Source organism: Microbacterium sp. NPDC091662 (assembly GCF_044756705.1).
In the GTDB taxonomy this organism is placed as follows: Bacteria; Actinomycetota; Actinomycetes; order Actinomycetales; family Microbacteriaceae; genus Microbacterium.
Genome location: NZ_JBIVTM010000001.1, coordinates 2,386,516 through 2,442,085, shown reverse-complemented (window position 1 = coordinate 2,442,085; position 55,570 = coordinate 2,386,516). Strand labels below are relative to the sequence as shown.

The window sequence follows — 55,570 nt, the reverse complement described above, 5'->3', positions numbered from 1 at the left end:
CCTTGAATGACTTAACTCCTTAACGGTGTTAACAGCTGTGGATACTGTGGATAACTCGGTGGATAGCAAGAAAGAGTAGGGAACTACACAGTTGTCAGTTGTGGAAACCCTGAGGAATCCGCGGGTTCCGGGCTTCCGGGTCAGTGCAGGCCCTCCCCGAGTTATCCACAGGTTTGCGGGTTCAGCCCACATTCGTCCCGATGGAATCCACGATCATCCACAAGTTATCCACATGTGCATAGAGGCATCTATCCGATGATCAGAATCCCTGTCGGGGTGACAAAAATGGGGAGGACGGCACCCGATCAGGTGCTGTCCTCCCCATTTCTCGGAGACGCGGCGTGTCAGCGTCGGCCGAGCTGCGTGGTGATCTCGGTGACCTGGTTGTAGATGGAGCGACGCTCTTTCATGAGCTCGCTGATCTTCTTGTACGCGTACATGACGGTGGTGTGGTCGCGGTTGCCGAAGAGCTGTCCGATCTTCGGCAGTGAGAGGCTGGTCCGCTCGCGGCACAGGTACATGGCGATCTGTCGGGCGGTGGCGATCTGCTGCGAACGGCTGGAACCGTAGAGATCGTCGACGGTGAGCTTGAAGTACTGCGCGGTGGCCGTGATGATGTCGGTCGGCGAGATGATGTTGTCCTCTGCCGTGTCGATGATGTCGCGGAGCACGGTCTGCGCGAGGGAGATGTCGAGAGCCGAGCGGTTCAGGCTCGCGAATGCGGACACCCGGATGAGAGCACCCTCCAGCTCGCGGATGTTCGACGAGACGACGGTCGCGATGTACTCGAGAACCTCGTCGGGAATGTGGAGCGCCTCGCTCTGCGCCTTCTTGCGGAGGATCGCGATACGCGTCTCGAGGTCCGGCGCCTGCACGTCGGTGATCAGACCCCACTCGAAGCGGCTGCGCATCCGGTCCTCGAACCCGGTGAGGTGCTTCGGGGCGACATCACTGGTGATCACGACCTGCTTGTTGTGGTCGTGCAGGGTGTTGAAGGTGTGGAAGAAGGCTTCCTGCGTTTCGGCGCGTCCTTGAAGGAACTGGATGTCGTCGATCAGGAGGATGTCCACGTCGCGGTAGCGCGCCTGGAACGCGGCGCCGCGGTTGTTCGCGATCGAGTTGATGAAGTCGTTCGTGAACTCCTCGCTCGAGACGTAGCGGACCTTGACCCCCGCATAGAGGGACTGCGCGTAGTCGCCTATGGCGTGAAGGAGGTGAGTCTTGCCGAGACCGGAGTCTCCGTAGATGAAGAGGGGGTTGTATGCCTTGGCCGGAGCTTCGGCGACGGCCACTGCTGCGGCGTGGGCGAAGCGGTTGGACTGGCCGATCACGAAGTTGTCGAAGGTGTACTTCGGGTTCAGTCGCGACTCGTGGCGCAACTGCGTCGGCTGCTCCATGGGGGATTCGACACGGACCTGCTCGTGGCGCCCGAAGTCTCCGACCGCGATCGGCGCCGTCTGCTGCTCTGCCAGCTCGTGGTTCACGACGACGCGGTAAGACGTGACCTCTTCGCCGATGTGGGAGAGAGCCTCCATGATCGGGAGTCGAAGACGCTTGTTGATCTGGGCCGCGGTGAGGTCGTTCGGCACCTCGAGGTACAGCGTCGCCGACATCACGCCGGCGGGAACGGCGAGACTGAGGAAACCCTGCAGCTGCGGGGTGACACGGTCGTCATCGACCAGTAGCTCCTGCACCGTGGTCCAGATGGGAACATCGGGCTGGGCTGGTGATGACATGACGCTCCGGACGAGGCTCGATGAGAGGCCGCGAAAGAAGGCTGCCCCTGTGGATAACTAAGGATGCCAACGGTAGTCATCACGGCCCCGAACGGCAACCTGCCGCAGAGAATCAGGGTGTGAGAGGGGATCGCCGCAGGTGCGAAGGCTGTGGATAGCTCCTGTGTGTACCGCCCCGTGAAAACCGTCAGTCGGCGTCGTACTCGCAGCTGACGGTTCCGGAATCGGAGGTCTCCTCGACGACGAGCTCGTCGTTCCAGTAAATCTTGCAGCCGACCATCTGGTTCTCACTGTCGCTCGGCGCGGTGATCGTGATCCATGTCGATGACTTCGTCGTGGTGTACTGAGCGCTGCCGACCGCCGGCCAGGGAAGCGTCGGGGATCGGGAATCGTCGCGCCGCGATCGACGGCCGAAGGCGATCGCGACGATGGCGCCAGCCGCTGCGACGACGAAGACGGGAATGATCCAGGGGTTCTGGAGCGTGTAGTACTACTGTCCGCTCCACCCGAGGTGGAGCGCGCTCCCGTCGGCGGGTTCGGATAGAGTTGCGCACGCGTGGATTTGCTCTGTGCGCCGTCAAGACGTACCCTTACTTGGTTGACTTATGCCATTTTTGGCAGTACCCCATGTCTCCGGTCGAAGTGAACCCGGTGGCAGCATTCCCGGAGTGATTCCATGAGCAAGCGCACCTTCCAGCCCAACAACCGTCGTCGCGCCAAGAAGCACGGCTTCCGCGCCCGCATGCGTACGCGTGCCGGCCGTGGCATCCTCGCCGCCCGCCGCGCGAAGGGCCGCACCGAGCTCTCTGCGTAGTCCGCTGTGCTCGCCCGCCCGTATCGGCTGACCCGCGGCAGCGACTATCGTCTGGTCGTCCGTCGCGGATCCCGTTGTGGCGGGGCGCGCATCATCACCTCGATGCTGACGACGGGCGAGAGCAGAACCGCAAGGTTCGGATTCATCATCAGCAAGCAGGTAGGCACCGCAGTGGTGCGCAACACCGTGCGTCGTCGGCTCAAAGCCGTGTGCGCGGAGGCGCTCCCGCGTGTTCCCGAGGGCACGGATGTCGTCATCCGTGCCCTTCCTGCGTCTGCCACCGCCTCCTTCGCGGAGCTTCGAGCCGATGTCGACCGCTGCCTGAGCAGATTGACGCCGGCTCCCGACGCGGTGTCGGCATGACTGCTCTTCCTGCGTCGTCGGTCGGATCGGCGCATCTGCATGCTCGGGACCTCGCGCGCAGCATCCCGGTGATCCCACGCAATCTCGTGCTGGGATTCCTCACCGCCTACCGCAAGGTCATCTCCCCGATGTACGGAGATGTCTGTGCGTACTATCCCAGCTGTTCGGCCTACGCTGTAGGTGCGGTGCAGCAGCACGGTGCAGTGAAGGGAGCGGCGCTCTCGGCATGGCGCATCCTCCGCTGCAACCCCTGGACCACCGGCGGCGTCGATGACGTCCGTCCGCATGACCACTTCCGTTACGACCTGACTGCACACGGTTTCGTCGTCCCTTCCCGAAAGGACTGATCGGTGGGTCTTGACCTTCTGCTCGCCAGTGCGACTCCCAGCCCCGAACCCGCGGCAGGCGGGTTCGATCTGATCGGCACCATCCTGTGGCCGCTCAAGTGGGTCGTCGAGTTGATCCTCGTCGCCTGGCACTGGCTGTTCACCGCCGTCGGGCTTCCCGCGGCATCCGGCATCACCTGGGTGCTGTCGATCGTCGGACTCGTCGTCGTCGTCCGCGCTGCCCTGATCCCACTCTTCGTGAAGCAGATCAAGAGTCAGCGAAAGATGATGGAAATTGCTCCTGAACTGCGAAAAGTTCAGGAGAAGTATCGGGGCAAGAAGGATCAGCTCTCTCGCGAGGCGATGAGCCGCGAGACCATGGCGCTGTACAAGAAGCACGGCACGACGCCGATGTCGAGCTGCCTGCCTCTGCTGGTGCAGATGCCGATCTTCTTCTCGCTGTACAGCGTGCTGAGCGATGTGAGCAAGCACGCGAAGGCGGGTGGCGGTGGTGTCGGACTCCTGAGCCCCGAGCTGACGAAGGAGTTCTACGACGCCAAGCTGTTCGGCGTCGCCTCTCTGCACGAGAACCTGGGCAACGCGATCGACGCGAAGAACACCACGGCGATCGTCATCCTGGTCACCCTCGTCGTGCTCATGATCGCTTCGCAGTTCTTCACGCAGCTGCAGATCATCTCGAAGAACCTGTCGCCCGAGGCCAAGACCGGCCAGGCGTACCAGATGCAGAAGATCATGCTCTACGTTCTGCCGCTGGGCTTCATCTTCTCGGGTGTCTTCTTCCCGCTCGGCGTTGTCGTGTACTGGTTCATCTCGAACCTCTGGACCATGGGCCAGCAGTTCCTCGTCATCCGCGAGATGCCGACCCCCGGTTCGGAAGCCGCCAAGGCTCGTGAAGAGCGTCTGGCACGCAAGGGCAAGGCGATCGACTCCTCGGGCAAGGTCGTCCCGATGGCTGCCTATGAGGCGGAGCAGCAGCGTCTGCTGGAAGAAGTCGAGAAGGCGAAGGCGGAGGCACCGAAGCGCCAGCAGCCGGTGGGCAAGAAGCGCGCGAAGAAGAAGGGGAGCGGCTCATGAGCGAGACCATGACCGAGAACACCGAGCCGACCGTGGCTCAGCTCGAGAACGAGGGCGATGTCGCCGCCGACTACCTCGAGGAGCTCCTCGACATCGCGGACATCGATGGCGACCTGAACCTCGATGTTCGTCAGGGTCGCGCCTACGTCTCGGTTGAAGCAGAGGGCGATGCGTTGGCGCTGCTCTCTGCGCCCGACACGGTGCAGGCTCTGCAGGAGCTGACGCGTCTGGCGGTACAGAGCAAGACCGGCTCCTTCTCTCGTCTGATCCTCGATATCGCTGGCTCGCGCGACACTCGTCGCCGTCAGCTGGAGACGCTGGTCGACGCCGCAGCTGCCAAGTTGGATGAGGGCTCCTCTCAGGCATCACTGCCGTCGATGTCGAGCTACGAGCGCAAGCTCGTGCATGACATCGCTGCCGAGCGCGGACTCGTCTCCGAGTCGTACGGCGAGGGTGCCGACCGTCACACGGTTCTCCGCCGTCGTTGATGTTCCACGTGAAACATCCTGTGGTCGGAGACTCTCTTGAGTGAGCTCGAGCAGGAGCCGGCCGTCGCGGTGTCGCTGTTCGGTGAGCGGATCGACGTGGCGCGCGCTTTCACTGCTGCGCTGGCGAGGGAAGGGGAGGAGCGCGGGCTCATCGGTCCGCTCGAGCTTCCCCGGCTCTGGACGCGACACATTCTCAACAGTGTGATCGCCGCGCCGCTCTTTCACGGTTCGGTTGCCGATATCGGTTCGGGCGCCGGTCTTCCCGGCTTGGTGCTCGCCATTGCCCGTCCTGATGTGCAGTGGACCTTGATCGAGCCTATGGAGCGACGGATCACCTGGCTCAATGAGCAGGTCGCGGATCTCGAGCTCAACAACGTTGTCGTCATGCGCGCGCGGGCGGAGGATGTTCGCCCTGCAGAAGGCTTCGACATCGTGACGGCTCGGGCGGTGAGTGCGCTGCGCACGTTGATCCCCTTGACGGCACCGTTGGTACGCGATGGTGGTGAGCTCATCCTCCTCAAGGGTATGAATGCCCCGAACGAGATCGATGCCGCGCAGAAACAGATCAAGAAGTTCCGCCTCTCGGATGTGAAGATCGAAGTGCTCGGGGAAGGCGTTCTTCCGGAGACGACTCGGGTGGTCCGCGCGCGCGTCCGGTAGTTCCCGATGCCGTGTCGAAAGGGGGTGTTTCACGTGAAACACCCCCTTTCGGTGTCCGTGGGTAGGGAGCCGGGTACGAACACGAGCGAGGGAGCGTCGTGTGGATGTCAGTAACGACAGCGATGAGCGAGCGGCACCGCGCTCCGTGCTGTCGTGCAGGTGGTTCTCTTGATTGTGCCCCGTCAGGTGCCTGTGGGGTGTGGGGTGTGGGGTGTGGCGGTTGTGGTGCGGGCTGTACCGGGTGTTCCTCGTGAAGATTGCACACCTGCGTATGGCTGATGCCTTCGGCCCCTGAGTACGAACGGGGTCAGGTGGAGGGTGAGCGAGCATGCGTTTCACGTGAAACATGCGTCGCGAAAGGCTCCGATGGCCGCGTACGCGCTGATTCCACCGAGGAGGAGTGCGCCAAAGGGAACAGCGCGCCGTTTCGTGAGACTCACTACACCCTCACACGAGACAGCGTCACGGCTTCTGACGCGCACGGCAAGGCCGCCTTCAACATCAGAGAGCTTCAACTCGTCAGAGATTGAACGAGGAGAAGGGCGGTGTTCTCGTCGGCATCCTCCACCCGAAAGACCACGACTACGGGCGCGGCGCGGCCGACCCACGCCCTCCACATGAGAGGACAGGTGCCTGGTCGGGCGTCACCGGCCTGCTCACCAACTCGGGCTCGACGTCCGTGTCTTCGTCCGCCGTCGATGACGCTCGGTGTTTCACGTGAAACACGGCAACAGGAGAGGGCGCCGGCATCTGGGCCTTCAATCGGTCGCACATCATCCGCAGCTGCACTGCCACTTCCCCGCTACGTGGCCTCGTCCTGTATCCCCGGGGTCACGCCCCTCGGAAGTGCGCCGATGAGGATGCTGTTCGGGAGCTGTTGTGTCCTAGGCCGCCTGTCGCTCGACCTGAAGTCGCCGAGGGACCCGCGCTGCGCCGTCCACTGTCTGCCCGGTGCCCGGGGGCGAGAACCAGGCATCCGCGCTCCACGTGACGAGTATCCATGTTTCACGTGAAACGAACGGAGGAATAGTCACCATTCTCCCGATGGAAGGACTTCGTCTCGAGGCGGGCTTGCAGCGATCACGTGGCGGGAGATGTCATTTGTTGCTGTGATCCGTTGCATCTGGCGTGGCGACCTCGCCTCGAAACGCACGCCGAGCGGGAGCGAGCGGGGGAGGGGCGTACACAGCAACGCAAGGGACGTCGTCGTCGCGGTGCATCCTGCGCGTTCGGAGCGTCACCGACCTCGCAGGCCGAAGGCGACCGGTTCGGCTCTCAGAGTGCATGTACGAGGTAGCGACGTCCTTCAGGTGACCATGGTGTCGTAGTTTCACGTGAAACAAGGAGATCTTCTGTTCGACCTTTCCGACACCGATTCCGCTCGCGGGGGAGGAATCACCGCCCCCATTCACCGCGTCGGGGACTGTCGGGCGTGACTGTCGTTCTGGAACGTCGCCGCTTGCGATTAGAGTGGAACGCGGCCCCGAAAGGAGTGGATGTTTCACGTGAAACAATCCGAGAAGACGTCATCGAACGAATCGTTCGGGATGGATACGCCGCTCGCGCGGGAACTCGCAGACCTCTCCGCTCGCCGGCGCGCACTCGAGTCCACCGCCGTGGAGTTCACCGGAGATACCCGCGTGTTGACGGTGTCGAACCAGAAGGGTGGAGTCGGTAAGACCACTACCGCAGTGAACATCGCCTCGGCACTCGCAGGTATGGGGGCGAAAGTATTGGTCATCGACCTCGATCCCCAGGGCAATGCGTCCACCGCACTAGGGGTTCCTCACAGCGCCGAGGTTCCCAGCGTGTACGACGTACTGATCGACGAGCTCCCTCTCGCCGACATCGTCCAGGAGAGCCCGGAGGACCCCCACCTCTTCTGTGCCCCGAGCACGATCCACCTCGCAGGCGCGGAGATCGAGCTCGTTGCGCAGGTCGCACGAGAGCATCGGCTGCGTCGCGCGCTCGAGGTGTATCTCGTCGACAATCCGATGGACTTCGTCATCATCGACTGCCCACCGTCGCTCGGGCTCCTCACCATCAACGCCTTCACCGCAGCGAACGAGGTGTTCATCCCCATCCAGTGCGAGTATTACGCCCTGGAGGGACTGAGCCAACTGCTCGGGAGTATTCAGATGATCCAAAAGCACCTGAATCCGGTCCTTCATCTCTCCACGATCTTGCTCACGATGTTCGACGGCCGTACGCGTTTGGCGCAGCAGGTCGCCGAGGAGGTGCGTGCGCACTTCCCGGAGCAGGTTCTGGAGACGGTCATCCCGCGTTCCGTCCGCGTATCGGAGGCCCCCAGCTTCGGCCAGACCGTGATCGCGTACGACGGTCAATCTGCCGGCGCGATCGCCTATCGCGAGGCCGCCGTTGAAATCGCGTCGCGCACAGCGACGCAGAGCAAGGAGAAATGATGGCGAAGCGCACTGGGCTGGGTCGGGGTATCGGCGCCCTCATCCCCACAGCTGATCAGTCGGAGCGTCCCGTCGACGTGTTCTTCCCCGGGGCGAGCCTGCGGCAGCCAAACACTGAGGTTGCGAAGGACGTGGAGGTCGATGAGCCCGAGCTCGAGATCGTCCCTGGAATCCACCTGATCCAGGTCGACCCGAACACGATCGTCGCGAATCCGCGTCAGCCCCGAACGCACTTCAATCCCGAAGATCTCGCGGAGCTGGTCCACAGCGTTCGAGAGTTCGGTGTGCTGCAGCCTGTCGTCGTTCGCAAGAATGCCGAGGGGCAGTACGAGCTCATCATGGGGGAGCGCCGTACGCGCGCCGCTCGCGAGGCGGGTCTCGATGTCATCCCCGCGATCGTCCGCGACACCGCAGACGAGGACCTGCTCCGTGACGCCCTGCTCGAGAACCTTCACCGGTCGGAGCTGAACCCACTGGAAGAGGCCTCCGCCTACCAGCAGCTTCTCGAAGACTTCGGGATCACCCAGGAAGAGCTGGCCACCCGCATCGGACGTTCCCGTCCGCAGATCAGCAACACGATCCGTCTACTGAAACTCCCGGTGCCGGTGCAGCAGCGGGTGGCGGCGGGCGTGCTGACCGCCGGGCACGCGCGAGCGATTCTCAGCCTCGAGAATCCCGAGTCCATGCAGCGCCTTGCGGACAAGGTCGTGAATGAAGACCTCTCGGTGCGCGCGACAGAGGAGGCGGCCAAGTCGCAGCCCAGTGCCGGCAAGTCGGTCAAGCCGACCCCCGGCGCGCGACGTGCGTACCTCGACGAGGTAGCCGGCAAGCTCGGAGACCGATTGAACACCCGGGTGAAGATCGCTCTCGGTGCAAGAAAAGGCCAGGTCACGATCGACTTCGCTTCGATCCAGGATCTCAATCGTATTCTGGAGGAACTGGGAGAGGGCGGCTACGGCTCGTCGAAGTGATCCCCCGGCGAGAGCAGCGCTAGCCTAGACTCGCGTCATCGTGACGACGAGGGGGATGTCATGTCGAGAACAGCCGGTCCAACAGCCATCAAGCGCCGTGTGATCGCCGTCAGTATCGCGGCCGCGTTGGGTGGTTTCCTCTTCGGATTCGATACGGCCGTGATCAACGGCGCCGTCGATGCGTTGGCGGGCGATGTCTCCGGGTTCGATCTCGGAACGGCCCTGAAGGGCTTCGCCGTGTCGTCGGCGCTCATCGGCTGTGCCGTCGGTGCCTGGTTCGCGGGTCCCGTCTCCAACAAGTACGGACGCATCCCGGTCATGGTCGTCGCCGCCGCGATGTTCTTCATCTCGGCGATCGGGTCCGGCCTCGCCTTCAGTGTCGTCGATCTCATCATCTGGCGAGTCATCGGAGGCCTCGGCGTCGGTGCGGCATCTGTGATCGCACCCGCATACATCGCCGAGGTATCGCCGGCCGCCATCCGTGGACGCCTCGGCTCTCTGCAGCAGCTCGCCATCGTCACGGGTATCTTCGCGGCGCTGCTCTCCGACGCATTGCTCGCCGGTATCGCCGGCGCCGCGGATCAGCCGCTGTGGGGCCTCACCGCATGGCGGTGGATGTTCATGGTCGCCGCGATCCCTGCTTTGGTGTACGGGCTGATGTCGCTCCGGCTGCCGGAATCTCCGCGATATCTGGTGCGCAAGGGTGAGCTGAAGCGTGCTGCTGAGGTTCTCGAGACGGTGACCGGCACCGTCGACGTCCAGGGAAAGATCGACGAGATCACCGGCACGATCAACACCGAGCGCTCGGAGTCGCTGCGTGATCTTCGCGGCAACCGCCTGGGCCTGAAACCGATCGTCTGGATCGGCATCCTGCTGTCGGTGTTCCAGCAGTTCGTCGGCATCAACGTGATCTTCTACTACTCGACCACGCTCTGGCAGTCGGTGGGCTTCGATGAGTCCAGCGCTCTGCTCACCTCCGTCATCACGTCGGTCACGAATATCGTCGTGACGATCGTAGCGATCCTGTTGGTCGACAAGATCGGTCGCCGGATCATGCTGCTGGTGGGCTCGGTCGGTATGACCGTGACGCTCGGGCTCATGGCCGTGGCCTTCTCGTTCGGCACACTCGACGCGCAGGGGACGGCGACGCTTCCCGATCCGTGGGCCACCATCGCCCTGATCTGCGCGAACGGTTTCGTCGTGTTCTTCGGCGCGAGCTGGGGTCCGCTGGTGTGGGTCCTGCTGGGCGAGATCTTCCCGAACTCGATCAGAGCGGGTGCTCTCGCCGTGGCGGCGGCCGCTCAGTGGGTGGCGAACTTCTTCATCTCCACGACCTTCCCGGCCTTCGCCGAGATCGGCCTCACCTTCGCCTACGGCTTCTACGCGTTCTTCGCACTCCTGTCGTTCTTCTTCGTGTTCTTCAAGGTGCCTGAGACCAAGGGCAAAGAGCTCGAGGACATGACCGAGAACATGAAGGTGGAGCGCCGGAGAGGTCCGCAGCCGACGTAGGCTTGAGGTATGACCGAGTCCGTACAGCGTCGCGCCAGCCTGGAAGTGCTGCGTGCCGAAGCGGCAGACGAACTCGCGGTCCTCATCCAGGAGCGCCTTCTCGGGGGAGAGGACCCCTGGGAGTTCATGGAAGAGCTCCCCAGCGTCGATGAGCTCGTCGTCTACCTGCTGCGCGCGGACAATATCAATGCGAATGACGGCGTGCGCCCGAACGCGGCCCGACACTATCGTGTCCTCCGGCAGATCGCTTTGGAGTACCCGGAGCTGACGTCGGCCGTCTGGGGTCTGTTGGGCGAGAAGCAACGCCATCGCCGCTGGGATCCGACCGTCGCCGACGCGTCTTGAGGTGCGTCTGGTTCTCGTTCCCCTACGAACGCGCGAAGCCTCCGTCCGTCTCCGTGTACGACAAGGCCTGACGCGAGAGGCATCGCGCCCGCAAGGCAAGGGCGGAGACGAAGAAAGGGCCGTACCTCCCCGGGAGGTACGGCCCTTTCGTGTGTCAGAGGATCAGCCGATGAAGGCGGCGAGGTCCTTCTCGAGCGCGAACTTGGGCTTGGCGCCGATGATGGTCGTCTTGACCTCACCACCGTGGAAGACCTTCATCGCCGGAATCGACGTGATCTGGTACTTCATCGCCAGCTCGGGGTTCTCGTCGACGTTGAGCTTGAGGATGGTGATCTTGTCGGGGTTGTCGGCCTGGATCTCGTCCAGAACCGGCGCGACCATGCGACACGGACCGCACCACTCAGCCCAGAAGTCCACCAGCACGGGACCGTCGGCCTGCAGAACGTCCTGCTCCCAGGTCGCCTGGCTCGTAGCCTTTGCACTCATCAGAGTTCTCCTTGATTCGAGGTTCGTCTGCTACAACAGCCGACGAGGGGAAAGTGTTCCCGGGCTATGCCGAGGCGGTGAGGATCTCGGCGGCTTCAGCGGCCGGGACCTCGACAGAGGCGTCTTCGAGGTCTGCCAGGAAGTGCTCCGCGTCGAGAGCGGCGACCGTCCCGGTACCGGCAGCCGTGATGGCCTGACGGTACGTGGGGTCGATGACGTCGCCCGCAGCGAAGACACCGGGAACCGAGGTCTTCGACGAACGGCCGTCGACCCAGATGGTTCCCTCCGACGTCAGCTCGAGCTTGTCGTGCACGAGGTGCGTGCGCGGGTCGTTGCCGATCGCGATGAAGAGTCCGTCGAGCGGGAGGTCGCTGAGGGTGCCGTCGACGGTCGAGCGCAGTTGCACGCCCGTCACGGAGTCGCCACCGAGCACTTCGGCGACCTCGCTGTTCCACACGAACTCGATCTTCTCGTTCGCGAAGGCGCGCTCCTGCATGATCTTCGAGGCCCGCAGGGTGTCCTTGCGGTGGATGACGTAGACCTTGTCGGCGAAACGCGTGAGGAACGTGGCCTCTTCCATCGCGGAATCGCCACCGCCGACGACAGCGATCGTCTTCTCGCGGAAGAAGAAGCCGTCGCATGTGGCGCACCAGGAGACGCCATAGCCCGAGAGACGCTCTTCGCCCTCGATGTCGAGCTTGCGGTACGCCGAGCCCGTCGCGTAGATGAGGGACTGCGTCTCGTGCTCCGCGCCGCTGCCGAGGATGACCTTCTTGACGGGGCCGTCGAGCTGCAGCTCGGTGACGTCGTCGTAGACGACCTCGGTGCCGAACTTCTCGGCCTGCTCCTGGAACTTGGCCATGAGCTCCGGTCCCTGGATGCCTTCGGGGAAGCCCGGGTAGTTCTCGACCTCGGTGGTGTTCATCAGCTCGCCGCCGACCTCGACGGAGCTCGCGATGAGCAGCGGCTTGAGGTTCGCCCTGGCTGCGTAGATGGCAGCCGTGAATCCGGCGGGGCCGGAGCCGATGATGATGACCTGACGCATGTGCTCTCCGTCTTAGAAACTGCAGTCGAATGACCTTCGAATGCTTCAACCCATGGTAACCGCGAGGCATTCCCCGCACAGTGTGCGCCGTCGGGCTGGGAGAAGCCCCAGGCTCCGATCAGCGACCCGGGAGGAACCGGCGGATGAGCGTGCGGCCGGCATCGAGCTCGGGGGCGCGCATGACGGCGAGGATGGCGACGTAGACGATCACCACGGCGAGGCCGACGATCGCGGTCGCGAGGGTGGCGGCGATCACACCGGAGGTGGCCCATCCGGTGGTGCCACCGAGAAGCTGGAACACTCCCCAGCCCGCGAATCCGGCCGGCACTCCGGCGATCGCGAAACGGAGGATCGCGAGCATCCAGGATGCGACGCCCAGCCCGCCGATCTTGCGGTGGAGCAACCAGGTGGCGACGATCGTCTGGAGCGTGCTGGCGATCGACTGCCCGAGGGCGACCGCCGCGGCGAGCTGGGTCAGGGCGATGACGTCTGCCGAGAGGAGCGCTGCGGCTGTGAGCGCGGTAACGACGATGAGCACGCACTGGAAGATCGTGAACCAGAACGGCGTGCGGGTGTCGTCGTAGGCGTAGAAGGTGCGCTGAACGATGAAGAGGATGGTCAGCGGAATCAGGCTGAGCAGGTAACAGAGCAGCACCAACGCCGCGCCCTGAGCGTCCGGGGAGCTCTCGGTGAACACACGGGAGGCCGGGATCGCCGCCGCCGCGACAGCGGCGACAGCGGCAACGATGAAGAAGAGGAGAGTTCGGATGCTGCGGGAGATATCCGCGCGCACCTCGTCGTGACGACCGGCCGCAGCATGCTCGCTGATCTGCGTGAAGTACGGCGTACCGATGGAGAGAACGATGACCGAGTACGGCAGCATGAAGATCAGCCATGCGTTACCGGTGACGGCGAGGGAGGCTCCGGTCCCAGAGGCGGCGCTCACGATCCGACCCTGCAGGATGCCAGCCGCCAGCGACGCGAACGCCATCAAGAAGGTCCAACCCGCCAGCTTGCCGACCCCTCCCAGTCCGACGCCGCGCCAGCGGAAGTCAGGCCGTAGCGAGAGTCCGGTGCGCCGCCAGAACAACAGAAGAACGAGAGCTTGGATGGCGATGCCCAGTGTCGCCGTACCGCCGAGCGTCGCGATCATGTCGGGCGTCCAGTCCGCCGATACCCGGGAGACCGGCGAGAACACCCAGCCCAGCAGGAGGAAGCCGATGATGGAGACGATGTTGTTGACGACGGGCGCCCATGTGAACGGGCCGAAGATGCGACGGGCGTTGAGTGCTTCGCCGAGGAGGGCATAGAGGCCGTAGAACAGGATCTGTGGGAGGCACCAGTAGGCCAATGCAGTCGCGAGGGCTTGGGTGGTGGGAGAGAGGCCGCTGGCCACGAGCTGGATCAACCACGGGGCTGCGATCGTCGCAACGGCCGTGACGGCGACGAGCACGACGGTGCCGAGCGTGAAGAGCTTCGAGATGAAGGCGTTTCCACCGTCGGCATCCGCAGCCGCCTTGACGATCTGGGGCACGATGACCGCGGTGAGGATTCCCACGGAGATGAGCGAGAACACGCTGTTCGGCAGAGTATTGGCGGCGGCGAAGGCATCAGCAGGACCCGACTTGTACGAGCCGATCACTCCGACGAGCACGATGCTGCGGAGCAGCCCGGTCAGGCGCGAGACGAGGGTGCCGGCGCCGATGATGGCGCTCGCGCGGCCGAGGCTACTCATTCTTGTCTTCGGTCGCGGTGGCATCCGGTCGTGATTCCACGGCGTCCTCTTCGAGTGATTCGATCTGGGCTTCGAGCGCAGCCTCTTCGGCCGCCTCGTGACGCTTGCGTCGGACGGTCCTGATCACGCCGAGGGCGATGAGGACGACCGCGAGGCCGCCGAAGACGACCAGTCCGATGGTCTCCCATTCCGCACGGACGGCGACGCGGATCTCCTGCTGGTCCTGGATCTGCACGCCGGTGGGGCTGTAGAGGCTGAGCCGCAGATCGACTTCGCCGCTGCCGACGCGCGCCGAAACCGGCACCTTGACCCGTTTCGTCGAGTTCGCCTCGACGACCGTCTCGGTCATCGGTGTGACCTCGAGACGCGGATCGGTCGGCGAGACGAACAGCTGCACTGTCACCGGCCACGGGAGGTCGTTGCGCACGGCGATCGGGAGGTCGGCGTTGGCAGTGAGCAGCTGGATGGTGCTGGAAGGGGGGATGCTCACGGCCGACAGGGTCTCCGTCGTGCGCTTCCGGTGCTTCTCGACGCCGTCGGCGAAGGCCTGATCCGACGATCCGACGGCCAGAGTGCGGAGGATCCTGATGCGCTCGGGGCTCAGCAGCACCTGCGGGTCGGTGAGGATGGAGGAGAAGGACGTGAGCGTGGCCTCGTCGGCGAGGAGGTCGCCCACGGCCGCGGCGCGGGCAGGGTCCGCTTCGGCGGTGACGGTGGCTTCGACCGGTGGCGTCGCGCGGAGAGCGGAAAGCTCGAATCCGATCGAATCGGCGGCCGAGATCGCGTCGCGCAACGCGTCGGCGTCGCGGTTCTCGTCGCGATCGAGTCCGACGAGCAGCGGAGCACCCGCGACGCGATCCTCTGCGAGCATCAGCAGAGCGGCCGCCTCGGCCAGGAGGCGCTGACGATCGACCGGGTCGGCCTCGGAGGCGACGTCGGACAGGGACTCGGACAAGCCGGCGTCCGTGATCAGGAGGTCGTGCCCGCCGGCCGTGGCGTGCGCTGCGCTCTGTCCGCCGACGGCAGCAGAGGAGACGACGGTGGTCGTGCCCTCGCCGAGGTAGCTCGCGAAGGAGGCGAGGTCATCTACTCTGAGGTCGTCTTCCGGCCACAGGATCTGAGGGAGAGCGCCTTCGACGGACATGAGCTCTTGGTCGTCTGGCAGCTGCGGCACGCTGGTGGGACTGGGGGTGGGGCCCGGCGTCGCACTCGGTCCGTCCGTCGGCGAGGTGGTGGCAGGGGCCTGCGGGAAGTTCGCGGTATCGAGGAACGGCGCCAGAGTCGTCGGCTGGAGGAGTGCCGGCAGACCGGCCTGGGCTTGGGCCGTGGCATCCGCATCGCCGAACTGCAATGCGAACCGCGTGTTGGGCAGAGCCTCGAGACGAGCGAGCCACTCCTGCGCGGACTCGGGTGCTGCGGAGCCGAGCACGCGGATGGATGTGAGGATCGAGGGGTCGATCGCGAGCACCGCCGTGGTCCCGGCCACGCCGTCGAGCTGAGCGGTGAGGGAGCCATCGGGGCCGGTGAGCGTGGCGAGCTCGTCGGAGCTGAGCAGCGCGCCACCTTCCGCCGTCGCGGTGAGGGGGACAAGGACGCCGACCTGAGTCGTCTGGGAGTCGGCAACGACCAGCACACTCGTGGCTGTCGCCGCCACCGCCGTCGCCCGATCATCCGCGGTGCTGCCCGTCTTCGCACCGGTGAGCTCCGCCCGCAGCGGGTAGACACCGGGGGTGAGGTCGGCGAGGGTTTCGGCGGGTACGAAGACCGTGGTCGTGGCCGAAGCGCCAGGGTCCAGCGCCGTCGTGGTGTCGGAGCCGATCGTGGCGAAGTCTCCTGGAGCCTCACTGTCATCGAGCCAGCTGGTGACCGAGGCCTCATCCGTCAGGGGCGTCTTGCTGAGCCCGACCTGCACCTGACCGCTGGAGAGCTTCGACTCCGTGTCGTTCTGCACCGTGAGCATCGCCGTGGTGGACGAGCCCGGGGCGACGAGGCCGCGCAGACCGGCGGAGACATGGAACCCCACGTTCTGCTGGTCGTCTGATGCAGATCCGCCGGCGGCGATGGCGGTGCTCGGGATGATGACGCCGCAGACGCCCAAAGCGATCGCGAGAGCAGCGGTCCTGCCTGCGAGCCTTCGCAGGCGCGCACGGAGGCCGTGCTCGGGGGTGATCGCGGTCATGAAGGTCTTCCTCGAACGCCCGGAAAGAGGCTGATCGTGAGTACTGACCTAGTGATTCTAGGAGGCCCAGGGAAGGAGAACCCTGAAGACGCGTAGAGTGACGGCCGTGTCCGACACCCCCGCACCCCGCCCAGACCCGCTTCGCATCGCCGCACTCGCCTCCGATCTCGACGCGGCCGACCTGCGTTCCGTCCCCCTTCGCCGCCTCTGGGGCGAAGAGGCCGACGACGCCCTCGCCCGCGGTATGCGAGAGCCGATCCTCCGGGCGATCACCGGTGACGACGGTGTGCTGGCGACCCTGGGACGTCTTCTCGTGCTCGGCATGCCCCAACCACGGGTCGCGGTCGATGCCGCACTGCCGCACCTCGGAGTCGACGGTCTCGTGGCGCTCTCTCTCGCGACGGCAGATGCCGACACCGTGACCCCGACCGCCCTGCTGCGTCCGCAGTCGTTCGTCGACGCCGACGGGGTCGGGGAATGGTGGATCGCCAGCGACCTCGACGAGGTCGCGCTCGATGGTCCTCTTCCTCCTGACCACGTGCTCGGGGTCGGCGGGGCGTCGCGCACTCTCGCCGAGACGATCGTTCCCATCCACGTCGATCGGGCTCTCGATCTGGGCACCGGTTGCGGCATCCAGGCGCTCCTCGTCGCTCGTCGAGCCGGAACGGTGATCGCGACCGACATCTCAGCGCGTGCACTGGCCTTCGCGGAACTCAACGCCCGCCTCAACGGCGTCGCCAACGTCGAGTTCCGACTCGGCAGCATGTTCGAGCCCGTTGCAGGAGAAGCCTTCGACCTGATCGTCTCCAATCCGCCGTTCGTCATCACACCGCGTGTGGAGGGCGTGCCGGCGTACGAGTATCGAGACGGCGGACTCGTGGGAGATGCGCTCGTCGAACAATTCGTGCGCACGGCACCGGCGTTCCTGACGCAGAACGGCATCGCGCAGTTGCTCGGCAACTGGGAATCGAGGGCCGGGGTCGCCGGTCTCGCACGTCTCGACGCCTGGGTGCCCGGTGAGCTCGACCTCTGGGTGATCGAACGCGAGGAGCTGTCTCCGCTCGCCTATGCCGAGCTGTGGATCCGCGACGGCGGCACCACGCCGCGTGACCCGGCATTCACCCCGCTGCTGACCGCCTGGCTCGATGACTTCGCCGCGCGTGGCGTGACGTCGATCGGCTTCGGCTACGTGCTGATGCGCCGGGGATCGTCGATTCCGGCGCTCCGACGCACGGAGAGGATCGCCCAGTCGGTCTCGAACGTCGGCGCCGCCCTCGGTACCGGTCTGGCCGCGCACGACGCCCTCGCCGACGGCATCCCCACGACCTTGGTGACGGCGTCCGACGTCACCGAGGCTCGACACCTGCTCCCGGGCAACGACGATCCCAGCGTCATCGAGCTGCGACAGGGCGGCGGCTTCTCCCGGACGGTGAACGTCGACCCCGCGCTCGCCGGGTTCGTCGGCGCCTGCGACGGTGAACTCACCGTGACGCAGATCGTCTCGGCCCTGGCCGACCTCTTCGAAGTGCCGCTCCCTGATCTCTGGGCCGAGCTCGAGCCCCGCATCCGGTCGCTCGTGCTCGACGGCATGCTGGTGCCCGGGGAATAGCTACGGGATGCATGCGTTGGAATAGATCATGAAGGCTTTCGGATTCCTCTCCTTCGGGCACTATGCGGATGTGCCCGGCTCAGCGACCCGCACCGCGGGCGACATGCTGAAGCAGACCATCGAGATCGCCGAGGGGGCCGACGAGATCGGTGTGAACGGCGCGTACGTCCGCGTGCACCACTGGGCACGCCAGGCGGCCTCGCCGATGCCCCTGCTGACGGCTATGGCTGCACGCACGAAGCGCATCGAGGTCGGCACCGGTGTGATCGACATGCGCTACGAGAACCCGTTCCAGTTCGCCGAAGAAGCGGCTGCGCTGGATCTGATCTCCGACGGTCGCATCGCGCTCGGCGTGAGCCGTGGTTCACCCGAGACGGCTCTGCGCGGATACGAGACGTTCGGTTACGTGGACGAAGAGGACACCGAGCGCGGCAGCGTCATCGCACGCGAGAAGTTCGACCTCTTCCTGCGTGCGATCGACGGTGAGGGCATCGCCCCCGGCGACCCGCGCATGGTGGGGGCAGGACGCTACCTCGCGATCGAACCGCAGTCGCCGACCCTCCGCGATCACATCTGGTGGGGCTCGGGCTCGCGCCCGACGGCGATCGAGACAGGTCGCAAGGGGCTCAACATGATGAGCTCGACGCTCGTCACCGAGGCCACCGGACAGCCGTTCCACGAACTGCAGCGCGAGCAGATCGACCTCTTCCGCTCGGCGTACAAGGAGGCCGGTCACACCGGCACCCCGCGCGTCTCCGTCAGCCGCAGCGTGTTCCCGCTGGTCTCCGACACGGACCGCGCGTACTTCGGACTGCGCAGCGAGGAGAACGCCGACCAGATCGGCATCATCGACGGGTTCCGTTCCACGTTCGGCAAGACCTATGCGGCAGAGCCCGACGTGCTGATCGAGCAGCTCCGACAGGACGAGGCGGTGATGGCCGCCGACACCCTGATGCTGACGATCCCGAACCAGCTCGGACCGGAGTACAACCTGCATGTGCTGGAGTCGTTCGCGAAGCATGTGGCCCCCGCACTCGGATGGAAGCCGAACACGGAAGGGCCTGTCCAGGGCGACCCGGTCTGACCGGAAGCTGCGTGCTTGACAACACGCGGAGGAACGCCGACGCTGGGTGACGGCGCGTCGACGGACGCGCCGTCACCCGTGCAGCTCCGGAGGCAGCCATGACCCGTGTCCGCGTCGACCTCAACATCTCGCTCGACGGCTTCGCCACCACGACGGACCAGACTCCCGAGAACCCCTTCGGTGACGACTGGGGACGATTGACGGCCGCGTACACGGCGACGCGCACCTTCCACGAGCGCGTCTTCCACGACACGAGCGGGGCGGGCACGACGGGCGTCGACGAGAAGTACGCCTCGCACTACTTCGAGAACATCGGCGCCGAGATCATGGGCGCGGGGATGTTCGGGCTGCACGCCAATCCGGACGATCCCGACTGGCGGGGCTGGTGGGGTGAGGAGCCCCCGTTCCACGCGCCGGTCTTCGTGCTCACGCACACCCCGCGTCCGTCGATCGAGTTCGCCAACGGCACGAGCTTCCACTTCCTCTCCGCCGAGCCCGAAGAGGCTCTCCGCACGGCGGTCGCTGCTGCGGACGGACGTGACGTGCGCATCGGAGGCGGAGCGACGACCGTGCGCGAGTATCTTCGCGCCGGACTCGTCGACGACCTGCACGTCGGCATCACCCCGATCCTGATCGGCAGCGGGATCCGCCTGTGGGACGACCTGCGCGGACTCGAGTCGGGCTACCGGGTGACCTCGGAGGTCGCCGAGTCCGGCGTCACGCACATCACGTTCTCGCGCGAGGGGTGATTCGGGCAGGCGGGGTCGATCTGGAAAGCTGGATCGGTGCGCATCCGACCGTTCCAGCCTGAAGACACCGATGCCGTCGTGGCCCTGTGGGAGACCGCAGGTCTCACGAGACCGTGGAACGACCCGCTTCAGGACATCGCCCGCAAGGCGACAGTGCAGCCGCATCTCTTCGTGGTGGCGGAGGACGAGACAGGGCGGATCCTCGGCTCGGTGATGGCCGGATACGACGGGCACCGTGGGTGGATGAACTACCTCGCCACCCAGCTCGATTCCCGCGGACTCGGAGTGGGCCGGGAACTCGTGGCTCACGTCGAGGCCGGTCTGCGCGATCTGGGCTGCCCGAAGGTGAACCTGCAGGTGCGTTCCGGAAATGCGCAGGTGGTCGACTTCTACCGCCGGCTCGGCTACGAGATCGATGACACGGTCGACCTCGGCAAGAGGCTCATCGCCGACGTGTAGTCGCGAGGAATTCACTTCTCCGCGATCCGGTATACCAGTACTCTGACTCCATGCGTTTTCGCCGCAACGGGATCATCGCCGGCACCATCGTCCTCATCGCCGTGCTCGTCGGCGCCATCCCTGCCGCGGCTGCGGTGACGTCGTGGGCCACGTGGGGTCCGCTCGCCGGCACAGGAGGCGCATACACGGCAACGGTCCAGGTGGCCCCCCAGCCTCCTCTCACGGCCACGATGACCAGTGACTCACGCGCGGGGCAGGTCGGGGTCATCTCCGGGACGTCGACCTGGCTGTCCGAGGGCACACCCATCGGGGCGAAGTACGGATCGAGCAGGGACCAGCCGTACCTGAATCTGCGGCCCAAGGCCGACAACGCCACGAGTCCCTCGACGACGACCTACTCGTTCGCCACGCCGACCCCGACCTCGGGGTGGGCCTTCGCGCTCGGCGACATCGACTCCGACAGCGTGCGCATCCACGCGGTCGCCCCCGACGGCCACGTGTTGAGCGCCGCGGAGATCGGCCTCCGTGACCGCTTCAACTACTGTGCCCCGGGTGTCGCCGGAAAGCCGGCGTGCAACGGTGCGGCGGACGACGTGCCCTCGTGGGATGCCGCGACCCTGACCCTGACCGGGAACGCCGCAGCCGCCGACACCAACGGCTCTGCGGCCTGGTTCGAGCCCTCGACTCCGATCAGCTCCCTCAGCTTCATCTTCACCCGCCGCGCCGGCCTTCCCGTGTACCAGACGTGGTTCGTCTCGGCGGCGAATGACATCACCGGAACGGTCAGCGACCAGGTCGACGGGCCCCTGGGTGGTGTGGCTCTCACGCTCGTCGACGGCAACGGAGCGATCGTCGGAAGGACGACCACCGCGCCCGATGGAACATATTCGTTCCCCGGATTCATCGCGACGAACGGCTATCGGGTGAGCGTGACGGCGCCCGCCGGGAAGATCGCGGGGGGCCCGACGACGAAGCCGGTGGACCTCAGCGGCGGCAACGCCGTCGGCGTCGACTTCGCCGTGCGAGAGATCGTGCCCTCGCCCGTCACCGGACGGGTGGTCGACCGGGGCGGCGCTCCGATCGCGGGGGTCGCAGTCACGATCGGCGGAGAGACCACGACGACCGACGCGGACGGTCGGTACCTGTTCGACTCGGTCCTCGACGGACCGCAGGAGGCGAGCATCGTCGTCCCGACCGGATACACGCTCTTCACCGCGCCAGCGGCCTTTGTGGTTCCCGACGACAATGAGGATCTGATCACCCTCGCCGACTTCGTCGTCACGGCGAATCCGAGCCTGAGCGGGGCCGTTCGATGGAACGGCAGCGGCGTACCGGGCGTCGCGGTCACCGCCGTGCTGCAGGGTGGCGGAACCCTCACGACCGTGACGGGAGCCGACGGCGGATACGCGTTCCCGCGTCTGCCCGCGGGCAGCTACACCGTCACGATGACGACACCCGACGGATACGTCGCGACCTCGCCGGTGAGCCGCACCGAACCCGTGGCGGGAACGGACGTCACGGCGGTGGACTTCGACCTCGCCCGACTGGGGGCGATCGACGGCACCGTGCGCACCGACGGCGGCGCGCCCGTCGGCGGTGCCGTCATCGACGTGACCGGACCCGGTGCCCCGCAGCAGCTCACGACCGAAGCCGACGGCACCTACGGTCTCGGGAACCTCCCGCCCGGTGCCTACGAGCTGACCGTGCGGGCGCCCTCCGGCAGCACGGTCATCGGAGCGGGTACCCGCACCGTCGTGATCTCCGACGCCGGGGAATCCGTCGAAGGGCAGGACTTCACGCTCGCTGCGGTGGTGGTCCCGCCGTCGCCGTCGCCTGACCCGTCGACCGGGGCCGGGAGCGGAGACAATGGCGCCAGTGGACGCCTGCCGGCGACGGGTCTCGGACCGGACACGTTCGCCTGGGCAGCCGGTGGCGCTGCCGTGATCATCCTCGGTGCGACGCTTCTGCTCGTCAGCCGCCGCCGATCCAGGCGGAAGTAGGTCGGCCAAGCCGGAGGCGCGTGGTCAACCCCCGTTCGGGGGCCCGAACAGCTCCTCGCCGTGTTCGTGCAGGAGCCTATAAGCGTCGGCGAAGGTCTCCGGCTCGGGTTCGCCCGGCTTTCCGTATCGCGCGAGGAGCAGACCGAGCAGGCCGCGTGCAGGCGGAGTGAGCGGCTTCAACTGATCCTTCTCGCCAGGCTGCGGGGCGGTGTCCTCCGGGTTGGGCGGCGTGTAGGCCGGGGTGGTCACCGGCCAGTCGGACGGATGCCGCGGCTTGTCGAGGTTCACGACGTTCAGCAGCGTGTTCGCGGAGTCATCCCGGTCGTTGAGGGGCTTCAGGCCGTGCAGCCGGGAGAGGGTCGCGGTCACGGATCCGTGATGCATCTCGTCGTGGATGATGCTGCCACGTTTCGTATAGGCCGAGACGGCGATGGCCGGAACACGGCACCCGAGTCGATCGAAGGTGAAGCCCATCTCGCCGGGGCCGGTGTCGGGCGTCGGCTTCGTCACGGCGGGCGGCGGCACGTGGTCGTAGCAGCCGCCGTGCTCGTCGAAGGTGATGAGCAGCAGGGTGTTGACGGCGTTGGATCCCTTCGGGGAGGCGCTCGTGCGCACCGCCTCATAGATGTCGTGGATCAACCGATCTCCGGCACGCACATCCGAGATCGCGCTGTCGAACACGGCCTCGCCGTCGACGTCGCTCTCGCGGGGGGAACCGAACGGCGGGTGGAAGTCGTTGTGGTCGTAGACCATCCGCGGCTCGATGAAGGCGTAGGCGGGGAGCGTGCCGTCCTGCGCCTCGGCGTAGAAGTCCTCCATCGTGCCGAAGTGGTCGGTGCGCCAGTACTTCTCCAGCACCGCCGCATGCAGCATGCCGGTGAACGAGACGAGTTGAAGCTTGTCGATGTAGATCTTCCAGCTCACCTTCTCGTCCTCGAGCCGGTTGAACACCGTGGGCGCGGCCGGTGCATCCAACCACTTCCGGTAGCCGCCTCCCGCTTGGTTGGTCACGAAACCGTGAGACGTGGAGGCGTGGAAGAACGAGCGGTTGCAGAAGGTCTGCGAGGGGACGCCGGCGTACCAGTGGTCGAACACCGCGAACTCCGAGGCGAGTGTCGACAGCACGGGCAGCATCTCGGGGGAGAACGACCCCATGATGTGCGCGGCTTCCTCGGGCCGGGGATCCACGCCCTTGCGCAGACGTCGGAAGTTGATGATGTAGTCCTCGAGGAACCCCGACATCGTGGCCTTCTCGCCGTGGGTCGGGGCGTTGAAGGGCGCGGTCATCTCGTCGACGAAGAGGTCGGCGTTCGTCGGAGGATCGACCGTGCCGAAGATCTGCGTGTTGACGTGCGGGTACTCCTCGCCCGGGTCCGGGTCGGGAAGACTCATGATCCGGTCGGTATCGCCCTCGTACACGTGCGCGTCGACGACCGTGCCGTCGGAGGCCGTGTTGCTGTAGGAGCCGAAGGAGAGCCCATCGAACTCCTCACCGTCCGGCAAGTTGTCCTTCGAGTACAGGTAGCCGAGCAGATTGTCGAAGGAGCGGTTCTCGCCCATGACGACGACGAGGTGGTCGAAGCCCGGTTCGCTTCGCGGCGTGAGAGCGGCGAACGGGTCGGGATCGGCCGCGAATCCGTCGCGCGTGTGGCCGGCGATGGATGCCCCGATGGCCGCGCCCCCGACACCGCCGACCACGGCGCCGGCGAGGGCGGCACCACCCACCTTGAAGAAACCACGGCGAGAGGCGTCGCGGGGTGCGTCGGGGGAGCGGGCGTCGTCATCGGCCATGCCGAGATCCTATGACGGTGCGGCTTCGATGCCCGGTACGACTTCGGAGATCGCGAGCGATCGGCCTCCGGCCGCGCCTCAGATGTCGCTGAAGTCGTTGCCACCGGTGCTGAGGCGGCTCACGACGTCGCCGGTGATCTTGAGGTCGATGTACTCCACGCCGACTTCTCCGGGGTTCACGAGGGACGACGTGCCGGGAACCTCTCGCACGCCGATGCTCAGGTAGTCGGCGACGCCGTCGCCGTCTTCATCCCACCCGTCCGCCGCTCCTGCGGCCATCGCCTCGGCGCGCGTGGAACCGATGCCGATGCCCTCCGGGGTGCGGAAGATCACGCCGGGGGCATCTGTCGACACGACCAGGTCGATACGGGTCTCGCGGACCGTCGCCTTCGTACCCTGCCAGTCGTATCCGGAGTACACGGCGCCGTAGGGGCCCTCGACGGGTCCTTCCGTCGGAGCTGATCCGAAGGCGTCGGTGAGAGCGTTGACAGCGCCGTCCGGGTCGTCGTACGCGACCACGGCGCCGTCGTCGACCGAGAGGCCGTCGACCGAGATCTCGACGACCCGGTCCGCAGACGTGGGGGACGGAGAGGTGGCGGGCGATGATGACGGCGACGGCGCCGGAGTCGCCGAGCCGTCCGAACTCGCCGGGGCGCAGGCGGTGAGCGAGAAGCCCAGGAGTGCAGCTGTGGTCGAAGCGAGGATGAGGCGAGAGTGACGGCGCATGCCCAGAGCCTAGGGGTGTATGAAAGAGGAGATTGCTGCCCGCGAGCAGCGGAATCCACATCGTTATCGATGTGAAGCCCGTGCCGGGAAAGAGGGTGCCGGCCTGTCCGAAGACGGCACGGCACCCTCTCGTGCGAACTACTCCGCCTCGGTCGTCTCCACCGTGGCGTTCCGGTGACGACGGCGCATCGCGAACAGGCCGAGGCCGGCGGCGAGGAGCACGACGGCTGCGACGATGTACGGCGCGCTGTCGGCACCTGTGGTGGCGAGGCCGCTGCCGGTCGAGCCGCCGTTGCCCGGTGCCACTGCTCCGCCACCGGCGGCTGCCGCAACGGTGAGCGCGGCGGTGACCTCGGTGCCGTCGGGCAGGATCACGGCGAGCGTGTGCGCGCCGGCCGGGGTGTTCGCCGGGATCGTGACCGTGCGTTGGAAGGATCCGTCCGCACCGGCGGTCGCCGTGCCCAGCTGCACCGGGTCGGAGCGCAGCTCGAGTCGCAGCTGCGCGCCCTCAGCGAAGCCGCTGCCCGACACTGTGACCGTGCCGCCGGCCTTCACGGATGCCGCGCCGAGTTCGACCTTGGCCGGAACCTCGGGCTCCGGCGTGACCGGAGGCGTGACGCCGGCCTCGGTGACCCACTTCTCTCCGGCATCCGACTTCGTCACGGTGAACGTGTCGTATACGGCGCCGACGGGAAGGTCGGTGGTCGCGCCAGGCTGCTTCTCCGCGAGGTAGGAGCGGTACACGAGCTGGTTCTTCGAGACGTCGATGACCTGGTACGTCGTGACGCCCTGCCCGCGCAGCACCTGGGTGGCGCCGTTGTTGGTCCAGACGTTCTTCTCGGGAGTCTCCAGGTCGTAGTGCTTCGCGCCAGAGTTCGACACGACGTAGACCGGGCCGGTGGTGAGGCCGGGGGTTTCGGTGGCATCGGTGTTCACGTAGCCGCGGGCGTACGTGTGGTCGTGACCCATGAGCACCAGGTCGATGTCGTTGCGCTGGAAGACCGGGAGCCATTCAGCGCGCAGTACCGGCTCGTCGCGACCCTCGGAGGCCGAGAACACCGGCTGGTGGAACGTGACGACGTTCCACTTCGACGGGCTGTTCTGCAGCAGCAGGTCGAGCCAGGCGCCCTGGAACCGCGTCCAGAGCACGCCGATCTGCGCGGAGGGGCACTCCGCACCCGTGCAGGCGGGGAGTCCGGCCGGGGTGAGGAAGGTCGTGTCGCGGGTGGCGTTCAACGTGATGAAGCGCACGCCCTGGTAGTCGGTGTAGTACGCGGTCTCGGCGGCGAAAGAGCTCCAGTGGTCGAAGAACGCGCGGTACTGCTGCGCGACGGCGGAGTCTCCCTTCGCGAGATCCGCCAGTTCGCCGATCGAGCTCGTCGACGGGTTGTTGTGCGGGTACTCGAAAGCGGCCTTCCACGCCGTGAGCAGCTTGTCGCCCGAGTACTCGTGGTTGCCGGGGGCGGCCATCACGTTGGTGCGGACGGCGGAGTCCTTCATGCCCTTGAACCAGTTGACCCACTCGTTCTCGTTGCTCGAGGTGTTGATCAGGTCACCCGCGTGCACGGAGCCGATCGAGCGGGGCGCGGCGGCCTCCGCCTGCTTCACGACGCTCGGCCACGTGGTGTCGAGGCCGATCTGCGCGTCGCCGTAGTAGATGAACTGGAAGTCGGTCGCTGCGGGATCGGCGGTGCGGAAGGCGAACCAGTCGCTCCAGCTGCCGGGGAGGCCGACGCGGTAGCGGTACTCGGTCGCGGCGGTCAGCCCGGTGACCGTGGCCGAGAAGTGCTTGTTCGGGTTGCCGTTCACGACCCCCGCGTCATACGCATCGACGGTGCGGGTCTCGCCGCCGGCGGACGGCACGATCTCGACCTGTCCGACCGTGTGCGAGGCGTCGCCGGCGAGCCAGGAGAACGACTGCGAGACGGCGGGCTGCTCGGTCGGGGTGAGGATGACGCGGGTCGGCGGGGCGACGACCGGGATACCGGGGGCGGATGCCTTGACCAGGGTCAGAGACGACATGTCGAAGAAGATGTCGGAGCTGGTCTCGCGGTCCTGGAACAGCGACACCGCGATCGTGTTGGTGCCGTCATGCAGCAGGTCGCCTTCGGCGCTGAACGTGCTGGTGAGCGGGTCGCCGTTGCTGTCGCCGGCGTACTCGACGTTCGTGGTGTCGGTGATGCGGCCGTCGACGTAGCGGGCGACCTCCTCACCGTTGATCCAGACGATGATCGCGTCGTCGTACGTGATGGTGCTCTGCAGGGCCGCGACCTGCTCGGCGACGCCCGCTTCGAGCTCGAAGGTCGTGCGGAAGAAGTAGGTCGGGACGGTCGGGGCCGCCGTGCCGTCGAGGTAGTGGTTCAGAAGGGTCTTCGGCGTCTGCGGGCCGACGGGTGCAAGCTTTCCGCCCTTCGCGCCGAACGAATCGGCAGCGGTCTTCCAGGTGCTGTCGTCGTAGGCGGGCAGCGTCCAGTCGCGGAGCGCTGCCGGTGCGGGAGACGGGTCGGATCCGTCGTCGAGATAGTGCCAGGCGGTGTCGCCGGTGATCAGCGAGCCGGTCGGCACTTCGGGGGCGGGAGCGGCGAGTGCCGCAGGGGCGACGACGGCGCCGCCGAGCAGGGCGAGGAGCGCGACGGACGTCAGTCCGCGACGCCGCCACCGCACCGCAGGGGTGGGGGAGGTCATGTCAGTCCTTCGGGGTGAGGGTCCGTGCTCAGCCGCACGGGGCCCCTCCACCCCATCGAAGACGGATGACCGGGGGCTGGCCACGAAGCGAAGCGCGGGTGAACTCCGCGACCGACGCCCGTCCGGCCGAAACGGAGACCAGACGCACGGGGATCGGCGTGTCGAGGGGTGGCACGCCGGCGCGCGGGCAGTTGGTCTGGGTTTTGGCAGGGGCGCAGACGGCCCCCGGCACGGACGGCTCACCCCGGTACGCTGGAAACCATGCTCAACATGGCTGACGGCCTCGCCCGTCTCGGTGCGCTCGCCGAGAACCCGGTCGTCCGCACCCTCGCGACGGCGTTCGAGGAGGCCGGCTTCGATCTGGCCGTCGTCGGTGGTCCGGTGCGCGATGCGCTGCTCGGACGTGCGACCCACGACCTCGACTTCACGACGAACGCCTCGCCCGACGAGATCCTGACCATCGTCACGCCGATCTCGACCGCGCAGTGGGACATCGGCCGCGCGTTCGGCACGATCGGCGCACGCGTACAGCGCGAGCAGGTCGAGATCACCACCTATCGCGCCGACAGCTACGACGGTGTGACCCGCAAGCCCACGGTGGAGTTCGGCGACACGATCGACGGCGACCTCGTGCGCCGCGACTTCACCGTCAACTCCATGGCCCTGCAGGTGCCGTCGGTGAAGCTCGTCGACCCGACCGGTGGCGTGGAAGACCTCATCGCCGGTGTTCTGCGTACTCCAGCCGACCCCCGGATCTCGTTCGGGGACGACCCGCTGCGCATGCTGCGGGCGGCGCGCTTCAGCGCCCAGCTCGGCTTCGGGGTCGAAGAGGCCACGGCCGAGGCGATCGCCGAGCTCCGCGAGACCCTCAAGATCGTGAGCCCGGAGCGCATCCAGTCCGAACTCGTGCGCCTCATGCAGACCGACGACCCGGTGCGTGGCATCCGTGTGCTGGTCGACACGGGGCTGATCGACGAGTTCCTGCCCGAGGTCACCGAGCTGCGCCTCGAGGTCGACGAGCACCACCACCACAAAGACGTCTACGAGCACTCGCTCACCGTGCTCGCCCAGGCGATCGAGCTCGAGCACTCGCGGCACCCCGGCGCAGCGCCCGATGTGCCGCTGCGCATCGCGGCACTCCTGCACGACATCGGCAAGCCGCGCACCCGCAAGCTCGAGGCCGGGGGAGTGGTCACGTTCCACCACCACGACGTGGTCGGCTCGCGCATGGCCCGCAAGCGGCTGCAGGCGCTGCGCTTCGACACCGACACCACCGATGCCGTCGCGACCCTGATCGAACTGCACCTGCGCTTCTTCGGCTACGCCGAGGGGGCGTGGACGGATGCGGCCGTGCGCCGCTACGTGCGCGATGCCGGCGACCTGCTGGAGCGCCTGCACATCCTCACCCGCGCCGATGTGACCACCCGCAACAAGCGCAAGGCCGGACGCCTCGCCAGTGCGTATGACGACATCGAGGCGCGCATCGCCGCGCTGCGCGAGCAGGAGGAGCTCGACTCCATCCGCCCGGAGATCGACGGCAACCGCATCCAGCAGGTGCTCGGCATCAGCCCCGGCCGCGAGGTCGGCGAGGCCTACCGGTTCCTGCTCGACCTGCGGCTCGATGAGGGGGTGCTCGGGCCCGAGGTCGCCGAGCAGCGGCTTCGGGAGTGGTGGGCCGCGCGCGGCTGACCTGCCTCAGCGCAGTTCGGGGACGATGATCTCGATCTCGCCGGAGACGAGCTCGAAGTCTTTCGGGTTGAAGGTGAGGAGGGCGGCGCCGAGTGCGTAGGCGTGCCCGGCCAGCATGAGGTCCTTGCTCCGAGCATGTGCGGGACGGGTCAGGATCACCTCCGACGCAAGGCGGGCGTATCCCTCCGCGGCTGCCCGATCGAACGGGAGCCAGTCGGCTTCGAGGAGTGAGGAGAGGCGCATCAGTTCGTTGCGGCGGCTGCGGCGAAGAACCGGATCCGTCGCACGCTCGACTCCGAGCTGAAGTTCGGCGTAGACGATGGCGCTCAGAGCCACGTCGTCCGGGGGCAACTGCACGCTGTCGAGCTGGATCAGCACGTTCGTGTCAAGAAGGATCACGACTCTCCCACGGGTCGCGTAGCGGTTCGAGGAAGAAGGGATTCTGCCTGTCCGCCTCCAGCTCCGCCGCCCATTCCCGACGCATCCTGTCATGTTCCGGGGTCGACGGGTTCGCATCTACCCTCGCCATGATCTCGCTTGACGGGACCGACCACCGGCGCGGACGGGCCATCTGCTGCGCCAGGTCGGCTTCGAGCCCGCTCGCGCTGTTCTTCGCCAATCGCGTGAGCACGTCGCGCACCTCGGCCTCCATCGAGCGGGAGTTCTGTCGGGCACGCTCCTTCAGCGCGTCGACGACATCGTCGCTGAGATTCCGGATGGTCACGGTCGCCATGTTCCGCCTCCTGACAGCAGAATGCTAGCAGGCGGATCTCTCTCGCGTCACCCCTCGCGCCGACGCTCCAGCTCGGTGAACACCACGCCGCTTTCGTACGCGACCGTCTGCACGGCGTCGAACCGCTCGGGGTGGTACGGGCGCTCACCGAACAGAGGGATGCCCGTGCCGAACAGCAGTGGCTGTCGTTTGAGGATGAGCCGGTCGATCTCGTCGGCGAGCGACGCGGCGAGAGCCCCGCCCCCGCAGAGCCAGATGTCGGTGCCGTCTTCCTGCTTCAGCCGCCGCACCACGGAGACCGGATCTTCGGCTGTGACCTCCAGGTTCTCGGCCTCTGCGCTCTTCGTGCGACTGAACACGATCTGGCGCAGGTGCGCATACGGGCTGGGCAGGCCGCCCACCTGATAGGTGTTCCACCCCATCAGCACGGTGTCGAACACCTCGCGTTTCTGCTCGATGCCGAGCGCTTCGGCGGCGACGGTGGGGAGGGTGTCGGCGAAGCGCCGGTTGATGCCCTCCATGTGATCGCCCTCGACGAGGAACGCGTCGAACTCGCCGTTCGGGCCGGCGATGTAGCCGTCGAGAGTGACGGCGGCGTAGTACACGAGCTCTCGCATGATTCTCCAATCACTACAGATGTCGCAGTTAACATACAACATGTGTAGTGCTTGCGCTAGTGTTCCTATCATGGTGAAGAACGACTCACGGCGGCGGGCGATCGCAGATGCTGGACTCGCCGTGCTCGCGCGTGAGGGATCGCGCGGGCTCACGCACCGGGCGGTCGACCTTGCCGCTCAGGTTCCGACCGGCACGACCTCGAACTACTTCCGCAGTCGCGACGCCCTGATCGAGGGACTCGTCGAGCGGATCGGAGAGCGCCTCGCGCCCACCCAGGATGATCTGGAACGACGGGCAACGGCCGCGCCCGGCGCCGCCCTGTTCGCCGATTACATCCGTGACATCGTGCGGCGGTTGACCGCGGACCGGGACGTGACCATCGCCCTGTTCGAGCTGCGACTCGAAGGTGGGCGGCGTCCCGAGGTCGCCGCCGTGCTGGGTGCCTGGCAACGCGCCGGTTTCGATGGCGACGTGGCCTTCAACACAGCGGCCGGGCTCCCGGGCGGGCGTCGCGAGATCGCCCTGTTCCACTACGCGATCGACGGACTGCTGCTCGACCGGCTGACCACGCCGATCGATCCGGACACCTCGACCGACGAAGTGATCGACGACCTGGTCGCCGGCCTCCTCCGTTGACGCCGTGAAGTGTTCCCTCGGGGGCGCGCTGCTCGTACACTGAGGCAACGCACGCTCTCGACGATCGGAGACCGCTGTGTCTGCGCCGTGGCAGGTACCCCGTGAGTCCCTTCCCCCGACTTCGCGCCTGCTCATCGAGCGTGCGCATGAAGAACTGCTCGCCGGCAACCTCGACGACCGGCGGCTGCAGGAGGTGCGGCCGCTGGTCCGTGAGTCGTGGGAGAGGTCATGGCGCGGCCGTGTCGGTCCCGAGGGCGCCCCTCCGCTCGAACTGGTCAGTGACGAGCTCGAGGCCTACCGTCTCGCCCACCCTCTCGCCTCGGTGATGGACATGATCCGCGCGCTGCTGCTGCCCGGCGAGGCGGAGGACACCGGAGTGATCATCGCGGTGGGAGACCAGGCGGGGCGATTGCTGTGGATCGAGGGCGACAGGCAGCTGCGCTCGCTCACCGACGGCATGGGCTTCGTCGCCGGGGCGAACTGGTCGGAGGATGCCGTCGGCACGAGCGCCCCCGGAACCGCGCTCGCCCTTGGCCAGTCGGTGCAGATCCGCGGCGCGGAGCACTACAACCGCCTCGTGCATCCGTGGTCGTGCACGGCTGCGCCCGTCCGCGACCCCGAGACGCAGCGTGTGCTCGGAGTCATCGACATCACCGGAGGCCCCGAGGTGGTCTCGCTGCAGGCGCGACTGCTGGTCGATGCGACGGCCCGCGCGGTCGAGTCGGAGTTGATGGTGGCTCGTCTGCGCCGACGGAGCGAAGAGCCCAAGCCGCGACCTGCCGTGACGAAGGGACGCGCGCCGGCGACCGCCCGCGCGACGCTGCATGTGCTCGGCCGCGATCGGGCCCGCCTGGAGACCGAGTCCGCACACGACGAGTCCATGATCGAGCTCAGCGCGCGCCATGCGGCGATCCTGCTGATGCTGGCCGTGCACCGCCAGGGTCTCTCGGCCGAGCGCCTCTGCGAGCTCGTCTACGGCCCCGGCGTCTCGCCCGACACGCTTCGCCCGGAGATGGTACGCCTGCGCAAGGTGCTCGAGCGCACGGCCCCCGACCTCGTGCCCGAGTCACGTCCGTACCGGCTTCCCGTCACCCTCGATACCGACGCGCATGACGTGCTGTCACTGCTCGACCGCGGCGCACACCGGGTGGCGCTCACGGCGTATCGGGGTCCCGTGCTCCCCGAGTCGACCTCGCCCGGCGTCGAGGAGTTCCGGGAGTCCGTGAGGGGAGCGCTCCGCGAAGCGATGCTGTCCGAGGCGAGTCTCGACGTGCTGCTCTCCTACGCCGAGATCCCCGAGGGGCAGGGCGATGCCGAGGCGCTCCGCCTCGCACTGGAGATGCTCCCCGCCCGGTCGCCGAAGCGTGCGGGTCTCGTCGCGCGGATCGAGCGCCTCGAGGCCTGACTGCGCTCTGCAACCGGGCGCAACGTTGCGCACCGGGGCGCAACCCCGGGCGACCTACCTTCGGAGAAGAGCCGCAGCACCGACGCGCGGCCCCGTCGAAGGAGACCCCATGAGCATCGTCGAAGAAGACGTGTCCCTCGCCTACGCGGCCCCGGGCCAGCCGGGCGCCCTCGCGAACTACCGGCCGCGCTACGGCCACTACATCGGCGGCGCGTTCGTCGAACCCGCGAAGGGTCAGTATTTCGAGAATGTCAGCCCCGTGAACGGCAAGGTCTTCACCGAGGTCGGCCGCGGCACCGTCGAAGACGTCGATCGTGCCGTCGATGTCGCCTGGAAGGCGTTCGCGACCTGGGGCAAGACCAGTCCTGCCGAGCGATCCGTGATCCTGAACAAGATCGCCGACCGGATCGAACAGCACCTCGAGGAGATCGCGGTCGCCGAGACCTGGGAGAACGGCAAGCCCGTGCGCGAGACCCTCGCCGCCGACATCCCGCTCGCCGTCGACCACTTCCGCTACTTCGCCGGCGTGCTGCGGGCGCAGGAGGGCGGCATCAGCCAGCTCGACGAGAACACCGTCGCGTACCACTTCCACGAGCCGCTGGGTGTGGTCGGGCAGATCATTCCCTGGAACTTCCCGATCCTGATGGCCGTCTGGAAGCTGGCGCCCGCGCTCGCCGCCGGCAACTGCGTGGTGATCAAGCCCGCCGAGCAGACTCCGGCATCGCTGCTGTTCCTGTTCGACATCATCGGCGACCTGCTGCCGGCCGGCGTCGTGAACATCGTCAACGGGTTCGGCATCGAGGCGGGCGCACCGCTCGCGCAGCACAAGCGCATCCGCAAGGTCGCCTTCACCGGCGAGACCACGACCGGACGCCTGATCATGCAATACGCCTCGCAGAACCTGATCCCGGTCACGTTGGAACTCGGAGGCAAGAGCCCCAACGTGTTCTTCGAAGACGTCGCGCGCTCGACCAGTGATCCGTTCTACGACAAGGCGCTCGAGGGGTTCACGATGTTCGCGCTGAACCAGGGCGAGGTCTGCACCTGCCCCTCGCGTGCGCTCATCCAGCGCTCGATCTACGACGGCTTCCTCGCCGACGGGCTGGAGCGGGTCGCGAAGGTCGTGCAGGGCAACCCGCTGGATCCCGCGACCATGATCGGCGCGCAGGCGTCGAACGATCAGCTCGAGAAGATCCTCAGCTACATCGATATCGGGAAGCAGGGCGGTGCACGGCTGCTGACCGGTGGCGGGCGGGTCGACCTCGGCGGCGATCTGAGCGAGGGCTTCTACGTCGCCCCGACCGTGTTCGAGGGCACGAACGACATGCGCATCTTCCAGGAGGAGATCTTCGGGCCCGTGCTGTCGGTCACCTCGTTCGACGGCTTCGACGACGCGATCTCGATCGCGAACGACACCCTCTACGGACTGGGTGCCGGCGTGTGGAGCCGCAGCGGGGACACGGCTTACCGGGCAGGGCGGGCGATCGAGGCCGGACGCGTCTGGACGAACACGTATCACCAGTACCCCGCGCACGCGGCATTCGGCGGGTACAAGCAGTCGGGCGTCGGGCGCGAGAACCACAAGATGATGCTCGACCACTACCAGCAGACGAAGAACCTCCTCGTCTCGTACGCGGAAGGGCCGATGGGCTTCTTCTGAGCCCGATCCCCGGGCGGGCGCTGCTCCCTCAGCGTCCGCCCGGCTCCAGCCCCGGAAGGCGGCAGTCATGGTCAGCATCGGCACCTACCAGCGCGTGGACGTGACGGAGGCGGCGGCCGCACTGGTGCGTGAGCTGACCGCACAGCACGGGCCGCTGATGTTCCACCAGTCCGGCGGCTGCTGCGACGGCTCTTCGCCCATGTGCTATCCGATCGGGATGTTCATCACGGGCCCGGGCGATGTGCTGCTCGGTGCCCTCGACGTGGGGCTGCCGCAGCCGGTGGAGGTCTTCATGTCGGAGTCGCAGTTCGAGTACTGGAAGTACACGCACCTGACCATCGACGTCGTACCCGGTCGCGGAGCCGGCTTCTCGGTCGAAGGCCCGACCGGGATGCGATTCCTGATCCGGTCCCGGATGCTGAACGACGCGGAGCTTGCGTACTTCGGCTTGTCGACGCGGGCGGTGTGAAGCGGACCGGACGTGCTCAGCGTGGCAGCCGCGGCACGGCATCGACCAAAGCCCGCGTGTACGGGACCTGCGGGTCGTGCAGCACGGCCGGGGTGGCCCCCTGCTCGACCACGCGGCCGTTCTGCAGCACGAGCGTGCGATCACAGGCCGAGGCGATCGCGGTCAGGTCGTGCGACACCATCACGAGCGACAGGCCGTTCTCGCGGCGCAGCCGGTCGAGCAGCTCGAGCACCTGCACGCGCGTCGTCACGTCGAGGGCGCTGACGGGTTCGTCGGCCAGCAGCACCCGGGGGCGTGAGACCACGGCGCGCGCGATCGCGATGCGCTGGCGCTGCCCACCGGAGAACTCGTGCGGATAGCGGCGCGCGGTGTCGGCGGGAAGCCCGACGGAGTCGAGCGCCTCGGCGATGCGGCGTTGGGCATCGGCGCCGGTTGCCAGACCCAGCGAACGGAGCGGTTCGCCGATGATCCGGTCGATGCGTTGGCGCGGGTCGAGAGACGAGTACGGGTCCTGGAACACCGGCTGCACGCTCGCGCGGAAGCGACGCATCTGCGCCCGGTCGCGCAGTGCGAGCGGGGCATCCTCGAACAGCACCTGCCCATCGCGCGGGGCGGCGAGTCCGAGCAGCAGTCGCAGGATCGTCGACTTGCCCGCACCCGATTCGCCGACCAGGCCGAGGGAGTCGCCCTCGTCGATGCGCAGCGACACGTCGTCGAGCACGCGATGGGACCCGTAGGCGAAGCCGGCACCGCGCAGTTCGAGAAGGCTCATGCGCCGCCATCCTTCGTGTCGAGGAAGGCGTCGAGTGCACGCGCGCTGTCGACCAGCATCCTCGTGTACGGCTCGGCGGGCTCCTGCAGCACCTGCGCGACTGTCCCTGCTTCGACCACGAGTCCGTCGCGCAGCACGACGATGCGATCGACCATGCGCGAGACGACTGCCAGATCGTGGCTGATGAACAGCAGCGCCATGCCTCGTTCGTCGACCAGGCGTTCGAGCAGCGCGAGCACGCCGTCCTGCACGGTCACGTCCAGCGCAGTCGTCGGCTCGTCGGCGATGAGCAGTCGCGGGCGGGCCGCGAGCGCGACGGCGATCGCCACCCGCTGACGCTGACCACCCGAGAGCTCATGCGGGTAGGCACGCGCGATGCGGGTGTCCGACAGGGAGACCTCGTCGAGGGCCGCGGCGACGGCGCTCTTCAGCTCGGCCCCGCGCAGACCGAGGTGGCGACGCAGCGGTTCGGCGATCTGGCGGTCGACCTTCATCAGCGGGTCGAGTGCGGTGAGGGGTTCCTGGAAGACGATCTGCGCGACGGGTCCGCGCAGCGGGCGGAGGGCGGCATCTCGCGCGCCGATCACCTGTTGGCCGTCGAGCAGCACCGATCCTGATGCGACGAGCGCATCCGGCAGCAGCCCGGTCACGGCCAGGGAGGTCAGAGACTTGCCCGAACCGGACTCACCGATCAGCCCCAGTCGCTCACCGGGAGCGAGCGCGAACGACACATCACGCACGAGTGCACCCGTGCCGGAGCGGACGGTGAGGCCGGAGACGTCGAGGATGCTCATCGGCTCCTCCGGCGGGTCGGGTCGGCCAGGTCGCGCAGCCCGTCGGCGAGGAAGTTGACGCCGAGAACGAGGGCGATGATGGCGATGCCGGGAGCGATGGCGCCGACGGGGGCTGTGAGCACCGTGCCCTGCGCCTCCTGCAGCATCCGCCCCCAGGAGGCGTTGGGCGGTGGTGCTCCCAACCCGAGGTACGACAGGCTCGCCTCGGCCAGCACGGCAGCGCCGAACTGCAGCGCCAGGCTCACGGCCAGGGTGGGCGCGATGTTGGGCAGCACGTGCTGGAACACGATGCCGAGCGCTCCGGTGCCGCTCGTGCGCGCGGCGGTGATGTACTGCTCCTGCAGCACACGCCGCGCGAGGATGCGCGTGAGGCGGGCGACGACCGCCGACATCGCGAGCCCGATCGCCAGCACCGCCGACCACAGCGAGGCTCCCTGCACGGCGACGACCAGCATCGCGAGCAGAAGCACGGGGAACGCGATCACGACATCCAGCGCTGCGGAGAGGGTGTCGTCGACCCAGGGGCGCGCGAAGGCGGCGAGGAGGCCGATGATCGTGCCGAGGATCGCCGCGATCGCGACGGCGCACGTGCCGACGATGAGGGCGATCCGTGCGCCCCACATCAGCTGTGAGAACAGATCGCGTCCGAGTCGGTCCGTGCCGAGCAGGTGCAGGGCGCTGGGCCCCTCGAGCCGACCGCCGCTGGTGTCGGCAAGGGGATACGGGAGCCAGAACAGCGAGACGACGGCCATCAGCACGATGAGTCCCGTGAGGACGATCCCGATCACCAGGGTCGCCTTCGGCCGCCGGCGCACAGGCACGGACGCGGTGATCAGTTGTTCGGCGACGCGGCTCATCGGTTCCCCGAGACGCTCGTGCGCAGGCGCGGATCGATCAGGCGCTGCACGATGTCGGCGGCGAACCCGACCAGCAGCACGAAGAGGGTGCTGACGACGAGAACGCCCTGGATCACCTGGAAGTCATGCTGTTCGATGGCCGACAGGAGCAGGCTGCCGAGTCCAGGAAGCGTGAAGACGCTCTCGACGACGACTGCGCCGAGGAGCGTCGTCGACAGTTCGATGCCGAGGACGGCGACGACGGGCACCGCGCCGTTGCGCACCCCGTGCCGGACCAGCGCTTCGCCCATGCCGGAGCCGCCGGCGCGGGCGGTGCGCAGATAGTCGCTGCCGAGCACGTCGAGCGTCGCCGAGCGCACGTAGCGACTGAGAGAGGCGCTCATGACGATCACGATCGTGAGGATGGGCAGCGCGAGCGAGCGCAGAGCATCCGCGGGGTCCTCCCAGTCCTTCCGCGGGAATCCGCCGGAGGGCAGCACGCCGAGACCGAGTGCGAACACCCAGACGAGCACGACGCCGACCCAGAACACGGGGACGGCGACGCCGAGCTGCGCGAAACCCGAGAGGGCGATGCCGTACCAGCGGTCGGCCTTCACCGCAGCGGTGATGCCGATGACGAGGGAGACGAGCAGCGCGATCGTGAAGGCGATGAGGGTGAGCGGAAGTGTCACGGCGAGGCGCGACGCGATGTCGGGTCCGACCGGACGTGAGCTCAGGAACGATTCGCCAAGATCGAAGCGGAGCAGCTGACCCGCCCAGGCGGTGAACTGCTGCAGCAGAGGCTGATCGGATCCGACCTGCGCGCGGGCGGCGGCGATCTGCTCGGGGGTGGCGTTCACCGAGAGCAGGGCGTTCGCCGGGTCGCCGGGAAGCAGGCGCAGGAGCACGAAGATCGCGACCATCGCGACGACGAGCGACACCGCGAGGAACGCGAGGCGGCGCAGCAGGTAAGCGAGCATTGATTCTCAGGATGACGTGGGGGATGCCGACGCGCGGCATCCCCCACGCACGTCAGGACTTGACGATGTCGTAGGCGAAGAACTGCGAGTTCAGGCCGTTGACCGGGTATCCGCTGAGATCGCTGGAAGCGACCACGATCTGCGGGTACAGGTACAACCATACGCTCGCGGCATCGGCGGCGATCTTCTCGTTGACCTGCTTCAGCAGAGCCGTCTGCTCGTCGGTCGTGGCGGCCTGCTCGGCGTCGGCGACCCACTTCTGCACGTCGGCGTCGTTGTAGCCCCAGTAGAAGTCGGGGTTGCCGTACCAGACCACGTCGCGGTCGTTCACGTGCTCCTGCAGCGTGGCCTCGAAGTCCTGCTCCTTGAAGACCTTGGTGTACCACTCGTCGGCGCTGATCGTGTTGATCTCGACCGTGATGCCGACCTCGGCGAGCTGCGACTGCAGGAACTCCGCCACGGCGGGGTGCGGGTCGTAGCTCGGGGTGTCGAGCGTGAAGGTGAAGCCGTCGGCGTAGCCCGCCTCGGCGAGGAGCTTCTTCGAGAGGTCGACGTCGTACGGGTTGACCTGCGTGAGGTCTTCGTACCAGGGGTCGGTCGGCGGGACCATCGAGCCGATCAGCGTGCCGTAGTCGCCCCAGATCGACTCGAGGAGCTTCTTCGTGTCGATCGCGGAGTAGATCGCCTTGCGCACGAGCGTGTTGTCGAAGGGGGCGACGCGGTCGTTGAACGCGAGCAACTCCTTCGTGGTCGAGGTGCCCTCGCTCACGACGTAGTCGTCGGAGTCGAACTGTGTGAGCGAGTCGGGGTTCTGCACGCTGGTGATCACGTCGATCTCACCCGTGAGGAGTGCGTTGTTCTCCGCCGTCGCGTCGGTGAAGTACGTGTAGACGACCTCGCCGTTCTTGGCGGGGGTGCCCCAGTAGTCGTCCCAGCGCTCAAGGGTCAGGGTCGAGCCCTTCTTCCACTCGTCGAGCGTGTACGGGCCGGTGCCGTCTTCCGTGCTGGTGATGTCACCGGCCTCGTCGTTCACGATCCAGACGTAGCTGAGGTTGTAGAGGAACGAGATCGAGCGCTGCGACAGCGTGAACACGACCGTCTTGTCGTCGGGGGTGGCGATGTCGGCGATGGTCTTGAAGCTCGACTTGCGGGCGGACACGGAGTCTTCGGCGGTGACGGCCTCGATGCTCGATTTCACGTCGGCGGAGGTCAGCGGGTCGCCCGAGTGGAAGGTCACGTCGTCGCGCAGGGTGATCGTGTACGTCAGGCCGTCGTCGGACACCTGGGCGTCTTCGGCGAGAAGCGGTTCGACCTCGCCGTCGTCGGTCAGGCGGTACAGGCCCTCGTAGACGTTGCCGGTCAGCGCCTCGGTCACGCCCTGGCCACCACCCTGGGTGTTGCTGAGGTTGGTGGGCTCGTACAGCGACCCGATGAGGATCGTGGCGTCTTCGCTCGCGGTGGCGTCGTTGCTCGTGCCCGACGCGCAGCCGGCCACGAGGGCGAGCGTGGCGACGGCGCCGAGCGCGCCGAGGATGCGGGTTCTTCTCATGAGTACTCCAGGGTGAGCGGGTGCGGCGTCACGCCGCGTAGATGTCGAAGCCGTCGCGGAAGACGACGTTCTTCTCGCCTGCTCGGATAGGCAGGGGGAAGCGGTTGGATGCCGGCGGCAGCGGGCAGTTGTACTGGGCGCTGAATCCGCACGGCGGCACGAAGGCGCGGTTGAAGTCGAGCACGACGGAGCCCTCGTCGTCGCGCAGCTCGACGAACAGGAAGCGACCGGATCCGTAGGTCTCCGAGCCGTTCGTCTCATCGCCGAACACGAGCAGCAGCCTGCCGCCGTCGTCGAATGCGGCGAGGGTGTAGTCGCGGCCGTCGAGGGAGAAGTGGATGTCACCGGGGACGACCAGATCGCGAGTGCCGCCGTTGTCGCGGATGTGCTCGAACGACACGCGGCGGTCACCGGACACGGGAGTGAAGCGGCCCTCGAGCACCCACGCCGGGTCGTAATCGTAGGTGTCGATGCGGTCGAAGGCGCGGATGGCGGGGGCGTCGGCATCCCAGACGCGCAGCCCGTGCTCGGCCTCGCCGGTCTCGATGTTCGTGCGCTCGATCGGCGTGACGGTCACCGAGTCGGACGCGGCGCGCTGCTCGGCATCGACGTCGGGGCGCTCGCCGGTCCAGCGGGTCTCGACCAGGGCGAGGTTGCCCGTCGGCGACGTGACGGCGGCGCGGCGCTCGGCCTGCCAGTGGGTGTGTTCTTCGCGTTCAGACATCACCTTCAATTCTCTTGCATGCAGAACGCGGTGGGGTCGGGCTCGTCACCCGGGGTAACGCAGAGTGAGCGGAACTGCTCGTGCGTCGCCGGGATCCGCCTCAGCCCGATGGCGAAGGGCACCTGTCGTCACCCGTTGAGGCGCTCGGTGAGATGCACGGTGACCTCGTCGCCGTCGCCCTTGCCGATGCGTTTGCGGATGGAGGCCGCGACCGGGAGCTTGTGCGTGCCGTCGCCGAGTGCCATGAAGGCGCCGCGGAAGGGCTCGCCGTCGACGGTACCCGCGACCTTGACGAGTCCGCGCGTACCGAAGACGGTCGCGGAGTCGTCGAGCTGAACGCAGGTCCAGGTGTCGCCGTCGCGCACCTTTCCGAGGGTGGCCGTGAATGTGATGTCGAGGGGACTGCTCATGTCGTACTCCTTCTCGGGTCAGACGAACGATCCGACGATCGCTCCGATGATGACGAGCTTGAGGATCCAGTCGAGCAGGTGCACGCCCGCTGCGGAGGGACTGGTGTTCTCGTGCACGACGCCGCCCAGGAGCAGGACGAGAGGGAGCGTGCACAGCGCCAGTCCGAGGAGCGACCCGGAGCCGGCGCCGTGCCAGCCGGCTGCGACCATCAAGCCGGCGATGAGGCACGAGACGATGAGGCTGCGCAGGACCACCGATGCCATCTGCACGACGACGGGGAGGCCGGGTCGGGGAGTGCTCGTCCGAGAGATGAGTGCGGAGACAGGAGGCAGGGCGTAGAGCAGTGCGCTCGCGATGAACGATGCCACCGTGGCGAGGGCGATTGCCGGAACGATCATGTCGGCCTCCTTTAGTACTTCTTGGTACTCAAAGTAGGCCGACCTGGTGGAACTGTCAAGTACTAAACTGAACGACATGACCGCGATGACTCGAACGCCTGGACGTCCGGCCGGTCGCACGGGCGAAGCGCTGCTCGATACCGCTCGTGATGTCTTCCTCGAGTTCGGATATGCGGGGGCTTCGATGGACGAGGTCGCCAAGCGCGCCCGCATCTCGAAGGCGTCGCTCTATCGGGAGCATGCGTCGAAGTCGGCGCTGTACGCCGCCGTCGTCCGGCAATGGGCGCTCGCCGGCCGAGATGCCATGCGACCGGCACTCGAACAGCTGAAGGAGAATCCCGATCTGAGAGAGGGCCTCGTCGCACTCGGCGAGACCATGCGAGCCGGGATGCTGAGCGCGCCGGTGGTGGCCATGCGTCGTCTGGTCATCGCGGAGGCGGCCGCGCATCCGGAGGTCGCGAGGGACTACCTGGCGCAGAGCTGGGACGCGAACATCCGCAATCTCGCAGAGGCCATGATCGATCTCTCCGACGCGCACGGCCTGGCCGTCGATGACGCCGACGCACTCGCGAGCGAGTTCACTTGGCTGGTCGTGGGCGCGTCTTTGAACGCCGGCCTCCTGGGCGTGGAGACAGGGGAGCCACCGGTGGCCAGGGCTGTCGAGCTGTTCTTGGCGGGCTATCTGCCTCGCTAGGACCACGGGAAAGCGCATTCGACCGCATGGATGCAACGGGTTGCAACCTCGCCCGGTATACCATTTGGCCATACGCCCAGCAGCGTCAGTCCCCAGCTGACCGTGGGCGGGGCGGCTCAGCCGTCATGCGGAGGGAGAGTGGATCTCTTTTCGATCCCGAGGGGGGATGGGGTGGGAGCTCGGTCCCCAGCCGGCACCCACCCCCACACTCGGCCCCTCCGCCTCTTCTCTCAGCCCATCGGCTCAGCCCGTCGGCTCAGCCCGTCGGCTCCGTTGACGGGGTTCAGTACAAACGGCTGACGATCCAGAAGCCGATGACCGCGATCACGATGACGACCGGCACCCAGGTGCTGCCGCGCTTGAGTCGTCGGCCCTGCGGCGCGACGCCGGGCGGCGGGGTGAGCAGTCCGGCCGGGGGAGCGAACGGCAGGGACGGAGTCGGCGCCGGAGCCGAGACGAAGGGTCGGGTCTGCGCCGCGAGTCGCTCATCGCGCCACCGCGTCCACTGATCGACCTTCGTCAGCAGGGCTCCGACGGTGCCGAAGAGCCAGGCCCACGTGGCGGGATCGAGGGTCGAGACCTTCCGCTGCGTGTAGAGGAACAGCCAGTCGTCGACGATCTCCACGTCGAGCTCGGCGGCGTTGTCGATGAACCGCGCCATGATGTCGGGCGTGAAGAGATAGAGGGCATCGCGTTCGTACCCCTCGGGGCAGTAGAGCGTGAAGTGCCGATCGAAGTCGCCTTCGAGGGACAAGCGCTGACTTCTCTGGAACGATGCCGGCAGGTTCGAGCCGAAGCCGTTGTTGCCCGTGGCGTCGAGAACGATGTTCGGCAGCGGCACGTCGAGCTTCACCGCCACATAGCCCCACCGGTAGGTCGTGGAGTTCTTCCCCGACTGCACCGTGTACTGGTAGTTGCCGAACTCGACGAAGCGCGGCCGGGTGCCGCGGATCAGATCGGTCGACTGGCGACCGCGACCGAGGTGGAAGATCATGCCGGGCAGGGGAGGGTCGGCGACCTTCGGCTCATAGGTCATTCCGTTCGCCTGCGCGAAGCTGTGCAGTCGGTATCGCCGGGCCTGCGCGTTGCGCACGCCCAACCAGATCATCACGCCGACCGCCGTGAGGAGGATCACGATCAGCACGAGGGGGATCGCCGCCGCGGCGGGGGAATCGCCGAAAGACGCCAGACTCAGGGTGACGCTGACGAGGAGCGGGAGCATCACGACGGCGAAGATTGCTGCCGCGACGATGCCGATGACCGTGGACGCCGTCACGCCGCTCGTCGGTCGTGAGCGGAGTTCTGCGGCGAACGCACGCACCGCGGAGGGATCCACCGCGTCGGTGAGAGGGCGCGCGTCGAAGGTCGGCGGCGGGGAGGTCACCGGTTCACCGCATCCGCATCCCACGTGAGCGCGGCCCCCTCCGGAAGAGGGAGAGCCTCCAGCTGCTCGTCCGCGCAGAGCGCCTCGATCAGGGCAGACGAGCCGGCCACGATCGTCGAGTCGAAGTCGACCTCGCTCACCATGACCCAGGCGTGGTCCTCCGGCCAGAGGAGGCTCGGGCTCTGGGCCGACGGCGGGAACCCGTGCTCCTCGGCGGGGAGATCGCGCCAGGGCACATGCAGCACCCAATCCGGGTCGGCGAACGCGCGCGGCGGAACGGAGAACAGTACGTGGTCCCGCCCCGGCAGCTCGAGCCGAAGCCCCTCCGAGATCTCCCGCGAAAGGATGCCCTCTTGCCAGGTGGGTCGGCGGAAGACGTTGTTGAACGGATCGTGCGCGCTGCGGTCGAGCATCGCCTGATGGTGGGGATCGTCGGTGAAGGTCAGGAAGGAGCGGGAGGGTGTGACACCGAAGAAGCCCAGCAGCCCACCCCGCCCCTCCCAGAGCGCGGCGAAGCCCGCATCCGGGGTCTGGGTGTGGTCCACGAGGTGAGCGGCGATGGTCGCCAGAAGGGTCGGATCGACCTCACCCTCCATCGGGGCGGTGAACTCGCGACCGTCCGGGGCGATCCGCGTGCGCCAGTCGCCGTCGGGCGGGGTGCGCACCATCCGCTGCCACTGCGCGAGCGGATGCAGGACCGTGCCGAACGCCGCGGCGGTCTGCGCCCAGGAGACCGGCTCGTCGACGAACTCGGCCATGAGCGCGCGCTGCTCGGGCTCGGGCATGCGCACCAGCTCGTCCGCCGTCGGAATCGCTCGATCGGGCAATGATCGGGCGATGGCCGGATGGAAGACGCGTGCGTACGCGGGGAAACCACGGGGCACCACCCCGTGCATGGTCTCGTAGTCGGCGTCGAGCCGCTCGCGCAGCCACGCCCCCGCCGAGGGATCGGACATCCACTCCATGCCCCAACGCTACCCGGCGTCCCTGCTGGCGCGGGCGCCGGGCACCGGTTGTGCAGAGAGCGACTCTAGGCTGACGTCGTGGAGACAGAGACCGAGACCGTCGCGCGGCCGACCCCCGTCGCGCCGCGGCCGGCTCTCGTGTGGTCGATCGGTCGCATCGTGGTCGGAGCCGTGGTCGTCGGGGTCCTCGTATACGCCTACGCCCTGCGCATCGCCGTCGGCGACACGAATCCGTTCGACTACTTCGGGTACTTCACGAATCAGACCAGCCTGATCGCGGCGAGCGTGTTGATCAGCACCGGATGCCTCGGGCTGAACGGTCGAGGGGCTCCGTCCTGGCTGACCCTGCTGCGCGGCCTCGTGACCGCCTATCTGATCGTCGTCGGCGTGATCTACAACCTCCTCGTCCCCGGCACCGGTTCGGCTCCGCCCTGGGTGAGCGTGCTGTTGCACGTCGTCTTCCCCGTGGTCATCGTGCTCGATTGGCTGCTGGTCGGTGATCGCCCGCGCCTGCCGTGGCGCCGGCTCTGGTCGCTGCTGCCGTATCCCCTCGCGTGGCTGATCGTGGTGCTTCTGCGTGGCATGACCGATGGCTGGGTTCCCTACGGCTTCCTGCTCCCGGAGCGGGGCCCGCTGTCGCTGCTGCTCCACATCGTCGGCCTGCTCGCCGCCGTCCTGCTCGCCGGAGTCCTGGTCTGGTCCGCCAGCCGATTCCGCGGCGTGTGGAGCGCCGATCGTCGCATCGACCGCGAGTGATCCGACGCGGTGCTGTGCTGTCCCGGGCCGGGCACTACGGTAGGAACCGCGTCACGCGAGCCGATGGTGGTGGGGGAGAGTTCGAATGCTGAATCAGGCCGAAGCCGTGTCCGGTGAGAGGGTCTTCCGCAGGAATCCGCTCCGTTCGGCCGTCGGGGCGATCGTTCTCTCGGCGGTTCTGTCGGCGGCGACACTCTTCCTGCTCCCGAAGTTCCTGCCGGGCACCATGAAGATCTCGACCCGCGGTCTCGTGGTGCTCGTCGTCGCCGTCGCGCTGACCGCGGCCGTGTTCGCCGGCTTCTTCTGGTTCCGCAACATCCGCATCGTCGTGCGCCCCGATGCGGTCGAGATCGGCAAGGCGGGCAGCCGCGAGACGTTCGCCCGGGCGACGACCGCATTCCGCTCGAAGATCACCGAGCACCGCACGAACGGACTCCCCAGTGGCACCACGCGTGCCCTGATCGTACACACGGGTGATCGGGAGATCACGATCGAACTTCCCGGCTATTCGAGGCCGATGTTCAACGAGCTGATGGCGACGCTCAACCCCATCGCGCAGCCGGTGTTCGACGACCCGGTCGAGGCCGCGCGCGCGGGGGCGCAGCTGCCGACGCAGTTCACGATCGACGCCGAGGGCGAGCGGCGCCTCGCCACGCGGATCACGATCGCCGCCGTCGTGTTCCTCGTCATCGCGATCGCGGTCGGGCTGCTGGTGGCGGTGCCCGGTTTCGTCGAGAGCGATCTCTCGGCGCTGATCCTGCTCGCACCGTTCGCCGCGCTCGCCGCCATCGGCTTCGGGATCGGGGCTGTGCAGCGACGACGCCTGGTACGGTCGATTCCCGCCCACGTCTCGGTCGACCCCCACGGCATCCGCATCGACGGCGTCGACGCTCCCTACTCGCAGCTCGCCCGCATCTGGCTGACTCCGCCCGCGTATCCGGTCAAGCGTCTCCGCCTCGAGCGTGCCGGTGGCAAGACCACGACGCACCTGCTGGCCTCCTCGCGCGTCGGCATCACGCCCGACTACGGCGATCTCCTCCTGGCTGTGCGCGCCCGGACGGCCCATCTGCCCGGCCTGCTCTCCCTGGATCTCGAGTGACGGGGCAGACGGGGCACGATCCCGACTACCCGATCCGCACGGAGCGTCTACTCCTGCGCCCGATCGCCCCCTCCGATGCTGTCGCGATGCATGGGTACAAGTCGGATCCGGATGCCGTGCGATACGTGCCGTATCCACCGCTGGAGCTGGCGGACGTCGAACAGCGCATCGCCACCACCTGGTCGAACACGCGGTTCACGAAGGAGGGCGACGCTGTCTCCCTCGCCGTCGAGGAGCGTGCGTCCGGAGCCCTGGTCGGCGACGTGGTGCTGTTCTGGCGCAGCGAGAACGACCGATCCGGCGAGGTCGGATACATCTTCGACCCGCGGGCGACAGGCCGGGGCTACGCGACCGAGGCGGTCGACGCGCTCCTCGCCCTCGGTTTCGACGGCCTGGGCCTGCACCGCATCGTCGCGCGGCTCGACGGAGCGCAACACGTCATCCGCCCGCGTCGCCGAGAGGCTCGGGTTCCGACGCGAGGCGCGGTTCGTGGAGAGCGAGTGGTTCAAGGATGAGTGGACGACCCTGCTCGTCTACGCCCTCCTCGCCGACGAATGGCGCGAACGCCTCGGGCGGAGATGACGAGAGCGGCGTGCGATCGACGACCGCACGCCGCCCCGACGGCCCCTCCGGCTACTGCTTGAGCATCGCGACGGCGAGCTTGTGCGTGTCGTCGATCAGATGCGAGTGGTCATCGTCTCCGAGGTCGATGCGCACCCACTCGAGCGTTCCGGTGAAGCCGTTGCCCGCAGCCGGGTAGTCGGGCGAGACGGGCGAGGCCAGGTCGCAGCCGACATCGACGGTCTCGTCGAACGTGAACTGGAACGGGATCGTCTTGTGCACGCGCCCCTCGCCGATCTTGTCGTCGCCGGCGTAGAGGGTGACGGTGCCGCCCTTGGCGAGCCCGCCGCCGTCATAGGCGAAGTGCGCCCGCAGCTCCTGCTCGCCGGCAGGGATCGGGTCGTCGGAGCGGATGATGTCGACGTCGATGCCGAGCAGGTTGTACGCGAACGCGAGGCGGCTGTCCTTCGTGTAGAACGACCAGCCGCCGTAGGCGCCGCCCTGCGCGATGAGCACGCCGTCGACGCCGGACTCGGGCACCGTGACCCGGGCGGTGACGGTCCACGACTTGTTCTTGATGTTGATCGTGGTGTTCTCGCTGAGGCGCTTCATACCCGGGTAGAACTTCTGGGTGTCACTCATCGAGAGCACCGGACGACCGGCGAGGTCGGGGTTGAACCGCTCGGCCGTGCGGATGTCGAGCGGAAGCACGTTGAAGCGCGCGGCCTGGATGAGGAACAGCTGCTGCAGGTGGGCGAGTCGCTCCGGTTCCTGGTCGGCGAGATCGTGCGACTGGGTCCAGTCCTCGTCGACGTTGTAGAGCTCCCATCGGTCGTCGTCGAGTCCGTGGTCGGATCCGAGCCACGGGTCCTTGTGCTTCGCGACGGCCGTCCAGCCCTTGTGGTAGATCGCGCGGTTGCCCACCATCTCGAAGTACTGCGTGATGTGGCGCTCCTCGGCATCCGCGTCCGCGAAGGTGTAGTTCATGGGTGTCCCCTCGTAGGGGCGCTGCGTCACGCCGTTCACGCTCGTCGGCTCAGGGATGCCTGCGGCCTCGAGCACGGTCGGGGCGACATCGATCACGTGCGAGAACTGGTTGCGGATGCCGCCCTTCTCCACGCCGCCGTTCGGCCAGCTGACGATCGTGCCGTTGCGGGTGCCGCCCCAGTGGCTGGCGACCTGCTTGGTCCACTGGTACGGCGTGTCCATGGCATGTGCCCAGCCCACCGCATAGTGGTTGTACGAGCTCGGGGTGCCGATGTCGTCGATGTGGTCGGCCACGTACTGCTCGGTCTCGATGTCGTTCATGTGGTTGATCGTGAAGCCTTCGTTCGTCGTGCCGTGCATCGACCCCTCGGCACTCGCACCGTTGTCGCCGATGATCACGTAGACGAGCGTGTCGTCGAGGATGCCGAGCTCTTCGTACGCGTCGAGCAGACGGCCGACGTGGTGGTCGGCGTAGGCGAGGAATCCCGCGTACACCTCCATCTGCCGCGCCAGGGCGGGCTTGATGAGGTCGCTCATGTCATCCCAGGCGGGGATGCCGGGGCTGCGCTCGGTGAGCACCGCGTCGGCCGGGATGACGCCGAGCTCGAGCTGGCGGGCGAAGGTCTCCTTGCGGATCTCGTCCCATCCCTGGTCGAACTGCCCCTTGTACTTGTCCGCCCACTCGGCCGGCACGTGGTGCGGGGCGTGCGTCGCGCCCGGGGCGAAGTAGGTGAACGACGGCACGTCGGGGGCCAGCATCTTCTGCTCTCGCGTCCAGGCGATCGCCTTGTCGGTCATGTCGCCCATGAAGTGATAGCCCTGCTCGGGTGTGCCCCACGGCTCGACGGGCGTGGTGTTCTCGTAGATCGCCGGGTACCACTGGTTGGTCTCGCCGCCGATGAAGCCGTAGAAGTACTCGAAGCCGTTGCCCGGGGTGGGCCAGCCGTCGAACGGTCCGATCGCGCTCGCCTGCCATACCGGCACCTCGTGGCACTTGCCGAACTGGGCGGTGTTGTAGCCGTTGAGCTTGAGGGTCTCGGCCAGTGGCGCGCAGCTGTTGGGGCGCAGCGAGTTGTAGCCGGGAGCCGATGTCGCGATCTCGGTGATGCCGCCCATGCCGACCGTGTGGTGGTTGCGTCCGCTGAGCAGAGCGGCACGGGTCGGCGAGCACAGGGCCGTGGTGTGGAAGCGGGTGTATTTGAGCCCTGCGGCGGCCACGCGGTCGAAGTTCGGGGTATGGATCGGGCCGCCGAAGGCACTGGACGCGCCGAAGCCGACGTCGTCGATGAGCACGACGAGCACGTTCGGTGCATCTTTCGGCGGGCGCACGGGGGTGATCGGCGGGAACGACGTGTCGGGGTCGGTCGCGTCGTAGGTGACCGTGCCCGTGTAGGCCAGATCGGGGATCGGAAGACTGGAACGCTGGGGTTCGGACATGCGCACTCCTACGGCTCTCGGCGAGCAGAGCAGCCCGCTTCGCGCTCAGCCTAGGCAGGGTGGCGCGGGCTGTCATCACCCTGTGCGGGTGACTTCGCGGGTGACTTTCGGCGGGCATAATCAAGGGTGTGACTGCGACTGCAACCCTTCCCTCCCTCGACGGCCGCCGATTCCGGATGGTGTCGTCCACGACCTCTGCGGTCGACCCGGAATCCCCGAGCATCTTCGAGTACTTCGAACGCGACGGCGCGATCTGGGGCGGGTACGAGGGCGACACGGTCACCTTCGGCAAGTTCGTCGGCACGCGCACGGGTGACACGATCTGGGTGTCGTTCGTGCACGTGCTCAAGGCCGACGGAACGGTCGTGACCGGCGACGGCGAGAGCGAGCTGGAGCTGACCGACGATGGCGGCATCCGCCTCGTGGAGCACTACGAGATGCACGGACTCCCGCAGCTCAGCGTGTGCGAGGAGATCTCCGTCTGAGGTCTGCGCCTGAGTGATGGCGCCTCAGCGCGGCGGAAGCGTGTCGCGACCGGGAGAGGCGGGCGTCCACCGGGTCATCCCGAGCGGTGCGGTGACGCTGCTGCGCTCCGGCAGGTCGCCCGGCAGCAGGTAGGGGCGGCGGATCACCTCGTCGAGCACGACGACGCTCACGACCGTGCGCACCTCGGGCAGCTGGGCGATCACCCCGGTGGAGAACTCGTGCACGCCGCTGACATCGACGGCGCGGATGAGCAGCATCGCGTCGTGCTCGCCGGTCGTGATGGCGCACCACTCGACATCGGGCATCTCCAGCACGCGTTCGCGGAACGACGCCCAGGCCTGCGGCATCACAGTGACGAACACGAGTGCACCGATCGAGAGTCCGGCCTTGGCCTGATCGACGCGGGCGCTGAAGCCCGTGATGACCCCGTCGTGCACGAGCGACTCGACGCGTGTGTACGCATTGGCGCGGGAGATCCCGACCTTGTCGGCGAGGGCGGCGATCGAGACCCGACCGTTATCACGCAGCACTTCGAGGATTCTGTATGCCGTCTCGTCCAAAGGGGCAGCACTTCGTCCAGAATGCTTCGATTCTTCCGCATTCTTGCTGGACATATTGTTCCTCACATCCGAGGTTCTGGACAGAGCGTGTCGAGGTGACCCACTCTTGCTGGACACATCGTCGCATATGATGCGAATCTGATCCACGGTCGTCCACATCGGTGGCGGCTCACCCGAATGTACTCCTCGCCTCTGGAGGCCCTCATGTCGTCACGCCGTATCACGCCGGTCATCGCGCTCGGAGCCGCTGCTCTCCTCGCGCTCGCAGGTTGCTCGGGAGGGAACTCGGCGACCGGCGGTGGCCAGTCCGGTTCCGACTCCCTCGTCATCGACACCGCGTTCTCGATCGAGACCACCGACCCGGGTCACACGTACGACCCGACCGGCAACATGATCGCGAAGGCCCTGTACGAGACCCTCGTCGACTTCGAGGGCTCCGACGTGTCGACCCCGGTTCCTGGACTGGCTTCGTGGGAGCAGAACGACGAGGCGACCGAGTTCACCTTCACGCTCGACGGCGACCGCGTCTTCTCGGACGGCTCGCCGATCGAGGCGAAGGACGTCGTGTTCTCGCTGCAGCGCATCCAGGGCATGGAAGACGCCAAGCCCAACTTCCTCCTCGGCGGCCTCACCATCACCGAGGTCGACGACAAGACGATCCAGTTCACGTCCGAGACCCCGCTCCTGCAGCTGCCCGCGATCCTCGCGAACCCGGCGCTCGGCATCGTCAACTCCGACGTCGTGATCGAGAACGGCGGTGCGATCGACGGCACCGACTCGGCACAGAAGTTCCTCGACGGCGCCTCCGCCGGCTCCGGTCCCTTCGTGCTCGACACCCTCGACCTCAGCTCGCAGGTCGTGCTGACCAAGAACGACGAGTACAACGGTGACGAGGCGTCCGACTACAAGCGCGTGGTCGTCCGCAACGTCTCGGAGAGCGCGACCCAGCTCGCCAACCTCAAGGGCGGCGACTCGATGGTCGCGATGGACTTGAACGGCGACCAGGTCGCCGGCCTCGGTGACGACATCACCGTCGACTCCGTCCCGTCCGGGCAGACGATCTTCCTGCTGCTGAACCAGTCCTCGGCCGTCGCCGGCGACCTGGCGAACGTCAAGATCGCCGAGGCGATCCGCTACGCGCTCGACTACGACGCGCTGCTGGAGCTGGCCGGTGCCGGCTCCGTGCAGGCGACCGGCGTCATCCCTCCCGGATTCGAGGGTGCGCTCGACAGCGGCGTGAAGCAGGACCTCGACAAGGCGAAGGCCGCGCTGGCCGAGGCCGGCTACACGGGCCAGACGCTCAAGCTGCAGTTCCCGAACGACTACCCGGTCGGCGGCGTGGAGTTCACCCCGCTCGCCGAGCGCGTGCAGGCGCAGCTCGAAGACGCAGGCATCACGGTCGACCTCGCCCCGGCCCCCTTCGCGACCGAGCTCGACGCCTACGTCAACGGCACTGAGGGCTTCGGCCTGTGGTTCTGGGGTCCGGACTACGCGGACTCCGCGAACTTCCTGCCCTTCGCCCCGGGTCTGAAGGTCGGCCTCCGTGCCGGCTGGGCCGCCGAGGCCAACCCGGAGATCGCCGGTATCGCCGCGGGTGCTGCCGCCGCGACCGACCCCGACCAGCGCACGGCCGCCTTCACCGACTTCGCCGAGGCCATGCAGGCCGAGGGGCCGTTCGTGCCGCTGATCGTTCCCGGCCGCAACATCTCCTCTGCGGACAGCGTGAAGGGTGCGGTGTACAACTCCGTCTGGGAGATGGACATCGCCGAGATCACGCCGGCCGGCTGAACGGACCTCCCATGACGACAGTGGCGGTGCAGAGGCAGGCGCAACGGCGCCGGTCGCCTCTGATCGGATACCTGCTGCGGCGGGCCGGCACCTCCCTGCTCCTGTTGGTGGGCGTGACGATCGTCACGTTCGCGCTCACCAACCTGGTGCCGGGAGACCCGGTCTCGGCCGCGCTCGGTGAGGGTGCGTCGCAGAACCCGGCGACGCGCGACGCGTTCATCAAGGAGCACGGTCTCGACCAGCCGCTGTTCGTGCAGTACTTCATCTATATGGGGAACCTGCTGCGCGGGGACCTCGGCACGTCGCTGGTGACCGGACGCCCGGTCACCAGCGACCTCGCCACCGCGGTGCCCGCCACCATCGAGATCGCGATCGGCGCGATCATCGTCAGCCTCGCGGTCAGCATCGTGCTCGGCACGCTCGCCGCCTACCGCCGCGGACTCGTCACCGACCAGGTCATCCGGGTGGTGACCCTGGTCGGCCTCAGCGTGCCGACGTTCTGGCTGGCGCTCGTCAGCTTCTACGTCTTCTTCCTCGAGCTGCGCATCGCACCGGGTTCCGGTCGCATCTCGCCGTCGATCACGCCGCCGCCGCGCGTGACCGGGCTCTACACGGTCGACTACCTGCTGAACGGAGACGCCGTCGGCTTCTTCGACGCCCTCGCGCACCTGGCTCTTCCCGTCATGGTGCTCTCGCTTGTGACCATCGGGCTGCTGACCCGCTTCATCCGCACCTCGGTGCTCGAGGTGCTCGGCAGTGACTATGTGCGCGCCGCCCGCGCCAAGGGTCTCCCGGCGATGCGCGTGATCCTCGACTACGTGCTGCGCGGCGCCTCGCTGCCGATCCTCACTGTGGTCGGCGTCGCGTTCGGGGCACTGCTCTCGGGCACCGTGCTCGTCGAGTCGGTGTTCGCCTGGCCTGGGCTCGGCACCTACGCCTACAACTCCGCCGCGAACCTCGACCTGCCCGGCATCATGGGCGTCGGACTCGTGGTCGGCATCATCTACCTCCTCATCAACTTCATCGTCGACCTGCTCTACGGCGTGCTCGACCCGAGAGTGAGGATCGCATGAGCCGCATCGCCGCCGCCTCCCCGGCCGGGCGCTTCCGCTTCCGCTGGCCCCGCGCCTGGCGCACACCCCTGGGCATCATCGGCACCGTCATCGCCGGCGCCTGGATCATCGTGGCCTTCACCGCGCAGTGGTGGGTCCCGTATCCGCCGAACGCGCAGGTGCTGCCGCGTCTGCAGCCCCCGGGGATCGACACGCTGCTGGGCACCGACGGCAACGGCCGCGACATCTTCTCGCGTCTGATGACCGGAGCCACCGTGAGCCTCCCGCTGGCTCTCATGCTCGTGATCGCCGCCATGATCATCGGCACGCTCATCGGTGCGCTCGCCGGATACTTCGGCGGCTGGGTCGACGAGACGCTGATGCGCATCACCGACCTGTTCATGGCCTTCCCGACCGTGATCCTGGCGATGGTGGTCGCCGCCTCGCTCGGACCGTCGCTGTTCAACGCGGTGATCGCCGCCATCGTGGTGTCGTGGCCGCAGTACTCGCGCGTCACTCGCAGCATCGTGCTGGGGCTCCGGGGTCAGAACTACGTGATCGCGGGCCGCCTGCTCGGGCACTCGCCCGCCCGCACGCTGTTCGTCGACATCCTCCCGAACATCGCCGGCCCCGTCCTGGTGCTCGCGACGCTCGACATCGGTGCGGCGATCCTGCTCCTCTCCGGTCTCTCCTTCCTCGGTCTCGGCGCTCAACCGCCCACCGCCGAGTGGGGGTCGATGATCTCGGGCGCGATGCAGAACTTCGACGCCTGGTGGCTCGGGGTCTTCCCCGGCCTCGCGATCCTGACCGTGGTGCTGGCCTTCAACTTCCTCGGAGACGCGATGCGCGACGTGCTCGACCCGACGGCCGAGATCACGCACGAGAAGGCCGCCGAGCACAAGGCCTCGGCGACGGGGGTGGCCGCATGAGTGCGCAGAGCGCTGCCGCGCGGCAGTCGTCGACGCTCAGCATCCGCGACCTGACGATCGACATCGGGCGTCCGCTCGTCAAGGGCGTCTCGCTCGAGCTCGAGGCCGGACGCATCCACGGTCTCGCCGGGGAATCGGGTTCGGGCAAGACCCTCACCTCGCTCGCCGTGCTGGGGCTGCTGCCTCGGCAGGCACGGACCGGCGGATCGATCCTGCTCGGTGGCGAAGAGCTGGTGGGGCTGCGCCGTCGCGCCCTCAACCGGGTGCGCGGCAAGCGCATCGCGATGGTGTTCCAGGATCCGTCGGCCTCGCTGCATCCGCAGCTGCCGGTCGGACGCCAGCTCACCGATCACATGCGTGTGCACCTGGGGCTCAAGGGCGCCGCCGCACGGGCGCGGGCGGTCGAGTTGCTCGAGACCGTGCAGGTGCCCAACCCCGCCGAGGCGCTGAAGCGCTACCCGCATCAGTTCTCGGGCGGCCAGCGTCAGCGCATCGCGATCGCCTGCGCCCTGGCCTGCGACCCCGAAGTGCTTCTGGCTGATGAGCCCACCACCGCACTCGACGTCACGGTGCAGGCCGGCATCCTGAAGCTGCTGCGCGACCTCGCGATCGAACGCAACCTCGCCGTGCTCCTCGTGACGCACGATCTGGGCGTGATGAGCGCGATCGCCGACACGGTGGCCGTCATGAAGGACGGTCGGATCGTGGAGCTCGCCGATCGCGAGACGCTGTTCCGCGATCCCCAGCACGAGTACACCCGCATGCTGCTCGCGGCCCTGCCGGGTTCGCGCATCGACGAGGCACCGGAAGGGCAGGCCGCAGATGAGTGAGGTCGCAGTCCTCGACGCGCAGGATGTGGTCGTGCGCTACCCGGGCAACCCGCCCGTGATCGCCGTGAACGGCGTGTCGATCAGCGTCGCGGCCGGTGAGACCGTCGCGCTCGTCGGCGAGTCCGGCAGCGGCAAGTCCAGCCTCGCCCGCGCCGTCGTCGGCATCGAGAAGACCGCCGCGGGGACCGTGCTCTTCCGCGACGCGCCCGTGTCGCCGCTCGGGATCCGCCGTCGTTCGATCGCCCTCACCGGCATCCAGATGGTGTTCCAGGATCCTGCGACCTCGCTGAACCCGCGGCGTCGCGTGGGCGACCAGATCGCGGACGGCATCGCCACCGCCCGCGCGCGGGGTGCCGAAGGATCGACCGTGGACGAGTGGCTCGAGCGCGTCGGGCTGCCGACCACCGTGAGCACGCGCTTCCCGCACCAGTTCTCCGGCGGGCAGAAGCAGCGCATCGCGATCGCCAGGGCCCTGGCCGCCCGGCCGTCGCTGCTCGTCGCGGATGAACCGATCTCGGCGCTCGACGCCTCCACGCAGACGAGTGTCGCCGGTCTCATGCACGATCTGGTGGCGGAGTCGGGGGCGGGGATGCTGTTCATCTCGCACGACCTCGCCGTGGTGCGCCGCATCGCCGACCGTACGTTCGTGATGTTCGGCGGACGCGTGCTCGAGTCGGGGCCGACCGATCAGCTCTGGGCGGCACCGCGGCATCCCTATACCCAGGCCCTGCTCGCGGCGATCCCCGAGCCCGACGGTGCCGGCCGCATCCCCGCAGCACCCTCGGTCGATGACCGCACGGTGTGGGCGGAGATCCCGCCCGTCATGTACTGAGGCCGCTCGCCTTCTCCTCCGAAACGGAGACGACCCGATCATCCCGCGGAGTGTCGTAGACCGACACCCCGCGTCGTGATCGGATCGTCTCCGTTTTCACTTGCGTTCCGAGCATTCGAGGTGGGTAAGCTTAGGCAACCCTTAGCTCAACGAACGGTACCCCCATGCCTCTTACCCGCTCGAAGGCGATCACCGCCCTCCTCGCCGGCGTTGTGACCGCAGCCGCGCTCACGTCGTGCAGCCCCGCGGCCGACAGCA

Annotated in this window: 53 protein-coding genes and 1 pseudogene (1 of these 54 cut by a window edge); 31 read left to right on the top strand and 23 right to left on the bottom strand. The window is 67.3% G+C overall.

Translation table 11 applies throughout. The annotated features are described in order from the left end of the window. Positions 1–344 precede the first annotated feature (344 nt). Entirely contained in the window at positions 345–1,613 is a 1,269-nt protein-coding gene (gene dnaA / locus ACIQLD_RS11950; protein WP_372446043.1) for a chromosomal replication initiator protein DnaA, read from the bottom strand. Positions 1,614–2,412: 799 nt separating this feature from the next. Between dnaA and rpmH the strand changes: the two genes are divergently transcribed. From rpmH to ACIQLD_RS11900, 10 genes and pseudogenes are all read left to right on the top strand, one after another. Next, on the top strand, positions 2,413–2,550 hold the full coding sequence (rpmH, locus tag ACIQLD_RS11945) for a 50S ribosomal protein L34 (RefSeq protein WP_013584598.1): 138 nt from the start codon (positions 2,413–2,415) through the stop codon (positions 2,548–2,550). A gap of 6 nt (positions 2,551–2,556) precedes the next feature. Further along, positions 2,557–2,913: a ribonuclease P protein component gene (gene rnpA, locus ACIQLD_RS11940; protein WP_402608205.1), complete on the top strand. Its 357-nt coding sequence runs from the start codon at positions 2,557–2,559 to the stop codon at positions 2,911–2,913. Then, a complete protein-coding gene (gene yidD, locus ACIQLD_RS11935) occupies positions 2,910–3,260 on the top strand; it encodes a membrane protein insertion efficiency factor YidD (RefSeq protein WP_402608204.1) in 351 nt (116 codons plus the stop codon). The genes rnpA and yidD overlap by 4 nt, the downstream gene beginning before the upstream one ends. A 3-nt stretch (positions 3,261–3,263) precedes the next feature. Then, the gene (gene yidC / locus ACIQLD_RS11930; RefSeq protein ID WP_402608203.1) at positions 3,264–4,334 is read left to right on the top strand and encodes a membrane protein insertase YidC; all 1,071 of its coding nucleotides are present in this window, start codon (positions 3,264–3,266) and stop codon (positions 4,332–4,334) included. Next, entirely contained in the window at positions 4,331–4,822 is a 492-nt protein-coding gene (locus tag ACIQLD_RS11925) for a protein jag (RefSeq protein ID WP_402608202.1), read from the top strand. Before yidC ends, ACIQLD_RS11925 begins: the two co-directional genes overlap by 4 nt. Further along, positions 4,788–5,482, top strand: a pseudogene (gene rsmG, locus ACIQLD_RS11920) (16S rRNA (guanine(527)-N(7))-methyltransferase RsmG). The gene ACIQLD_RS11925 and the pseudogene rsmG overlap by 35 nt, the downstream one beginning before the upstream one ends. A 1,547-nt stretch (positions 5,483–7,029) precedes the next feature. Beyond that, the gene (locus ACIQLD_RS11915) at positions 7,030–7,905 is read left to right on the top strand and encodes a ParA family protein (RefSeq protein WP_402608201.1); all 876 of its coding nucleotides are present in this window, start codon (positions 7,030–7,032) and stop codon (positions 7,903–7,905) included. Then, entirely contained in the window at positions 7,905–8,876 is a 972-nt protein-coding gene (locus ACIQLD_RS11910; protein ID WP_402608200.1) for a ParB/RepB/Spo0J family partition protein, read from the top strand. The genes ACIQLD_RS11915 and ACIQLD_RS11910 overlap by 1 nt, the downstream gene beginning before the upstream one ends. Positions 8,877–8,936: 60 nt before the next feature. Next, positions 8,937–10,385, top strand: a complete 1,449-nt coding sequence (locus tag ACIQLD_RS11905; RefSeq protein ID WP_402608199.1) for a sugar porter family MFS transporter — start codon at positions 8,937–8,939, stop codon at positions 10,383–10,385. A gap of 9 nt (positions 10,386–10,394) precedes the next feature. Beyond that, a complete protein-coding gene (locus ACIQLD_RS11900; protein ID WP_402608198.1) occupies positions 10,395–10,730 on the top strand; it encodes a tryptophan synthase subunit alpha in 336 nt (111 codons plus the stop codon). A 162-nt stretch (positions 10,731–10,892) separates the two neighbouring features. Here the strand turns inward: ACIQLD_RS11900 and trxA are convergent, their stop codons facing one another. The 4 genes from trxA to ACIQLD_RS11880 all read right to left on the bottom strand — a co-directional run bounded on the left by trxA (position 10,893) and on the right by ACIQLD_RS11880 (position 16,175). After that, the gene (gene trxA, locus ACIQLD_RS11895; RefSeq protein ID WP_021201395.1) at positions 10,893–11,216 is read right to left on the bottom strand and encodes a thioredoxin; all 324 of its coding nucleotides are present in this window, start codon (positions 11,214–11,216) and stop codon (positions 10,893–10,895) included. Positions 11,217–11,280: 64 nt separating this feature from the next. Next, positions 11,281–12,261 carry a thioredoxin-disulfide reductase gene (gene trxB / locus ACIQLD_RS11890; protein ID WP_402608197.1) on the bottom strand — a complete coding sequence of 327 codons (981 nt, stop codon included), beginning with the start codon at positions 12,259–12,261 and terminating at the stop codon, positions 11,281–11,283. A 118-nt stretch (positions 12,262–12,379) separates the two neighbouring features. Next, the gene (gene murJ, locus ACIQLD_RS11885; RefSeq protein WP_402608196.1) at positions 12,380–13,996 is read right to left on the bottom strand and encodes a murein biosynthesis integral membrane protein MurJ; all 1,617 of its coding nucleotides are present in this window, start codon (positions 13,994–13,996) and stop codon (positions 12,380–12,382) included. Continuing rightward, positions 13,989–16,175 (bottom strand): DUF6049 family protein, encoded by a 2,187-nt coding sequence (locus tag ACIQLD_RS11880; protein ID WP_402608195.1) that lies wholly within the window; start codon positions 16,173–16,175, stop codon positions 13,989–13,991. The genes murJ and ACIQLD_RS11880 overlap by 8 nt, the downstream gene beginning before the upstream one ends. 97 nt (positions 16,176–16,272) lie before the next feature. Here ACIQLD_RS11880 and ACIQLD_RS11875 point away from each other — a divergent pair, with 97 nt between their 5' ends. The 5 genes from ACIQLD_RS11875 (at position 16,273) to ACIQLD_RS11855 (ending at position 22,076) form a co-directional block, all read left to right on the top strand. Further along, positions 16,273–17,784: a class I SAM-dependent methyltransferase gene (locus ACIQLD_RS11875; RefSeq protein WP_402608194.1), complete on the top strand. Its 1,512-nt coding sequence runs from the start codon at positions 16,273–16,275 to the stop codon at positions 17,782–17,784. 28 nt (positions 17,785–17,812) lie between these two features. Next, positions 17,813–18,868 carry an LLM class flavin-dependent oxidoreductase gene (locus tag ACIQLD_RS11870; protein ID WP_402608193.1) on the top strand — a complete coding sequence of 352 codons (1,056 nt, stop codon included), beginning with the start codon at positions 17,813–17,815 and terminating at the stop codon, positions 18,866–18,868. A gap of 98 nt (positions 18,869–18,966) precedes the next feature. Next, on the top strand, positions 18,967–19,617 hold the full coding sequence (locus tag ACIQLD_RS11865) for a dihydrofolate reductase family protein (protein WP_402608192.1): 651 nt from the start codon (positions 18,967–18,969) through the stop codon (positions 19,615–19,617). A 36-nt stretch (positions 19,618–19,653) separates the two neighbouring features. Then, positions 19,654–20,076: a GNAT family acetyltransferase gene (locus ACIQLD_RS11860; RefSeq protein ID WP_402608191.1), complete on the top strand. Its 423-nt coding sequence runs from the start codon at positions 19,654–19,656 to the stop codon at positions 20,074–20,076. Between the two features lie 50 nt (positions 20,077–20,126). Continuing rightward, a complete protein-coding gene (locus tag ACIQLD_RS11855; RefSeq protein WP_402608190.1) occupies positions 20,127–22,076 on the top strand; it encodes a collagen binding domain-containing protein in 1,950 nt (649 codons plus the stop codon). 24 nt (positions 22,077–22,100) lie between these two features. Here the strand turns inward: ACIQLD_RS11855 and ACIQLD_RS11850 are convergent, their stop codons facing one another. The 3 genes from ACIQLD_RS11850 to ACIQLD_RS11840 form a co-directional block, all read right to left on the bottom strand. Next, on the bottom strand, positions 22,101–23,867 hold the full coding sequence (locus tag ACIQLD_RS11850) for an alkaline phosphatase family protein (RefSeq protein WP_402608189.1): 1,767 nt from the start codon (positions 23,865–23,867) through the stop codon (positions 22,101–22,103). 78 nt (positions 23,868–23,945) lie between these two features. After that, positions 23,946–24,593, bottom strand: coding sequence for a hypothetical protein (locus ACIQLD_RS11845; RefSeq protein WP_402608188.1), 648 nt, complete (start codon positions 24,591–24,593; stop codon positions 23,946–23,948). A gap of 138 nt (positions 24,594–24,731) precedes the next feature. Continuing rightward, on the bottom strand, positions 24,732–27,278 hold the full coding sequence (locus tag ACIQLD_RS11840) for a fibronectin type III domain-containing protein (protein WP_402608187.1): 2,547 nt from the start codon (positions 27,276–27,278) through the stop codon (positions 24,732–24,734). A 261-nt stretch (positions 27,279–27,539) separates the two neighbouring features. Between ACIQLD_RS11840 and ACIQLD_RS11835 the strand changes: the two genes are divergently transcribed. Beyond that, complete coding sequence (locus ACIQLD_RS11835) at positions 27,540–28,967, top strand: CCA tRNA nucleotidyltransferase (RefSeq protein WP_402608186.1); 1,428 nt, start codon at positions 27,540–27,542, stop codon at positions 28,965–28,967. Between the two features lie 6 nt (positions 28,968–28,973). Here ACIQLD_RS11835 and ACIQLD_RS11830 read toward each other — a convergent pair whose 3' ends face one another. From ACIQLD_RS11830 to ACIQLD_RS11820, 3 genes are read right to left on the bottom strand one after another with little or no spacing between them, the layout of a single operon-like run. Continuing rightward, positions 28,974–29,366, bottom strand: a complete 393-nt coding sequence (locus ACIQLD_RS11830) for a PIN domain-containing protein (protein ID WP_402608185.1) — start codon at positions 29,364–29,366, stop codon at positions 28,974–28,976. Further along, a complete protein-coding gene (locus ACIQLD_RS11825) occupies positions 29,353–29,700 on the bottom strand; it encodes a FitA-like ribbon-helix-helix domain-containing protein (RefSeq protein ID WP_402608184.1) in 348 nt (115 codons plus the stop codon). Before ACIQLD_RS11825 ends, ACIQLD_RS11830 begins: the two co-directional genes overlap by 14 nt. A 47-nt stretch (positions 29,701–29,747) precedes the next feature. Next, complete coding sequence (locus tag ACIQLD_RS11820; RefSeq protein WP_402608183.1) at positions 29,748–30,317, bottom strand: dihydrofolate reductase family protein; 570 nt, start codon at positions 30,315–30,317, stop codon at positions 29,748–29,750. A gap of 70 nt (positions 30,318–30,387) precedes the next feature. Between ACIQLD_RS11820 and ACIQLD_RS11815 the strand changes: the two genes are divergently transcribed. From ACIQLD_RS11815 to ACIQLD_RS11800, 4 genes are all read left to right on the top strand, one after another. Next, a complete protein-coding gene (locus ACIQLD_RS11815) occupies positions 30,388–30,954 on the top strand; it encodes a TetR/AcrR family transcriptional regulator (RefSeq protein ID WP_402608182.1) in 567 nt (188 codons plus the stop codon). Positions 30,955–31,030: 76 nt separating this feature from the next. Then, the gene (locus ACIQLD_RS11810) at positions 31,031–32,359 is read left to right on the top strand and encodes a transcriptional regulator (protein WP_402608181.1); all 1,329 of its coding nucleotides are present in this window, start codon (positions 31,031–31,033) and stop codon (positions 32,357–32,359) included. Between the two features lie 109 nt (positions 32,360–32,468). Continuing rightward, entirely contained in the window at positions 32,469–34,019 is a 1,551-nt protein-coding gene (locus tag ACIQLD_RS11805; protein WP_402608180.1) for an aldehyde dehydrogenase family protein, read from the top strand. Between the two features lie 67 nt (positions 34,020–34,086). Then, on the top strand, positions 34,087–34,488 hold the full coding sequence (locus tag ACIQLD_RS11800) for a DUF779 domain-containing protein (RefSeq protein WP_402608179.1): 402 nt from the start codon (positions 34,087–34,089) through the stop codon (positions 34,486–34,488). Positions 34,489–34,504: 16 nt separating this feature from the next. Here ACIQLD_RS11800 and ACIQLD_RS11795 read toward each other — a convergent pair whose 3' ends face one another. The 8 genes from ACIQLD_RS11795 to ACIQLD_RS11760 form a co-directional block, all read right to left on the bottom strand. After that, positions 34,505–35,260: an ABC transporter ATP-binding protein gene (locus ACIQLD_RS11795; RefSeq protein ID WP_402608178.1), complete on the bottom strand. Its 756-nt coding sequence runs from the start codon at positions 35,258–35,260 to the stop codon at positions 34,505–34,507. Further along, the gene (locus tag ACIQLD_RS11790) at positions 35,257–36,054 is read right to left on the bottom strand and encodes an ATP-binding cassette domain-containing protein (RefSeq protein WP_402608177.1); all 798 of its coding nucleotides are present in this window, start codon (positions 36,052–36,054) and stop codon (positions 35,257–35,259) included. The genes ACIQLD_RS11795 and ACIQLD_RS11790 overlap by 4 nt, the downstream gene beginning before the upstream one ends. Continuing rightward, complete coding sequence (locus tag ACIQLD_RS11785; RefSeq protein WP_402608176.1) at positions 36,051–36,911, bottom strand: ABC transporter permease; 861 nt, start codon at positions 36,909–36,911, stop codon at positions 36,051–36,053. The genes ACIQLD_RS11790 and ACIQLD_RS11785 overlap by 4 nt, the downstream gene beginning before the upstream one ends. Beyond that, positions 36,908–37,870, bottom strand: a complete 963-nt coding sequence (locus ACIQLD_RS11780; protein ID WP_402608175.1) for an ABC transporter permease — start codon at positions 37,868–37,870, stop codon at positions 36,908–36,910. The genes ACIQLD_RS11785 and ACIQLD_RS11780 overlap by 4 nt, the downstream gene beginning before the upstream one ends. Positions 37,871–37,922: 52 nt before the next feature. Beyond that, positions 37,923–39,419: an ABC transporter substrate-binding protein gene (locus ACIQLD_RS11775; protein WP_402608174.1), complete on the bottom strand. Its 1,497-nt coding sequence runs from the start codon at positions 39,417–39,419 to the stop codon at positions 37,923–37,925. 28 nt (positions 39,420–39,447) lie between these two features. After that, entirely contained in the window at positions 39,448–40,143 is a 696-nt protein-coding gene (locus tag ACIQLD_RS11770; RefSeq protein WP_402608173.1) for a DUF1684 domain-containing protein, read from the bottom strand. Positions 40,144–40,271: 128 nt separating this feature from the next. After that, positions 40,272–40,553, bottom strand: coding sequence for a DUF1905 domain-containing protein (locus tag ACIQLD_RS11765; RefSeq protein ID WP_402608172.1), 282 nt, complete (start codon positions 40,551–40,553; stop codon positions 40,272–40,274). Between the two features lie 18 nt (positions 40,554–40,571). Then, positions 40,572–40,952, bottom strand: coding sequence for a DUF1761 domain-containing protein (locus ACIQLD_RS11760; RefSeq protein WP_402608171.1), 381 nt, complete (start codon positions 40,950–40,952; stop codon positions 40,572–40,574). A gap of 76 nt (positions 40,953–41,028) precedes the next feature. Between ACIQLD_RS11760 and ACIQLD_RS11755 the strand changes: the two genes are divergently transcribed. Beyond that, positions 41,029–41,646, top strand: coding sequence for a TetR/AcrR family transcriptional regulator (locus ACIQLD_RS11755; RefSeq protein WP_402608170.1), 618 nt, complete (start codon positions 41,029–41,031; stop codon positions 41,644–41,646). 283 nt (positions 41,647–41,929) lie between these two features. Here the strand turns inward: ACIQLD_RS11755 and ACIQLD_RS11750 are convergent, their stop codons facing one another. Next, positions 41,930–43,030 (bottom strand): hypothetical protein, encoded by a 1,101-nt coding sequence (locus ACIQLD_RS11750; protein ID WP_402608169.1) that lies wholly within the window; start codon positions 43,028–43,030, stop codon positions 41,930–41,932. Further along, positions 43,027–43,995: a hypothetical protein gene (locus ACIQLD_RS11745; protein WP_402608168.1), complete on the bottom strand. Its 969-nt coding sequence runs from the start codon at positions 43,993–43,995 to the stop codon at positions 43,027–43,029. Before ACIQLD_RS11745 ends, ACIQLD_RS11750 begins: the two co-directional genes overlap by 4 nt. Positions 43,996–44,073: 78 nt before the next feature. Here ACIQLD_RS11745 and ACIQLD_RS11740 point away from each other — a divergent pair, with 78 nt between their 5' ends. The 3 genes from ACIQLD_RS11740 to ACIQLD_RS11730 all read left to right on the top strand — a co-directional run bounded on the left by ACIQLD_RS11740 (position 44,074) and on the right by ACIQLD_RS11730 (position 46,365). Continuing rightward, on the top strand, positions 44,074–44,751 hold the full coding sequence (locus tag ACIQLD_RS11740) for a Pr6Pr family membrane protein (RefSeq protein WP_402608167.1): 678 nt from the start codon (positions 44,074–44,076) through the stop codon (positions 44,749–44,751). A gap of 85 nt (positions 44,752–44,836) precedes the next feature. Further along, the gene (locus tag ACIQLD_RS11735; RefSeq protein ID WP_402608166.1) at positions 44,837–45,850 is read left to right on the top strand and encodes a hypothetical protein; all 1,014 of its coding nucleotides are present in this window, start codon (positions 44,837–44,839) and stop codon (positions 45,848–45,850) included. Continuing rightward, on the top strand, positions 45,847–46,365 hold the full coding sequence (locus ACIQLD_RS11730; RefSeq protein WP_402608165.1) for a GNAT family N-acetyltransferase: 519 nt from the start codon (positions 45,847–45,849) through the stop codon (positions 46,363–46,365). The genes ACIQLD_RS11735 and ACIQLD_RS11730 overlap by 4 nt, the downstream gene beginning before the upstream one ends. Positions 46,366–46,483: 118 nt before the next feature. Here ACIQLD_RS11730 and ACIQLD_RS11725 read toward each other — a convergent pair whose 3' ends face one another. Next, a complete protein-coding gene (locus ACIQLD_RS11725) occupies positions 46,484–48,835 on the bottom strand; it encodes an arylsulfatase (RefSeq protein WP_402608164.1) in 2,352 nt (783 codons plus the stop codon). A 128-nt stretch (positions 48,836–48,963) separates the two neighbouring features. On the opposite strand from ACIQLD_RS11725, the gene ACIQLD_RS11720 reads away from it, so the two are divergent. After that, positions 48,964–49,320, top strand: a complete 357-nt coding sequence (locus tag ACIQLD_RS11720; protein ID WP_402608163.1) for a hypothetical protein — start codon at positions 48,964–48,966, stop codon at positions 49,318–49,320. 24 nt (positions 49,321–49,344) lie between these two features. On the opposite strand, the gene ACIQLD_RS11715 is transcribed toward ACIQLD_RS11720, so the two are convergent. Further along, on the bottom strand, positions 49,345–49,935 hold the full coding sequence (locus ACIQLD_RS11715; RefSeq protein WP_402608162.1) for an Lrp/AsnC family transcriptional regulator: 591 nt from the start codon (positions 49,933–49,935) through the stop codon (positions 49,345–49,347). A gap of 150 nt (positions 49,936–50,085) precedes the next feature. Between ACIQLD_RS11715 and ACIQLD_RS11710 the strand changes: the two genes are divergently transcribed. The 6 genes from ACIQLD_RS11710 to ACIQLD_RS11685 all read left to right on the top strand — a co-directional run. Continuing rightward, complete coding sequence (locus tag ACIQLD_RS11710) at positions 50,086–51,669, top strand: ABC transporter substrate-binding protein (RefSeq protein ID WP_402608161.1); 1,584 nt, start codon at positions 50,086–50,088, stop codon at positions 51,667–51,669. 11 nt (positions 51,670–51,680) lie between these two features. After that, positions 51,681–52,742 (top strand): ABC transporter permease, encoded by a 1,062-nt coding sequence (locus tag ACIQLD_RS11705; RefSeq protein ID WP_402608160.1) that lies wholly within the window; start codon positions 51,681–51,683, stop codon positions 52,740–52,742. After that, the gene (locus ACIQLD_RS11700; RefSeq protein WP_402608159.1) at positions 52,739–53,650 is read left to right on the top strand and encodes an ABC transporter permease; all 912 of its coding nucleotides are present in this window, start codon (positions 52,739–52,741) and stop codon (positions 53,648–53,650) included. The genes ACIQLD_RS11705 and ACIQLD_RS11700 overlap by 4 nt, the downstream gene beginning before the upstream one ends. Beyond that, positions 53,647–54,480 carry an ABC transporter ATP-binding protein gene (locus tag ACIQLD_RS11695; RefSeq protein ID WP_402608158.1) on the top strand — a complete coding sequence of 278 codons (834 nt, stop codon included), beginning with the start codon at positions 53,647–53,649 and terminating at the stop codon, positions 54,478–54,480. Before ACIQLD_RS11700 ends, ACIQLD_RS11695 begins: the two co-directional genes overlap by 4 nt. Beyond that, entirely contained in the window at positions 54,473–55,312 is an 840-nt protein-coding gene (locus tag ACIQLD_RS11690; RefSeq protein ID WP_402608157.1) for an ABC transporter ATP-binding protein, read from the top strand. The genes ACIQLD_RS11695 and ACIQLD_RS11690 overlap by 8 nt, the downstream gene beginning before the upstream one ends. Before the next feature lie 164 nt (positions 55,313–55,476). Then, positions 55,477–55,570 carry the 5' end (the start) of an ABC transporter substrate-binding protein gene (locus tag ACIQLD_RS11685; protein ID WP_402608156.1) on the top strand. The gene runs 947 nt beyond the window's last position, so the window shows 94 of its 1,041 coding nt (coding positions 1–94); the start codon lies at positions 55,477–55,479; the stop codon falls past the right edge of the window.

What these genes read in the sequence shown, in the direction of transcription:
- dnaA (WP_372446043.1), bottom strand. Translation starts at nt 1,613, where the DNA reads ATGTCGGCGACGCTGTACCTCGAGGTGCCGAACGACCTCACCGCGGCC.
- rpmH (WP_013584598.1), top strand. Translation starts at nt 2,413, where the DNA reads ATGAGCAAGCGCACCTTCCAGCCCAACAACCGTCGTCGCGCCAAGAAG.
- yidD (WP_402608204.1), top strand. Translation starts at nt 2,910, where the DNA reads ATGACTGCTCTTCCTGCGTCGTCGGTCGGATCGGCGCATCTGCATGCT.
- ACIQLD_RS11925 (WP_402608202.1), top strand. Translation starts at nt 4,331, where the DNA reads ATGAGCGAGACCATGACCGAGAACACCGAGCCGACCGTGGCTCAGCTC.
- ACIQLD_RS11915 (WP_402608201.1), top strand. Translation starts at nt 7,030, where the DNA reads ATGGATACGCCGCTCGCGCGGGAACTCGCAGACCTCTCCGCTCGCCGG.
- ACIQLD_RS11910 (WP_402608200.1), top strand. Translation starts at nt 7,905, where the DNA reads ATGGCGAAGCGCACTGGGCTGGGTCGGGGTATCGGCGCCCTCATCCCC.
- ACIQLD_RS11905 (WP_402608199.1), top strand. Translation starts at nt 8,937, where the DNA reads ATGTCGAGAACAGCCGGTCCAACAGCCATCAAGCGCCGTGTGATCGCC.
- ACIQLD_RS11900 (WP_402608198.1), top strand. Translation starts at nt 10,395, where the DNA reads ATGACCGAGTCCGTACAGCGTCGCGCCAGCCTGGAAGTGCTGCGTGCC.
- trxA (WP_021201395.1), bottom strand. Translation starts at nt 11,216, where the DNA reads ATGAGTGCAAAGGCTACGAGCCAGGCGACCTGGGAGCAGGACGTTCTG.
- trxB (WP_402608197.1), bottom strand. Translation starts at nt 12,261, where the DNA reads ATGCGTCAGGTCATCATCATCGGCTCCGGCCCCGCCGGATTCACGGCT.
- murJ (WP_402608196.1), bottom strand. Translation starts at nt 13,996, where the DNA reads ATGAGTAGCCTCGGCCGCGCGAGCGCCATCATCGGCGCCGGCACCCTC.
- ACIQLD_RS11880 (WP_402608195.1), bottom strand. Translation starts at nt 16,175, where the DNA reads ATGACCGCGATCACCCCCGAGCACGGCCTCCGTGCGCGCCTGCGAAGG.
- ACIQLD_RS11870 (WP_402608193.1), top strand. Translation starts at nt 17,813, where the DNA reads ATGAAGGCTTTCGGATTCCTCTCCTTCGGGCACTATGCGGATGTGCCC.
- ACIQLD_RS11865 (WP_402608192.1), top strand. Translation starts at nt 18,967, where the DNA reads ATGACCCGTGTCCGCGTCGACCTCAACATCTCGCTCGACGGCTTCGCC.
- ACIQLD_RS11855 (WP_402608190.1), top strand. Translation starts at nt 20,127, where the DNA reads ATGCGTTTTCGCCGCAACGGGATCATCGCCGGCACCATCGTCCTCATC.
- ACIQLD_RS11850 (WP_402608189.1), bottom strand. Translation starts at nt 23,867, where the DNA reads ATGGCCGATGACGACGCCCGCTCCCCCGACGCACCCCGCGACGCCTCT.
- ACIQLD_RS11845 (WP_402608188.1), bottom strand. Translation starts at nt 24,593, where the DNA reads ATGCGCCGTCACTCTCGCCTCATCCTCGCTTCGACCACAGCTGCACTC.
- ACIQLD_RS11840 (WP_402608187.1), bottom strand. Translation starts at nt 27,278, where the DNA reads ATGACCTCCCCCACCCCTGCGGTGCGGTGGCGGCGTCGCGGACTGACG.
- ACIQLD_RS11835 (WP_402608186.1), top strand. Translation starts at nt 27,540, where the DNA reads ATGCTCAACATGGCTGACGGCCTCGCCCGTCTCGGTGCGCTCGCCGAG.
- ACIQLD_RS11825 (WP_402608184.1), bottom strand. Translation starts at nt 29,700, where the DNA reads ATGGCGACCGTGACCATCCGGAATCTCAGCGACGATGTCGTCGACGCG.
- ACIQLD_RS11820 (WP_402608183.1), bottom strand. Translation starts at nt 30,317, where the DNA reads ATGCGAGAGCTCGTGTACTACGCCGCCGTCACTCTCGACGGCTACATC.
- ACIQLD_RS11815 (WP_402608182.1), top strand. Translation starts at nt 30,388, where the DNA reads ATGGTGAAGAACGACTCACGGCGGCGGGCGATCGCAGATGCTGGACTC.
- ACIQLD_RS11805 (WP_402608180.1), top strand. Translation starts at nt 32,469, where the DNA reads ATGAGCATCGTCGAAGAAGACGTGTCCCTCGCCTACGCGGCCCCGGGC.
- ACIQLD_RS11800 (WP_402608179.1), top strand. Translation starts at nt 34,087, where the DNA reads ATGGTCAGCATCGGCACCTACCAGCGCGTGGACGTGACGGAGGCGGCG.
- ACIQLD_RS11795 (WP_402608178.1), bottom strand. Translation starts at nt 35,260, where the DNA reads ATGAGCCTTCTCGAACTGCGCGGTGCCGGCTTCGCCTACGGGTCCCAT.
- ACIQLD_RS11790 (WP_402608177.1), bottom strand. Translation starts at nt 36,054, where the DNA reads ATGAGCATCCTCGACGTCTCCGGCCTCACCGTCCGCTCCGGCACGGGT.
- ACIQLD_RS11785 (WP_402608176.1), bottom strand. Translation starts at nt 36,911, where the DNA reads ATGAGCCGCGTCGCCGAACAACTGATCACCGCGTCCGTGCCTGTGCGC.
- ACIQLD_RS11780 (WP_402608175.1), bottom strand. Translation starts at nt 37,870, where the DNA reads ATGCTCGCTTACCTGCTGCGCCGCCTCGCGTTCCTCGCGGTGTCGCTC.
- ACIQLD_RS11775 (WP_402608174.1), bottom strand. Translation starts at nt 39,419, where the DNA reads ATGAGAAGAACCCGCATCCTCGGCGCGCTCGGCGCCGTCGCCACGCTC.
- ACIQLD_RS11770 (WP_402608173.1), bottom strand. Translation starts at nt 40,143, where the DNA reads ATGTCTGAACGCGAAGAACACACCCACTGGCAGGCCGAGCGCCGCGCC.
- ACIQLD_RS11765 (WP_402608172.1), bottom strand. Translation starts at nt 40,553, where the DNA reads ATGAGCAGTCCCCTCGACATCACATTCACGGCCACCCTCGGAAAGGTG.
- ACIQLD_RS11760 (WP_402608171.1), bottom strand. Translation starts at nt 40,952, where the DNA reads ATGATCGTTCCGGCAATCGCCCTCGCCACGGTGGCATCGTTCATCGCG.
- ACIQLD_RS11755 (WP_402608170.1), top strand. Translation starts at nt 41,029, where the DNA reads ATGACCGCGATGACTCGAACGCCTGGACGTCCGGCCGGTCGCACGGGC.
- ACIQLD_RS11745 (WP_402608168.1), bottom strand. Translation starts at nt 43,995, where the DNA reads ATGGAGTGGATGTCCGATCCCTCGGCGGGGGCGTGGCTGCGCGAGCGG.
- ACIQLD_RS11735 (WP_402608166.1), top strand. Translation starts at nt 44,837, where the DNA reads ATGCTGAATCAGGCCGAAGCCGTGTCCGGTGAGAGGGTCTTCCGCAGG.
- ACIQLD_RS11725 (WP_402608164.1), bottom strand. Translation starts at nt 48,835, where the DNA reads ATGTCCGAACCCCAGCGTTCCAGTCTTCCGATCCCCGATCTGGCCTAC.
- ACIQLD_RS11715 (WP_402608162.1), bottom strand. Translation starts at nt 49,935, where the DNA reads ATGTCCAGCAAGAATGCGGAAGAATCGAAGCATTCTGGACGAAGTGCT.
- ACIQLD_RS11710 (WP_402608161.1), top strand. Translation starts at nt 50,086, where the DNA reads ATGTCGTCACGCCGTATCACGCCGGTCATCGCGCTCGGAGCCGCTGCT.
- ACIQLD_RS11705 (WP_402608160.1), top strand. Translation starts at nt 51,681, where the DNA reads ATGACGACAGTGGCGGTGCAGAGGCAGGCGCAACGGCGCCGGTCGCCT.
- ACIQLD_RS11700 (WP_402608159.1), top strand. Translation starts at nt 52,739, where the DNA reads ATGAGCCGCATCGCCGCCGCCTCCCCGGCCGGGCGCTTCCGCTTCCGC.
- ACIQLD_RS11695 (WP_402608158.1), top strand. Translation starts at nt 53,647, where the DNA reads ATGAGTGCGCAGAGCGCTGCCGCGCGGCAGTCGTCGACGCTCAGCATC.
- ACIQLD_RS11690 (WP_402608157.1), top strand. Translation starts at nt 54,473, where the DNA reads ATGAGTGAGGTCGCAGTCCTCGACGCGCAGGATGTGGTCGTGCGCTAC.